Source organism: Sphingomonas sp. ABOLG, from assembly GCF_003950435.1.
In the GTDB taxonomy this organism is placed as follows: Bacteria; Pseudomonadota; Alphaproteobacteria; order Sphingomonadales; family Sphingomonadaceae; genus Sphingomonas; species Sphingomonas panaciterrae.
Genome location: NZ_QQWW01000010.1, coordinates 55,156 through 110,515 on the forward strand (window position 1 = coordinate 55,156; position 55,360 = coordinate 110,515).

60 protein-coding genes and 1 riboswitch (2 of these 61 running past the window's edge) are annotated in these 55,360 nt (G+C 68.3%); of the genes, 31 read left to right on the forward strand and 29 right to left on the reverse strand.

Features of this window, described 5'->3' with window-relative positions:
* The 3 genes from CA236_RS12670 to rpmF all read right to left on the reverse strand — a co-directional run.
* Positions 1-111, reverse strand: partial view of a beta-ketoacyl-ACP synthase III gene (locus tag CA236_RS12670; protein ID WP_046409712.1) — the 5' portion only. It extends 858 nt beyond the left edge of the window; the window shows 111 of its 969 coding nt (coding positions 1-111); it begins with the start codon at positions 109-111; its stop codon lies beyond the left edge, outside the window.
* A complete protein-coding gene (plsX, locus tag CA236_RS12675; protein ID WP_125945875.1) occupies positions 108-1,139 on the reverse strand; it encodes a phosphate acyltransferase PlsX in 1,032 nt (343 codons plus the stop codon). The genes CA236_RS12670 and plsX overlap by 4 nt, the downstream gene beginning before the upstream one ends.
* An 80-nt stretch (positions 1,140-1,219) precedes the next feature.
* A complete protein-coding gene (gene rpmF / locus CA236_RS12680; RefSeq protein ID WP_046409716.1) occupies positions 1,220-1,399 on the reverse strand; it encodes a 50S ribosomal protein L32 in 180 nt (59 codons plus the stop codon).
* Between the two features lie 192 nt (positions 1,400-1,591).
* Between rpmF and CA236_RS12685 the strand changes: the two genes are divergently transcribed.
* Positions 1,592-2,032: an MAPEG family protein gene (locus CA236_RS12685; RefSeq protein ID WP_125945876.1), complete on the forward strand. Its 441-nt coding sequence runs from the start codon at positions 1,592-1,594 to the stop codon at positions 2,030-2,032.
* Between the two features lie 24 nt (positions 2,033-2,056).
* Here CA236_RS12685 and CA236_RS12690 read toward each other — a convergent pair whose 3' ends face one another.
* The 4 genes from CA236_RS12690 to hisG all read right to left on the reverse strand — a co-directional run bounded on the left by CA236_RS12690 (position 2,057) and on the right by hisG (position 4,715).
* Entirely contained in the window at positions 2,057-2,233 is a 177-nt protein-coding gene (locus tag CA236_RS12690; RefSeq protein ID WP_125945877.1) for a DUF4169 family protein, read from the reverse strand.
* A gap of 15 nt (positions 2,234-2,248) precedes the next feature.
* Positions 2,249-2,704 (reverse strand): transcription antitermination factor NusB, encoded by a 456-nt coding sequence (gene nusB / locus CA236_RS12695; protein ID WP_046409984.1) that lies wholly within the window; start codon positions 2,702-2,704, stop codon positions 2,249-2,251.
* A gap of 65 nt (positions 2,705-2,769) precedes the next feature.
* Entirely contained in the window at positions 2,770-4,053 is a 1,284-nt protein-coding gene (gene hisD, locus CA236_RS12700) for a histidinol dehydrogenase (RefSeq protein WP_125945878.1), read from the reverse strand.
* Positions 4,050-4,715, reverse strand: coding sequence for an ATP phosphoribosyltransferase (gene hisG, locus CA236_RS12705; RefSeq protein ID WP_125945879.1), 666 nt, complete (start codon positions 4,713-4,715; stop codon positions 4,050-4,052). The genes hisD and hisG overlap by 4 nt, the downstream gene beginning before the upstream one ends.
* Before the next feature lie 77 nt (positions 4,716-4,792).
* Between hisG and CA236_RS12710 the strand changes: the two genes are divergently transcribed.
* Complete coding sequence (locus tag CA236_RS12710) at positions 4,793-5,926, forward strand: DUF2332 domain-containing protein (protein WP_125945880.1); 1,134 nt, start codon at positions 4,793-4,795, stop codon at positions 5,924-5,926.
* 28 nt (positions 5,927-5,954) lie between these two features.
* On the opposite strand, the gene CA236_RS12715 is transcribed toward CA236_RS12710, so the two are convergent.
* Genes CA236_RS12715 through CA236_RS12730 form a run of 4 tightly spaced genes read right to left on the reverse strand, consistent with a single transcriptional unit; the run spans position 5,955 to position 8,295 of the window.
* On the reverse strand, positions 5,955-6,857 hold the full coding sequence (locus CA236_RS12715; RefSeq protein WP_125945881.1) for a pirin family protein: 903 nt from the start codon (positions 6,855-6,857) through the stop codon (positions 5,955-5,957).
* On the reverse strand, positions 6,847-7,311 hold the full coding sequence (locus CA236_RS12720; RefSeq protein ID WP_231621956.1) for an NUDIX domain-containing protein: 465 nt from the start codon (positions 7,309-7,311) through the stop codon (positions 6,847-6,849). Before CA236_RS12720 ends, CA236_RS12715 begins: the two co-directional genes overlap by 11 nt.
* Positions 7,304-8,008 carry a glutathione S-transferase gene (locus tag CA236_RS12725; RefSeq protein ID WP_125945883.1) on the reverse strand — a complete coding sequence of 235 codons (705 nt, stop codon included), beginning with the start codon at positions 8,006-8,008 and terminating at the stop codon, positions 7,304-7,306. Before CA236_RS12725 ends, CA236_RS12720 begins: the two co-directional genes overlap by 8 nt.
* Positions 8,005-8,295 carry a BolA family protein gene (locus tag CA236_RS12730; protein WP_046409729.1) on the reverse strand — a complete coding sequence of 97 codons (291 nt, stop codon included), beginning with the start codon at positions 8,293-8,295 and terminating at the stop codon, positions 8,005-8,007. Before CA236_RS12730 ends, CA236_RS12725 begins: the two co-directional genes overlap by 4 nt.
* A 78-nt stretch (positions 8,296-8,373) precedes the next feature.
* Between CA236_RS12730 and CA236_RS12735 the strand changes: the two genes are divergently transcribed.
* Positions 8,374-8,922 (forward strand): DnaJ domain-containing protein, encoded by a 549-nt coding sequence (locus tag CA236_RS12735; protein WP_186313994.1) that lies wholly within the window; start codon positions 8,374-8,376, stop codon positions 8,920-8,922.
* 93 nt (positions 8,923-9,015) lie between these two features.
* Complete coding sequence (clpS, locus tag CA236_RS12740; protein WP_046409990.1) at positions 9,016-9,342, forward strand: ATP-dependent Clp protease adapter ClpS; 327 nt, start codon at positions 9,016-9,018, stop codon at positions 9,340-9,342.
* Positions 9,343-9,363: 21 nt separating this feature from the next.
* On the opposite strand, the gene pyrC is transcribed toward clpS, so the two are convergent.
* The gene (pyrC, locus tag CA236_RS12745) at positions 9,364-10,404 is read right to left on the reverse strand and encodes a dihydroorotase (protein WP_125945884.1); all 1,041 of its coding nucleotides are present in this window, start codon (positions 10,402-10,404) and stop codon (positions 9,364-9,366) included.
* 50 nt (positions 10,405-10,454) lie between these two features.
* On the opposite strand from pyrC, the gene CA236_RS12750 reads away from it, so the two are divergent.
* On the forward strand, positions 10,455-11,177 hold the full coding sequence (locus CA236_RS12750) for a folate-binding protein YgfZ (RefSeq protein WP_125945885.1): 723 nt from the start codon (positions 10,455-10,457) through the stop codon (positions 11,175-11,177).
* Between the two features lie 15 nt (positions 11,178-11,192).
* Here CA236_RS12750 and CA236_RS12755 read toward each other — a convergent pair whose 3' ends face one another.
* Complete coding sequence (locus tag CA236_RS12755) at positions 11,193-12,014, reverse strand: LD-carboxypeptidase (protein ID WP_046409735.1); 822 nt, start codon at positions 12,012-12,014, stop codon at positions 11,193-11,195.
* Between the two features lie 86 nt (positions 12,015-12,100).
* Between CA236_RS12755 and CA236_RS12760 the strand changes: the two genes are divergently transcribed.
* From CA236_RS12760 to CA236_RS12800, 9 genes are all read left to right on the forward strand, one after another.
* A complete protein-coding gene (locus CA236_RS12760; protein WP_125945886.1) occupies positions 12,101-13,510 on the forward strand; it encodes a Mur ligase family protein in 1,410 nt (469 codons plus the stop codon).
* Positions 13,507-13,785, forward strand: coding sequence for a DUF6356 family protein (locus CA236_RS12765; RefSeq protein ID WP_241212642.1), 279 nt, complete (start codon positions 13,507-13,509; stop codon positions 13,783-13,785). The genes CA236_RS12760 and CA236_RS12765 overlap by 4 nt, the downstream gene beginning before the upstream one ends.
* Positions 13,786-13,858: 73 nt before the next feature.
* Positions 13,859-14,575: an alpha/beta hydrolase gene (locus tag CA236_RS12770; RefSeq protein WP_125945887.1), complete on the forward strand. Its 717-nt coding sequence runs from the start codon at positions 13,859-13,861 to the stop codon at positions 14,573-14,575.
* Entirely contained in the window at positions 14,572-15,342 is a 771-nt protein-coding gene (locus CA236_RS12775) for a hypothetical protein (protein WP_125945888.1), read from the forward strand. Before CA236_RS12770 ends, CA236_RS12775 begins: the two co-directional genes overlap by 4 nt.
* 10 nt (positions 15,343-15,352) lie before the next feature.
* Complete coding sequence (locus CA236_RS12780; protein WP_046409743.1) at positions 15,353-15,811, forward strand: VOC family protein; 459 nt, start codon at positions 15,353-15,355, stop codon at positions 15,809-15,811.
* On the forward strand, positions 15,811-16,242 hold the full coding sequence (locus CA236_RS12785) for a VOC family protein (protein ID WP_125945889.1): 432 nt from the start codon (positions 15,811-15,813) through the stop codon (positions 16,240-16,242). The genes CA236_RS12780 and CA236_RS12785 overlap by 1 nt, the downstream gene beginning before the upstream one ends.
* Complete coding sequence (gene gloB, locus CA236_RS12790; RefSeq protein ID WP_241212643.1) at positions 16,232-16,984, forward strand: hydroxyacylglutathione hydrolase; 753 nt, start codon at positions 16,232-16,234, stop codon at positions 16,982-16,984. Before CA236_RS12785 ends, gloB begins: the two co-directional genes overlap by 11 nt.
* Before the next feature lie 53 nt (positions 16,985-17,037).
* Positions 17,038-17,466, forward strand: coding sequence for a hypothetical protein (locus tag CA236_RS12795; RefSeq protein WP_125945890.1), 429 nt, complete (start codon positions 17,038-17,040; stop codon positions 17,464-17,466).
* A 74-nt stretch (positions 17,467-17,540) separates the two neighbouring features.
* Complete coding sequence (locus CA236_RS12800; RefSeq protein WP_125945891.1) at positions 17,541-18,863, forward strand: cystathionine gamma-synthase family protein; 1,323 nt, start codon at positions 17,541-17,543, stop codon at positions 18,861-18,863.
* A 50-nt stretch (positions 18,864-18,913) separates the two neighbouring features.
* Here CA236_RS12800 and CA236_RS12805 read toward each other — a convergent pair whose 3' ends face one another.
* Positions 18,914-19,582 (reverse strand): TetR/AcrR family transcriptional regulator, encoded by a 669-nt coding sequence (locus CA236_RS12805; protein WP_125945892.1) that lies wholly within the window; start codon positions 19,580-19,582, stop codon positions 18,914-18,916.
* Between the two features lie 157 nt (positions 19,583-19,739).
* Here CA236_RS12805 and CA236_RS12810 point away from each other — a divergent pair, with 157 nt between their 5' ends.
* Both CA236_RS12810 and CA236_RS12815 read left to right on the forward strand, forming a co-directional pair.
* Entirely contained in the window at positions 19,740-20,957 is a 1,218-nt protein-coding gene (locus CA236_RS12810) for an LLM class flavin-dependent oxidoreductase (protein WP_125945893.1), read from the forward strand.
* Positions 20,954-21,814: an SDR family oxidoreductase gene (locus tag CA236_RS12815; protein ID WP_125945894.1), complete on the forward strand. Its 861-nt coding sequence runs from the start codon at positions 20,954-20,956 to the stop codon at positions 21,812-21,814. Before CA236_RS12810 ends, CA236_RS12815 begins: the two co-directional genes overlap by 4 nt.
* A gap of 40 nt (positions 21,815-21,854) precedes the next feature.
* On the opposite strand, the gene CA236_RS12820 is transcribed toward CA236_RS12815, so the two are convergent.
* The gene (locus tag CA236_RS12820; protein ID WP_206430562.1) at positions 21,855-23,375 is read right to left on the reverse strand and encodes a hypothetical protein; all 1,521 of its coding nucleotides are present in this window, start codon (positions 23,373-23,375) and stop codon (positions 21,855-21,857) included.
* A gap of 177 nt (positions 23,376-23,552) precedes the next feature.
* Between CA236_RS12820 and CA236_RS12825 the strand changes: the two genes are divergently transcribed.
* Together CA236_RS12825 and CA236_RS12830 are read left to right on the forward strand one after the other, a co-directional pair.
* The gene (locus CA236_RS12825) at positions 23,553-24,623 is read left to right on the forward strand and encodes a zinc-binding dehydrogenase (RefSeq protein ID WP_241212644.1); all 1,071 of its coding nucleotides are present in this window, start codon (positions 23,553-23,555) and stop codon (positions 24,621-24,623) included.
* Positions 24,620-25,636, forward strand: coding sequence for an alpha/beta hydrolase (locus CA236_RS12830; RefSeq protein ID WP_241212645.1), 1,017 nt, complete (start codon positions 24,620-24,622; stop codon positions 25,634-25,636). Before CA236_RS12825 ends, CA236_RS12830 begins: the two co-directional genes overlap by 4 nt.
* A gap of 133 nt (positions 25,637-25,769) precedes the next feature.
* Here the strand turns inward: CA236_RS12830 and CA236_RS12835 are convergent, their stop codons facing one another.
* From CA236_RS12835 to CA236_RS12855, 5 genes are all read right to left on the reverse strand, one after another.
* Positions 25,770-26,450 (reverse strand): nitroreductase family protein, encoded by a 681-nt coding sequence (locus tag CA236_RS12835; protein ID WP_125945895.1) that lies wholly within the window; start codon positions 26,448-26,450, stop codon positions 25,770-25,772.
* 139 nt (positions 26,451-26,589) lie between these two features.
* A complete protein-coding gene (locus CA236_RS12840; protein WP_125945896.1) occupies positions 26,590-28,419 on the reverse strand; it encodes a DUF885 family protein in 1,830 nt (609 codons plus the stop codon).
* Between the two features lie 85 nt (positions 28,420-28,504).
* Positions 28,505-31,738, reverse strand: a complete 3,234-nt coding sequence (locus tag CA236_RS12845) for an amidohydrolase family protein (RefSeq protein WP_125945897.1) — start codon at positions 31,736-31,738, stop codon at positions 28,505-28,507.
* A gap of 108 nt (positions 31,739-31,846) precedes the next feature.
* Positions 31,847-32,851 carry an NAD(P)-dependent alcohol dehydrogenase gene (locus tag CA236_RS12850; protein WP_125945898.1) on the reverse strand — a complete coding sequence of 335 codons (1,005 nt, stop codon included), beginning with the start codon at positions 32,849-32,851 and terminating at the stop codon, positions 31,847-31,849.
* Positions 32,852-32,961: 110 nt separating this feature from the next.
* Complete coding sequence (locus tag CA236_RS12855) at positions 32,962-34,758, reverse strand: DEAD/DEAH box helicase (protein WP_125945899.1); 1,797 nt, start codon at positions 34,756-34,758, stop codon at positions 32,962-32,964.
* A gap of 149 nt (positions 34,759-34,907) precedes the next feature.
* Between CA236_RS12855 and CA236_RS12860 the strand changes: the two genes are divergently transcribed.
* A complete protein-coding gene (locus tag CA236_RS12860) occupies positions 34,908-36,116 on the forward strand; it encodes an MFS transporter (protein ID WP_125945900.1) in 1,209 nt (402 codons plus the stop codon).
* A 33-nt stretch (positions 36,117-36,149) separates the two neighbouring features.
* Here CA236_RS12860 and CA236_RS12865 read toward each other — a convergent pair whose 3' ends face one another.
* Together CA236_RS12865 and CA236_RS12870 are read right to left on the reverse strand one after the other, a co-directional pair.
* Positions 36,150-36,968: a glycoside hydrolase family 16 protein gene (locus tag CA236_RS12865; protein ID WP_125945901.1), complete on the reverse strand. Its 819-nt coding sequence runs from the start codon at positions 36,966-36,968 to the stop codon at positions 36,150-36,152.
* Positions 36,969-36,971: 3 nt separating this feature from the next.
* Positions 36,972-37,265: a 4a-hydroxytetrahydrobiopterin dehydratase gene (locus CA236_RS12870; protein ID WP_046409773.1), complete on the reverse strand. Its 294-nt coding sequence runs from the start codon at positions 37,263-37,265 to the stop codon at positions 36,972-36,974.
* 55 nt (positions 37,266-37,320) lie between these two features.
* On the opposite strand from CA236_RS12870, the gene CA236_RS12875 reads away from it, so the two are divergent.
* The 3 genes from CA236_RS12875 to CA236_RS12885 are packed head-to-tail and all read left to right on the forward strand — an operon-like array spanning position 37,321 to position 38,962.
* The gene (locus CA236_RS12875) at positions 37,321-37,731 is read left to right on the forward strand and encodes a metallopeptidase family protein (RefSeq protein WP_241212646.1); all 411 of its coding nucleotides are present in this window, start codon (positions 37,321-37,323) and stop codon (positions 37,729-37,731) included.
* On the forward strand, positions 37,728-38,330 hold the full coding sequence (gene ccmA, locus CA236_RS12880; protein ID WP_125945903.1) for a heme ABC exporter ATP-binding protein CcmA: 603 nt from the start codon (positions 37,728-37,730) through the stop codon (positions 38,328-38,330). Before CA236_RS12875 ends, ccmA begins: the two co-directional genes overlap by 4 nt.
* A complete protein-coding gene (locus tag CA236_RS12885; protein ID WP_125945945.1) occupies positions 38,327-38,962 on the forward strand; it encodes a heme exporter protein CcmB in 636 nt (211 codons plus the stop codon). Before ccmA ends, CA236_RS12885 begins: the two co-directional genes overlap by 4 nt.
* Before the next feature lie 12 nt (positions 38,963-38,974).
* Here the strand turns inward: CA236_RS12885 and CA236_RS12890 are convergent, their stop codons facing one another.
* From CA236_RS12890 to CA236_RS12920, 7 genes are all read right to left on the reverse strand, one after another.
* Positions 38,975-39,988, reverse strand: a complete 1,014-nt coding sequence (locus tag CA236_RS12890; RefSeq protein WP_125945904.1) for a cell wall hydrolase — start codon at positions 39,986-39,988, stop codon at positions 38,975-38,977.
* Positions 39,989-40,407: 419 nt separating this feature from the next.
* Positions 40,408-40,695, reverse strand: coding sequence for a hypothetical protein (locus tag CA236_RS12895; RefSeq protein WP_046409785.1), 288 nt, complete (start codon positions 40,693-40,695; stop codon positions 40,408-40,410).
* 149 nt (positions 40,696-40,844) lie between these two features.
* The gene (aroC, locus tag CA236_RS12900) at positions 40,845-41,921 is read right to left on the reverse strand and encodes a chorismate synthase (protein WP_125945905.1); all 1,077 of its coding nucleotides are present in this window, start codon (positions 41,919-41,921) and stop codon (positions 40,845-40,847) included.
* Positions 41,918-42,442, reverse strand: a complete 525-nt coding sequence (locus CA236_RS12905; protein ID WP_052742560.1) for an N-acetyltransferase — start codon at positions 42,440-42,442, stop codon at positions 41,918-41,920. The genes aroC and CA236_RS12905 overlap by 4 nt, the downstream gene beginning before the upstream one ends.
* 4 nt (positions 42,443-42,446) lie before the next feature.
* The gene (gene fabI, locus CA236_RS12910; RefSeq protein ID WP_206430563.1) at positions 42,447-43,238 is read right to left on the reverse strand and encodes an enoyl-ACP reductase FabI; all 792 of its coding nucleotides are present in this window, start codon (positions 43,236-43,238) and stop codon (positions 42,447-42,449) included.
* Positions 43,239-43,246: 8 nt separating this feature from the next.
* Positions 43,247-44,212 carry a YihY/virulence factor BrkB family protein gene (locus tag CA236_RS12915; RefSeq protein WP_241212647.1) on the reverse strand — a complete coding sequence of 322 codons (966 nt, stop codon included), beginning with the start codon at positions 44,210-44,212 and terminating at the stop codon, positions 43,247-43,249.
* 43 nt (positions 44,213-44,255) lie between these two features.
* The gene (locus CA236_RS12920; RefSeq protein WP_125945908.1) at positions 44,256-45,200 is read right to left on the reverse strand and encodes a DnaJ C-terminal domain-containing protein; all 945 of its coding nucleotides are present in this window, start codon (positions 45,198-45,200) and stop codon (positions 44,256-44,258) included.
* A gap of 201 nt (positions 45,201-45,401) precedes the next feature.
* Here CA236_RS12920 and CA236_RS12925 point away from each other — a divergent pair, with 201 nt between their 5' ends.
* The 9 genes from CA236_RS12925 to metH form a co-directional block, all read left to right on the forward strand.
* Positions 45,402-45,596: a hypothetical protein gene (locus CA236_RS12925; protein ID WP_125945909.1), complete on the forward strand. Its 195-nt coding sequence runs from the start codon at positions 45,402-45,404 to the stop codon at positions 45,594-45,596.
* A 64-nt stretch (positions 45,597-45,660) separates the two neighbouring features.
* A complete protein-coding gene (locus CA236_RS12930; protein WP_125945910.1) occupies positions 45,661-46,062 on the forward strand; it encodes a hypothetical protein in 402 nt (133 codons plus the stop codon).
* A 43-nt stretch (positions 46,063-46,105) separates the two neighbouring features.
* The gene (gene cobO, locus CA236_RS12935; protein WP_125945911.1) at positions 46,106-46,720 is read left to right on the forward strand and encodes a cob(I)yrinic acid a,c-diamide adenosyltransferase; all 615 of its coding nucleotides are present in this window, start codon (positions 46,106-46,108) and stop codon (positions 46,718-46,720) included.
* A gap of 21 nt (positions 46,721-46,741) precedes the next feature.
* Positions 46,742-46,943: riboswitch (cobalamin riboswitch) on the forward strand.
* A gap of 122 nt (positions 46,944-47,065) precedes the next feature.
* A complete protein-coding gene (locus CA236_RS12940) occupies positions 47,066-48,925 on the forward strand; it encodes a TonB-dependent receptor (protein WP_125945912.1) in 1,860 nt (619 codons plus the stop codon).
* Between the two features lie 82 nt (positions 48,926-49,007).
* The gene (locus tag CA236_RS12945) at positions 49,008-49,829 is read left to right on the forward strand and encodes an ABC transporter substrate-binding protein (protein ID WP_125945913.1); all 822 of its coding nucleotides are present in this window, start codon (positions 49,008-49,010) and stop codon (positions 49,827-49,829) included.
* Entirely contained in the window at positions 49,826-50,794 is a 969-nt protein-coding gene (locus CA236_RS12950) for an iron ABC transporter permease (protein WP_125945914.1), read from the forward strand. The genes CA236_RS12945 and CA236_RS12950 overlap by 4 nt, the downstream gene beginning before the upstream one ends.
* On the forward strand, positions 50,785-51,537 hold the full coding sequence (locus CA236_RS12955) for an ABC transporter ATP-binding protein (protein ID WP_125945915.1): 753 nt from the start codon (positions 50,785-50,787) through the stop codon (positions 51,535-51,537). The genes CA236_RS12950 and CA236_RS12955 overlap by 10 nt, the downstream gene beginning before the upstream one ends.
* Positions 51,538-51,570: 33 nt before the next feature.
* Entirely contained in the window at positions 51,571-52,656 is a 1,086-nt protein-coding gene (locus CA236_RS12960) for a homocysteine S-methyltransferase family protein (RefSeq protein ID WP_231621963.1), read from the forward strand.
* Between the two features lie 80 nt (positions 52,657-52,736).
* On the forward strand, positions 52,737-55,360 hold the 5' portion of the coding sequence (gene metH / locus CA236_RS12965) for a methionine synthase (RefSeq protein ID WP_125945916.1). It continues 85 nt past the right edge of the window; 2,624 of the gene's 2,709 nt are visible here — the first part of the coding sequence; the start codon lies at positions 52,737-52,739; its stop codon lies beyond the right edge, outside the window.

Here is a 55,360-nt window from a genome sequence, read left to right on the forward strand (position 1 = left end):
GCGCTCGACGATCCACTCATCGGTGGTGTCGACCATCTCGGCCAGTTCGGCATTGGACACGCGCCGCGCCGGCAGCGCCGATCCGGTGCCGGTGATAACGCTGCGAATCATGCCGTCTCCCTCTCGAACCGGGTGAGATCATCCGCAATGCGTCGCGCGAGATCCGCCTTCACCATCTTTGCTGCAACGCCAATCGCCGTTGCGACGCCGACCTCGTTGGCGCCGCCGTGGCTCTTCAGCACGAGGCCGTTCAAGCCGAGGAATACGGCGCCATTGTGGTTGTTGGGATCAAGATGGTCGCGCAGCAGCTGCGTCGCCGGACGCGAGATCAGGAAGCCGATTTTCGAGCGGACCGAGCTGGTGAAGGCGCGCTTCAACAGGTCGGCGACGAATCGGGCGGTGCCCTCGGCGGTCTTGAGCGCGATATTGCCGGAGAAGCCGTCGCACACGATCACGTCATGGTCACCGCGCGAGAGCCGGTCGCCCTCGATGAAGCCGGTGAACTCCATCGGCAGGTGCGGCGCAGCGCGCAGCGCGGCAGCGGCATCGCGGATCTCCTCGGTGCCCTTCTGATCCTCGCTGCCGATGTTGAGCAGCGCGACGCGCGGATTTTCCAGATCCATGGCCACGCGAGCATAAGCCGCGCCCATGACCGCGAACTGAACGAGGTTCTTGGCCTCGACCTCGGTATTGGCGCCGAGATCCAGCACGACGACGTCATTGGTGCCAAGCGTCGGCAGCAGCGCGGCAAGGGCAGGGCGATCAATGCCCGGCATGGTGCGCAGCGCGAGCTTCGCCATCGCCATCAGGGCGCCGGTGTTGCCCGACGAGACGGCGGCGCCGGCACGACCCTGCTTCACGCAATCGATGGCGATACCCATCGACGTCGTCTTGGCACGGCGCAGCGCCTGGCCGGCCTTTTCGTCGCCGGCGATGACGTCGGGCGCATGCACGATCTCGGCATGCTGGCTGAGGTTCGGATGCTTTTTCAGGCCTTCGCGAATCGCCGTTTCGTCACCGACGAGAAGGAATTTCATCCCCTCGAAGCGATGACGCGCGCGTGCGACGCCCGCCAGCATGACCGCCAGCCCCTCGTCGCCGCCCATCGCATCGACGGCGATCCAGGAACTGTCGGCCATGATAAGACGGACTCCGTAAACCTAATCTGCAATGCCGAAGCGGCAGCGGCGCGCGTCCGCGCGCCGTGCCGGCAGCTGAATCAGCCTTCGACCGAAAGGACTTCGCGGCCGTTGTAGTGACCGCATGCCGTGCACAGGTTGTGCGGGCGACGCAGTTCGCCGCAGTTCGGGCATTCCTGGAACGCCTCGACCGACAGAGCGTCGTGTGCGCGGCGCATGCCACGGCGGGAGGGGGAAGTCTTTCGCTTGGGGACGGCCATCGCGGCACCTTGATCTTTTATTGTTCGAAATAAATGCGATTAGCCCGACGACGATCGATGCGAACCGGATCACCGGTCGCACCGGGTAGCCGGGCGCATCGCGAAGCCCCGCGCCTATAGCTGATCGGGCGGCCGTTGCAACCCGAATGGCGCGCTGGCAGGCTTCTCCATCAACGAAAAGGGGGAGGAACCATGGTTCTGCCGGTGACACTGACGATTGCTGCGGCCTGTGCGGTGATCAACATCTGGCTCGCGATCCGGCTGGTGCGCGGGCGCGTCAGGGGCAAGGTGATGGTCGGCGACGGGGGCGATCCGGGCATGCTGGCGGGGATGCGCGCGCACGCCAATTTCGGCGAATATGCGCCGATCGTCCTCATCCTGATGGCGCTGATCGAGCTGGCGCGCGGATCCCTGGTGGCGCTGTGGGGGATCGGGGTATTGTTCGTGCTGGCGCGGCTGGCGCATCCGCTGGGCATGACACGGGCGGCGCCCAATCCGCTGCGGGCGGGCGGGGCGGTGGTGACGTGGATCGTCACGCTGATCCTGGCCGGATGGGCGCTGGCAATCGCGGTGGAGCGGACCAGCAGCGGCACGATGACGATCGTGCCGGTCGAGGGGGCGCCGCGCGCCTGAGCCGATTCGGGGCGCCGCGGGGGATCAATCCTCGCGGCGGGTTGCGTCCAGATGTCGTTCCAGCCGGGCAGTTTCGGCCTTGATCGCGTCGCGTTCGGCCCTGGTGCGGCCGAACGCCAGCCTGTTGGCGGCCGCCTGTTCGGCGGCGGCGGCCCGCACGCGCGCCTTGCGTGCGCGGTTGAGGTTGATCAGGTCGCCCACGTCAATGGTCCCGGCTCAGGGGCGAACCTCGCGCGCGATCGCGTCGAGCAGGCCGTTGACGAAGCCAGCCTCGCGCCGTTCGTAAAAGGCGTGGGCGACATCGACATATTCGCTGATCACCGCGCCCTTCGGCACATCGACACGCGACAGCAGTTCGTAGGTGCCGGCGCGCAGGATCGCCTTCATCGGCTTGTCGAGACGGTCGAGCGTCCAGCCGCTGGCCAGCTTGCTTTCGATCAGGCGGTCGATCTCGCCCGCGCGGGCATGCGCGCCGGTGACGATATCGTCGAAGAAGGCGACATCCGCCTCTGCATATTCGGCGCCCTCGATCGTCGCGCCAATACGGTGGGCGTGGAATTCGTGCAGGAGGGCGGACATGGCAATGCCCTCCATCTCATGCTGATAAAGCGCCTGGGTGGCGGCGAGACGCGCGGCAGCGCGCGCCTTGGTACGAGCAGCGGTACGGGACATGGCGGCGCCCCATACGCGCATAGGCCCGGAACGGCCAGCCCCCGCGGCGTGCGGGGGCGGCGCGGTCAGAGCCGGCGGGCGACCGACTGGGCGTGCGCCGGCAGCCCCTCCGCCTCCGCCAGCGCGACCGTCGCGGGGCCGAGCTTCGCCAGCGACGCCGGGTCGAGCTGAAGGAAGCTGGTGCGCTTCATGAAGTCCGTGACCCCAAGCCCGCTGGCAAAGCGCGCGCGCCGGCCAGTGGGGAGGACGTGGTTCGGACCCGCGACATAATCGCCGATCGCCTCCGGCGTATAGCGCCCGAGGAAGGCCGAGCCGGCGTGGCGCATCATGTCGAACAGCGGCTGCGGATCATCGACCGCAATCTCGACATGCTCGGGCGCGAGCGCATCGACCAGCGGCATCGCCTGTTCGAGCGTGTCGACCAGCACGATCGCGCCATTCGCCTCCCACGCGATCCGCGCGGTGTCGCGCGTCGGCAGCTCGAGCAGCTGGCGCTCCACCGCCGCGACGACCGAATCGGCAAATTCGGCCGAATCGGTGAACAGGATCGACTGGGTGGTCACGTCATGTTCGGCCTGGCTGAGCAGGTCGGCGGCGATCCAGTCCGGATCATTGGCGCCGTCGGCGACGACGACGATCTCGCTAGGGCCGGCGACCATGTCGATGCCGACCACGCCATAGACCTGCCGCTTCGCCTCCGCGACCCAGGCGTTGCCCGGGCCGGTGACGACATCGACGCGGGCGATCCGGTCGGTGCCCCAGGCGAGTGCGGCAACCGCCTGCGCGCCGCCGATCCGCCACACCTCGTCAGCGCCGGCGAGATGCGCCGCGGCAAGGACCAGCGGGTTGATCGCGCCCTTTGGCGTTGGGGTGACGACGACGAGCCGCTCCACGCCTGCAACCTTGGCGGGAATGGCGTTCATCAGCAGCGTCGAGGGATAGGCCGCACGCCCGCCGGGGACGTAGATGCCGGCGGCATCGACGGGGCGCCAGCGCGCGCCGAGTCGGACGCCAGCCTCATCGGTGAAGTCGCTGCCGGCCGGGCGCTGTTTCTCGTGATAGGCGCGGATGCGCGCGGCGGCGAGTTCGAGCGCGTCGCGCAGCACCGGATCGAGCGCGTCGAACGCGGCGGCGCAATCGGCGAGCGGGATCGACCAGCCGCCGTCATCGAGATCATGGCCGTCGAGCTTTTGCGTGAAGGCACGCAGCGCCGCATCGCCCTCCTCACGCACGCTGCGCAGGATGTTGGACACGTCGCGCGTGACATCGGCGTCCGATTCGCGGCGGGCATCGACCAGAGCGGCGAAATCGCGCGTGAAGGACGCGTCGCGGGTGGACAGGCGAATCATGCCGCCTTCGCCTCGGCCACGGCGCGGCGGAACGCCTCGACCAGCGGGACGACGCGGCCGGCGCGCATCTTCATCGCCGCCCGGTTGACGATCAGGCGTGAGGATACCTCGACGATCGTTTCCACTTCGACCAGGCCATTTTCCTTCAGGGTGCGGCCCGAGGAGACGAGGTCGACGATGCGCGGCGCGAGGCCGAGCATCGGGGCAAGTTCCATCGCGCCGTTCAGCTTGATGCACTCGGCCTGCACGCCGCGACGGGCGAAATGCTCCGCCGTCAGGTGCGGATATTTGGTGGCGACGCGCACATGGCTCCAGCCGCGCGGATCATCGCGTGCGGCCAGTTCTGCCGGCTCGGCCACCGAGAGACGGCAATAGCCGATGCCCAGATCGACCGGGGCATAAAGCTCAGGGTAAGCGAATTCGCCCAGCACGTCGGAGCCGACGATGCCGAGCTGCGCCGCGCCATGCGCCACGAAGGTGGCCACGTCGAAGGCACGCACGCGGATGAGCGCGATGCCAGGATCCTGGGTCGCGAAACGCAGGGCGCGGCTGTCCTCATCGAAGAAGGCGGCCTCCGGCACGACGCCGGCGCTGGCGAGCAGCGGCTGCACCTCGGTGAGGATACGCCCCTTGGGGACGGCAATGACGAGCGGTTCGGCCATGCGCGCGGCTTTACCAGCGCGCCGCGCGGGCGCAACATCGCGGCCACGTGCAATATCCTGTGCAAAGGGGAAATCGGGTGGCTGACGAAGCGACGAACCGCGGCGCGTTCCTGATCCAGCACCATTATTGCACGGCGATGGATGCGCCGATCACGGCGCGCGTGTGCCGGGCACTGGCCACCGCGATCACCCGCGACAGCGCGGCCGGACGCCGCGTGCTGGACTGGCCGGGCGAGCCGACCGTCGACGCGCTGCCGCTGCGGCTGGTGGGCGGATTGCATGCGCTGCACCGTGCCGGTGCCGACGCGGGGCTGACGCGGGTGTTTCGCGGCGAGGTGGTGGACGAGGGGGAGGTGGCGGCGATCCTCGCGCAGGTGCTGGTGGCGCATGACGCGGCGCTGCTGCCGTGGCTGGACGGGCCGCCGCAGACCAACGAGCCGGGGCGATCGGCGGCGCTGATGACGGGATTGCTTCAGGTCGTGCGGCGGTTCGGCCAGCCGATCGAGCTGCTGGAGATCGGATCGAGCGCCGGGCTGAACCTGCTGATCGACCGCTATCGTTTCGACCTGGGCGGGACGATCGTCGGGCCGGATGCGTCGCCGGTCACGATCCGGCCCGAGTGGCGCGGGGCGGCACCGGCGCCCGAAGCGATGCGCTTCGCGTCAGTGCGGGGGGTCGATATCAACCCGATCGACGTGCGTGATCCGGCGGCGGCGCAGCGACTGATCGCCTATAGCTGGGTCGATGTGCCCGAGCGTGCCGCGCGGCTGGAGGCGGCGTTCGCGATGTTCGCCGCCGATCCGCCGCGGCTGGACGCTGGCGACGCGGCGGCGTGGATCGAGGAGCGGCTGGCCGAGCCGCAACCGCGCGGCGTGACCCGCGTGCTGATGCATTCGGTGGTGTGGCAATATCTGGGGCCGGAGCGGCAGGCGCGGATCCGGGGCGCGATGCTGGCGGCAGCGCAGGCAGCGGATGAGGAGCGGCCGCTCGCCTGGGTACGGATGGAGCCCAACAAGCAAAGCGCGGTGCAGGAAGTGTGGGTGCAGGCATGGCCGGGCGCGGCGACGCCGGTGCGAGTCGCGCAGACCCATGCGCATGGTGCGTGGGTCGCGCCGACCGACCCCGCCGAGACGCCTGAAGGCGGCGATTTCGTCGAGGGCGGGGAGGGATATTGGGCGAACGAGGCCACGCGCCGCCTGGCCGGGGCGTGACCGCGCCCGCGGCCAGCGACGTGCGCCGTCAGGGGTAGCTGACGGTCTTGGGCTGGCCGGGGATCGGGATCCATTCGATCTCGTCGCCCGGGACGACGGGGAATTCGCGTGCCATCCATGCGCGCTTCGCCTCCTGGATGCGTTCGCGCGAGGAGCTGACGAAATTCCACCACACATGGCGCGGGGTGGCGAAGGCGTCGCCGCCCGCCAGCATCGCGCGCGCGCCGCTGGTGCTGCGCAACGTGGCGGCGATGCCGGGGCGAAGGACGTAGAGCCGCTGCGGTTCGAGGGCCACACCCTCCAGCGTGGCTTCTCCCTCGACCAGATAGATGGCGCGTTCGTCGGCGGCGGCGTCGATGGGCACGCTGGCGCCGGGGGCGAGCGCGATGTCGGCGTAGATCGTGCCGGCATAGGTGGTGGTCGGCGCACGCTTGCCCCACAGGTCGCCCATGATGACGCGGGCGGTGACGCCGTCGCCCTCGATCACGGGCAGGTCGGCGGCGGGGACATGCTCAAAGGCCGGATCGATTTCCTCCTGTCCGTCGGGCAGCGCGAGCCAGGTCTGGATGCCCGACAGCGCCGGGCCGTCGCGCCGCGCCTCCTCCGGCGAGCGTTCCGAATGGACGATGCCACGCCCGGCGGTCATCAGATTGACCGCGCCGGGGCGGATCACCGTCTGCGTGCCGAGTGAATCGCGGTGGCCGATCGCGCCGTCGAACAGATAGGTGACGGTGGCGAGATTGATGTGCGGATGCGGGCGCACGTCCATCCCCTCGCCGGGCGGCAGGTGCGCCGGGCCCATCTGGTCGAAGAACAGGAACGGCCCCACCATCGTCCGCTCGCGATGCGGCAGGGTGCGGTGGACCTTGAACCCGCCGATATCGTGGGTGGCGGGCAGCAGGGTCAGCTCGATCAGGTCATCACGCGTCATCGGTCGCTTCCAGCATAAGGAGAAGGTCGTCGGGGAAGATGGTCTCGGGCCAGCCGGCGATCTCGTCACGGCGGAACCAGCGCCACTGCGTCATCACGCGGCGTTCGAGATCGGTGTGGCCGGAGGTGTCGACCGCGTCCGCATCGACGTTGATGCGGAACCAGCGTTCGTCGGCGGTGACCTCGACCCGTTCGATGGTGAGGAAATCGACCCAGCGTTGCGCCACTTCCGGGCCGGGATCGGCGCGGATGCCGGTTTCCTCGAACAATTCGCGGCGCGCGGCATCGGGGTAGCTTTCGCCCGGATCGCAGGCGCCGCCGGGCGTGCACCAGAAGGGCGCGCGATCATCGGGCGTGAAGCGGAACAGCAGCACGCGAGATTCGCGGTCGACCAGCAGGATGCGCGCGGCGGGGCGAAGCGCGCGGCCGATGCGGGCGGTCGCCGCCTCAGTCACCGTCGAGCTCGGGATAATGGCGGAAGATGCCGGTGGTGTTGAACGGCGCGCGACGATCGCTCGCGAGATAGGCGGCGATACCGGGCAGCGCGGCCACCGCATCGCGGATGGCGACGACGCCGGGATAGTCGCGCTCCAGCGCCGCCATGCGCCGCGGGAACATGTAGCGCAGGCCCTCGACCAGCTGGAACAGCGAGGTGTCGGCATAGCTCCAGCGATCGTCGATCAGCCAGACGCCCGGATTGGCCCCGGCCGCCTGTTCGAAATGGTCGAGGAACTTGGGCAGCCGCTCGGTACGGAATTGCTGGGCGGCGCGCGCGGCCTCGGGCTTCTGATCCTCGTAATAGGCGCCGAGCTCCACCGGATGGTGGATGTTGTGCACCTCCGCGACGATGTCGGCGATGGTCAGCTGCAGTTGCAGGATCCAGTGGCGGTCGGCGGGGGCGGCGGGCGCGAGATCGTGCTGCTGACCAAGATAGAGCAGGATGTTGGCGACCTGCGCGATGCGGACGCCGTCATGCTCCAGATAGGGCGGGGCGAAGGGCGCGCGATCGCCGGCGGCCATATTTTCCACCAGCGCATCGACCGAACGGGTGCGGGCGCAATCCTCATAGGCGATCCCGGCCGCCTCCAGCGGCAGGCGGACGAATTCGCCGCGGCCCTGCAGGCCGGGCCAGTACCAGAGGCGATAGGTCATCGTGGCTCCCCGGGGGCGACCGTCTTCATCGCCAGTGCGTGGACGTGATCGCGCAGCAGATCGGCCAGCGCCTGGTTCACCAGCCGCTGCCGCGCGACGCGGGTGAGGCCGGCGAAAGCGGGGCTTTCCACCACCACGCGGAAGTGCGATTCGCCCGAGCCGTCGTCGCCGGCATGGCCGCGATGCTGCGCGCTTTCGTTGATCACGTCGAGGTGCGTCGGGCTGAGCGCGTCGGTCAGACGAGCGGCGATTGCGTGCTGGATCGGGCCGGTGGCAGGCTGGGTCATGCCGCCTATATAGTCCGTTTTGCTGGGGATGTTCTGATTTTGGCGAAGGATCGGCCGAACGCACGGTTTCATGGAAGGATCGAAGGGGACCGGCCGTGCGAGGCGCCGGGCTGCGATGCGGCCGGGGAATTTCGCGCGCCGCCGCTGGACGGGCCAGCGCGCGATGGCCCGCCGCGGTTCCGCTGGTTCTGCCTCGACCATGTCCGCGCGTTCAATTCGAGCTACAATTATTTCGACGGGATGAGCGCGGAGGAAATCCACCATGCGCAGCGGCCGATGGCGGGGTGGGAACGCGAGACTCGCGCCTTCGCCCGTGCCGGTGGCGGCGACCAGGGGCCGCGCTGGGCCGATTTTTCCGACCCGCTGGACGCGATCGGTGCGCGCTATCGCCGCGAACGGGCGCCCGAGCGGAGCGACGGCAAGCCATTGTCGGGGCAGGACCGCGCGAGCCTGAAGGTGCTGGGGCTGGCCCCCGATGCGGACCGCATGGCGCTGCGCAAGCGCTACAGCGAATTGGTGCGCCGTTATCACCCCGACCGAAACGGCGGTGACCGCAGCCATGAAGCAATGCTACAGAAGGTCATCGCGGCCTATCAGCAGTTGCGGCAGGCACCGGCCTTTGCGTGAGGGGCGTGCGGCGCGGGTGCGGGCATGTTCGGCCCTTGCCCTTGATCCAAGGCTTGCCATATTTCGGCGGAAACAATGACCAGCATCCTGACCATGGCAGAACGTCGAGACAATGACGGCGAAGGCACCGGCGTGGGCGTGGCCACCCGCACGCGCGCCAAGATCAAGGAGCCGACGCCGTACCGCGTGCTGATGCTGAACGACGATTATACCCCGATGGAATTCGTCGTTCTGTGCCTGCAGCGGTTCTTCCGCATGAATGCGGAGGAGGCAACGCGCGTCATGCTGCACGTCCACCAAAAGGGCGTCGGCGTGTGCGGTACCTTCAGCTATGAAGTGGCGGAGACGAAGGTCGGGCAGGTGATGGATTTCGCCCGCGCCAACCAGCACCCGCTGCAATGCACGCTGGAAAAGGCCTGAGCCTTTTCCCGCCGCCGGCGATCAGCCGGCGACGACCCGCCAGCCCAAAGTCTCGCCGGCGTGGAACGGCACGACCGACTCGGTGTCGTTGCCGATCCGGTCGGGCACCGTCTGGTCGACACGCTCCAGCGTGATCGTGCCCTCGTTCAGCGGCAGACCGTAGAAGCGCGCGCCGTTCTCGCTGACGAACGCCTCGAACCGGTCGAGCGCGCCTTCCTCGTCGAACACGCGGATGTAGCTTTCCAGCGCATAGGGCGCGTTGAAGATGCCGGCGCAGCCGCAGGAGGTTTCCTTCGCCGCGACGACGTGCGGCGCGCTGTCCGTCCCCAGGAAGAACTTGGCCGATCCCGACACCGCCGCCTTGCGCACGGCGAGACGATGCTGCTCGCGCTTCGCCACGGGCAGGCAATAAGCGTGCGGGCGGATGCCGCCGTCGAAGATCGCGTTGCGGTTGATCAGCAAATGTTGCGGGGTGATCGTCGCGGCGACGGTATCGGGCGCCTTCGCGACATAGTCCGCCGCCTCTCGCGTGGTGATATGTTCCATCACGATCTTGAGCGCGGGAAAATCGTCGACCAGCCGGCGCAGCGTGCGATCGATGAACACCGCCTCACGATCGAAGATGTCGATGTCCTTGTCGGTGACCTCGCCATGGATCAGCAGCGGCATGCCGATCGCCTGCATCCGTTCCAGCACCGGCGCGAGCGCGAAAATGTCGGTCACGCCATGCGCGGAATTGGTCGTGGCGTGCGCGGGATAGAGCTTGCAGGCGGTGAACACGCCCTCGGCATGCGCGGCGGCGATCGCGTCGGGATCGGCGCCGTCGGTGAGGTAGCAGGTCATCAGCGGCGTGAAATCGGTTCCCGCGGGCAGCGCGGCCATGATCCGGTCGCGATAGGCGCGCGCGGCGTCGGCGGTGGTCACCGGCGGGGTCAGATTGGGCATGATGATCGCGCGGGCGAACTGCCGCGCGGTGTAGGGCGCGACCAGCTGAAGCATCGCGCCGTCGCGCAGGTGAACGTGCCAGTCGTCGGGGCGGCGGATGGTGAGGCGGTCGGTCATCGGACAATCCGGGAGCTTGGAATAGGGCCGGAACGCCCTAGCTTGTCGGCATGACCAACGCCACCATGCTCACCGATCGCGCCGTCCTACGCCTCAGCGGGGAGGATGTTCGCGGATTCCTGCAGGGGCTGGTGACCAATGATGTCACGGGGCCGCTGCCGGTGTGGACGGCGCTGCTGACCCCGCAAGGCAAGGCATTGTTCGATTTCCTGGTGTGGGCCGATGGCGAGGACCTGCTGCTCGATTGCGAGGGGGAGCAGGCCGACGCGCTGGCCAAGCGGCTGACGCTGTATCGGCTGCGGCGCAAGATCGCGATCGCGCGCGACGATTCGCTGGCGGTGCATTGGGCCGTGGACGGCAGCGAGGGCGTGCCCGACCCGCGGCTCGCCGCGCTGGGGCAGCGGTGGATCGCCGCGCCCGGCGAGGCGGCGGAGGGCTGGCTGGCCCACCGCCTGTCGCTGGGCGTGACCGAGGGGGTCGGCGAGCTGGGCAGCGGCGAGACATTGTGGCTGGAATGCAATGCGCGCGAGCTGAACGGCGTCACTTTCGGCAAGGGATGTTATGTCGGGCAGGAGAATACCGCGCGGATGAACTACCGCTCCAAGGTCAATCGCCGGCTGGTCGTCGCGCCGCTGACCGAAGCGGGGGACCGGACGCGAGCGACCTATCCCGCACTGGGGCTGATGGTGGAGCATCGCCGGGTCGAGTCGCTGGGCGATGCGATCATCCCGCCGTGGCTGGCCGACGCGCTCGCCACGGCACCGGCCGACTGACCGGCGGGTAACGGCTCAGGCGAGGCCGAACGGCACGACGCGGTTGGTCTGGGTATGGCCGACCTCCGCCGGGCCGAGGAACGGCACGCCCATGTCGCGGCACCAGCGGCGGATCATCGTGTCCAGCGTCTCGCCCCAGCGCGGATTATTGTCCTTGATCGCGGTGACGGCGCCGAGGCGCACACCGGCGATGCCACGCAGCTGCGTCGCGTTGGCCATGGTGAACAGCAGCCGGTCGACATTGTAGAGCGGCTCCGCCACTTCCTCGATCAGCAATTCGTGGTCGGTGAGATCGGGTAGCCAGGGCGTGCCGATCAGTGCGCCGAGGATGGCGAGGTTGAAGGCGGCAGCGGGGCGGCGGCCGAGGCCCGGCTCCAGCCCCTGCCGTTCGCCGCGCGCGATCCAGCCGAGCGAGCGGGCGACCGTGGCGTCGCCGCCGCCCGAACTGCGCAGCACGTCGACCGGCATCGGCCCGTGCGCGACCTGGCCGATGCGGCGGGCGTAAAGCGCGGCGAGCATGAAGCCCATGTCCGAATAGCCGACATATTTCTTGCGCCGTGCCGCGTCGTTGAGCTGCGGCATGACGGCGTCGAGGATTCGGTTGGAGCCATAGCCGCCGCGCGCGAACCAGATCGCGGCGAAACCGGGATCATTGGCGAATTCGAGGAAGGCGGCGGCGCGGCGCGCGTCCGGGCCGGCGAAATGACCGTCGCTTTCCCAGCATTGCGGATGGAAGACGAGCTCCACCTCCGGATAGGCGAGCGCGGCATAAGCGGTGAGCGGGGCGACCATGTCGGGGCTGGCGCTGTTCGCGGGCGCGACGATGCCGATCCTCACGCCTGCACCCTTCGTATCGGCCGCAATGTCATGTGCCTCGTCGCCTTCGCCTTGCCCAAGCCCCGCGGCGGCGATAGCCCGCGGCCATGCAGGACGGCAACATCGCAGGAAAACGCTTCTTCTTCGTCGGTGTCGGCGGATCGGGGATGATGCCGCTGGCGATGATCCTCGCCGGGCGCGGCGCGAGCGTTGCGGGATCGGACCGGGGCCTCGACCAGGGGCGGGTGCCGGCCAAGTTCGCCGACCTTGAGGCGAAGGGCGTCGCGCTGTTCCCGCAGGACGGCAGCGGGATTACCTCGACCGAGCAGATCGTCGTCGCCTCCGCCGCGGTTGAGGATACGGTCGCGGACATTGTCGCGGCGACGCGGCTGGGCTGCCCGCGGATGAGCCGTGCCGAGCTCAACGCGGCGCTGTTCAACGCCAGCCGGCTGCCGATCGGGGTGGCGGGGACGAGCGGAAAATCGACGGTTACCGGGATGATCGCGCGGATCCTGCACGATGCGGGGATGGATCCGACGGTGATGAACGGCGCGGTGATGAAGGATTTCGCCGGCGCCGACCGGCCGTTCGCCAGCGCCTTGGTGGGCGAGGGGGCGCCGTACGTCAGCGAGGTGGATGAGAGCGACGGGTCGATCGCGCTCTACACGCCGCGGATCGCGGTGCTGAACAACGTCAGCCTTGACCACAAGTCACTGGAAGAATTGAACAATCTGTTCGGCGACTTCATTGCCAAGGCGGGCCACGCGATCGTCAATGCCGACAATCCCGATGCCGCGGCGCTGGCGATGCGGGTGCCGCGGGAGCGGGTGACGACATTCTCGCTGGGCGGCGAGGCGGATCTGGTGGCGCGCGATGTGGTGGAGGAGCCGTTCGCGGTGTCCTTCACGCTGAACGGTGAAAGCGTCCGCCTGGGTGTTCCGGGGCGGCATAATGTCGCCAATGCGCTGGCCGCTACCGGGGCAGCTTTGGCCGCGGGCGTCACGCTGCCGGCCGCTCTCCGGGGAATTTCGGCCTACACCGGTTTGAAGCGCCGGTTCGACGTCATCGGCACCGCTGACGGGGTCACGGTGATCGATGATTTCGGGCACAACCCTGACAAGATCGCCGCCACGCTTGCCACGCTTCACGCCTTTCCGGGCCGGCTGCTCGTCCTGTTCCAGCCGCATGGCTATGGTCCGTTGAAGACGATGCGGCGCGAACTGGTGCAGACGTTCCTCGACGGGCTGGGCGTCGATGACCTGCTGGTGCTGCCCGACCCGGTCTATCAGGGCGGGACGGTGAGCCGCGAGGTGACCAGCGCCGATATCGCCAATGACATAACGATCAGCGGCGGCAATGCGCGCCATATCGCCGAGCGGGCGGCGGCGGCGGCGCATCTGGTGGCCAATGCCCGGCCGGGCGACCGGATCGTGGTGATGGGCGCGCGTGACGATACGCTGCCGCTGCTGGCCGCGGAGATGCTGACGCAGATCGACAGGCGTGATAAGGTCTCATGATGCGCACGACCAATCCCACCCTGTTCCGCCGCCTGTTCCTGGATCACCCCGAGTCCGTCGGGGAAAGCTATGCCGAGCATTTCGGCGTCGCGACGCGGTTCGGGATGCGGATGCTGGCGGGCGGCGTGGGCGCAGTGATCCACGGCGTGCTGCCGTTCGCGTTCAAGACCACCGGCAGCCGCACGATCGCCGAGCTGCATGCCGAGATGGTCGCCAAGCGCACCGCGAAGCGCGATGCGGAAACGCAGTTGAAGACGGTCGAATATGTGATCTGATCGCGGCGGCGCGGCGTCGCATCGCGATGCTGTCGCCTTTCGCAATCGGGCGATCGCCCCTACATCGCGCGCGATGACCGAAGCCCAGCGCCCCCGCCTCGCCTATCACCTGACCGAGGGCGACGGCCCGACGATCGTGTTCCTGCCCGGCTATGCCAGCGACATGAGCGGCACCAAGGCGCTGGCGCTGGAGGCCTGGGCGCGCGAGAACGGCCGGGCGTTCCTGCGGTTCGACTATGCCGGCTGCGGCGAGAGCGAGGGCAAGTTCGAGGATCAGTCGCTGACCGACTGGCGCGACGATGCGCTGGCGATGATCGACCATGCCGTCGAGGGCCCGGTGGTGCTGGTGGGATCGTCGATGGGCGGGTGGATCATGCTGCTGGCGGCGCTGGCACGGCCCGATCGCGTGGTCGGCATGGTCGGTATCGCCGCCGCGCCCGATTTCACCGACTGGGGATTCAGCCAGCCCGAAAAGCTCTACATCCTGCAATATAACAAGCTGGAGCGGGCCAACCCCTATGGCCCGGCGCCGACCGTCTATACCCGCCGTTTCTGGCAGGCGGGCGAGGCGAGCCGGCTGATGCACGGGCCGATCGCGATCGATTGCCCGGTGCGGCTGATCCATGGCCAGCGTGACCCCGACGTGCCCTGGGCGCAATCGGTGCGGCTGGCCGAGCTGATCCGGTCCGACGACGTGCAGTTGATTTTGGTGAAGGACGGCGATCATCGCCTGTCGCGCGAGGCGGACATTGCGCTGCTGACCCGATTCGTCGGGGGCCTGCTGCCATGATCCTGCTTCTTGCCGCGCTTCAGGCCGCGACCCCTTCGGCGGCGGCGCCTCCCGTTGCTGCGCCATCGGTTGCCGCTCCCTCGGTGACCAGCTGCGTTGCGCTGGCTGCGCAGGATCCGGTTGCGGCGGAGCGGCGAGCGTCGCTTGATCGCAGCGCGGCCGGGCGCGGCTGCCTGGGCCTGGCGCTCGCCGGGCAGAACCGTTTTCCGGCGGCGGCCGCCGCGTTCGAGGAAGCGGCGCGGGCGGCGGAACTGGCGCAGGACGAGGCGGCGGCGCGTTACTGGGCGCAGGCCGGCAATGCCTGGCTCGCCGGGCAGGATGCGGCGAAGGCGCGATCCGCGCTCGACGCGGCGCTGGCGGCGGGCACGCTGACCGGCATGGAGCGCGGCGAGGCGGCGCTCGACCGCGCCCGTGCCTTGGTGGCGATCGGCGACAGCAAGGCGGCGCGCGCTGACCTCGACATGGCGGTGAAGGATGCGGCGGACGATCCGCTCGCCTGGCTCCTGTCGGCGACGCTGGCGCGGCGTGACGGCGACCTGGGCCGGGCGCGCGCCGATATCGCGCAGGCGCTGCGCCGATCGGCCGATGACGCGCAGGTGCAGTTGGAAGCGGGCAATATCGCCGCCGCGGCGGGCGACGAGGCCGGCGCCAAGGCGGCGTGGGGGGAAGCGGTGCGGCTGGCGCCCGATCGGCCCGCGGGACAATCGGCGGCGCGCGCGCTGGCACAGTTCGGCGCTGACGAACAGAAAGGCGGCGAACAGAAATGAGCATGGAGGATTGATGCGCTATCTGCACACCATGATCCGGGTCACCAACCCGGAAGAGACGATCAAATTCTTTGAGGTGCTGGGCCTGAAGGAAGTGCGCCGTACCGAGAGCGAGGCAGGGCGGTTCACGCTGATCTTCCTCGCCACGCCGGACGACATGCGCGGGCCGGGCGAGCGCGCCCATGCCGAGGTGGAGCTGACCTATAACTGGCCGCCCGAGGATGGCAGCGCGCCGGAGGAATATACCGGCGGGCGCAATTTCGGGCACCTCGCTTATGATTGCGACGATATCTACGCGACGTGCCAGGCGGTGCTCGACGCCGGCTATACCGTCCACCGCCCCCCGAGGGACGGCTATATGGCGTTCGTGAAGACGCCCGACGGCATTTCGATCGAGCTGCTTCAGCTGAACGGGCCGAAGCCGCCGCAGGAACCCTGGGCGTCGATGCCGAATACCGGGACCTGGTGATGCCCGCGCCCGCGCGACTGATCGTGAACCTCGACGTTCCCGATCTCGCGCGAGCGGAGGCCTTTTACTGCCGCGCGCTCGGCCTGCGGGTCGGGCGGCGGATCGGGGCAGGCGCGGTCGAGCTGCTGGGGCTGGAAGCGCCGCTCTATCTGCTGGAACAGGCGGACGGCAGCGTGGCGAGCGATGCCTCGCCGGCGCGCCGCGATTATCGCCGGCACTGGACGCCGGTGCATTTCGACATTGCGGTGGATGACCTCGACACGGCGCGCGCGGCCGCCATCGCGGCGGAGGCGGTGGACGAGACGGGGGTGCGTGCGGCACCCTATGGCCGGATCGCGGGCTTTGCCGATCCGTTCGGCCACGGTTTCTGCCTGATCGAATTCAATGAAAGGGGCTATGATGCCATTGTCACAGGAGAGGGTGCCGGCTGAAGCAGCGACGGGGGCGCTGGAAATCGTGCGCGTGCCGGTGCTGAGCGACAATTACAGCTGGCTGGTCCACGACCCCGCATCGGGCGCGACGATGGTGATCGATCCGGGCGAGGCGCAGCCGGTGCTGGATGCGGCGGCGGCGCGCGGGTGGACGATCACCGACATCTGGAACACGCATTGGCACCCCGATCATGTCGGCGGCAATGGTGCGATCGTCGCGGCGACCGGTGCGCGGATCACCGGGCCGGAGGCGGAGCGCGAGAAGATCGGGCAGATCGACCATGGCGTGGGCGAAGGCGATGTGGTGACGCTGGGCGCGCATCGCGCGGCGGTGATGCGGGTGCCCGGGCATACGCAGGGACATGTCGCCTTCCACTTTGCCGATGACGCTGCGATCTTCACTGGCGACACATTGTTCGCGATGGGCTGCGGCCGGTTGTTCGAGGGCACCCCGGACGACATGTTCGGCAACATGCAGCGCTACGCCACGCTGCCGCCGGCAACGCGCGTCTATTGCGGGCATGAATATACCCAGTCGAACGGCCGCTATGCGCTGGTCGCCGAGCCCGACAATGAGGCGATCCGGCACCGGATGGGCCGCGTGGATGCGGCGCGTGCCGCGGGCGAGGCGACGATCCCGACCACCATCGGCGAGGAGCTGGCGACCAATCCCTTCCTGCGCGCCGACAGCGCCGCCCGACTGGGTGAACTACGAGCGGCGAAGGATAGTTTTCGCGGGTAGAAACGTTGGTGGCGCGACAGGACAAACCTGCGCGCGAGCATGGAGGGATGATGATGGCCAGGGTGCTGACAACCTTTGCGCTTGCCGCGATGGCCGGGGCCGCCGCCGTTGCCGCCACTGGCTGTGCGAGCGGCGCGGGCACCGACCGGCCCGGCCCACAGGAGCGCGACCGGATGCAGCTGGAACGCGACCTCGCGCGGCTGACCCCGCAGCCGCAGGTCGATTGCATCGACACGCGTTTCCGCACCATCTCGCTGCGCGCGATCGGCGACAAGCTGGTCTATCGCGAAGGGCGCAACCGCATCTATGTCAGCAATACCAACGGCGGGTGCGAGGGCGTGGCGCGCGGCGACATGCTGGTCACGCGCCAGTTCGGCCCCCGGCTGTGCCGCGGTGACATTGCGGAAACGGTCGATCGCACGGCGCGTTTCCCGACCGGCAGCTGCGTCATCGGCGCCTTCACCCCTTACGTCGCCAAATGATGGCGGGATGAGGCCACCGGCCGTAAGACTGCCGGCAAGGTGGCGATCAACCTGCCACCGACCGGAGTTACTGAATGACCAAGGAAACCGAAGCCGACCTGACCGGCGTCGCCCCGCGCGTCTCACCCAAGGCGGCGGTCGAGGAGATCGGCGGGCGCAAGCTGAAGCCGGCGACGCTGATGATGGGCCACGGCTATGATCCGGCGCTGTCCGAAGGCGCGCTGAAGCCGCCGATCTTCCTCACCTCCACCTTCGTCTTCCCCAATGCCGCTGCCGGCAAGCGCCATTTCGAGGGCGTGACCGGCAAGCGCCCGGGCGGGGCCGAGGGCCTTGTCTATTCGCGCTTCAACGGGCCGAACCAGGAGATCCTGGAAGACCGGCTGAGCGTGTGGGAAGATGCCGAGGATGCGCTGACCTTTTCCAGCGGCATGTCGGCCATCGCCACGCTGTTCCTGTCGATGACCAAGCCGGGCGACACGATCGTCCATTCCGGCCCGCTTTATGCGGCGACCGAGACGCTGATCGCGCGAATCCTGGGCAAGTTCGGCGTGAAGTGGCTCGACTTCCCGGCCGGTGCGACGCGCGAGGAGATCGACGCGGTGCTGACCGAGGCTGCGACCGGCAATGTCGCGCTGATCTATCTCGAAAGCCCGGCCAACCCGACCAACGCGCTGGTCGACGTGGAAGCGGTCGCGGCGAGCCGTGACGCGATCTTCACCGGCGAGAACAAGCCGCCGATCGCGATCGACAACACGTTCCTGGGGCCGCTGTGGGCCAAGCCGCTGCAGCAGGGCGCGGACATCGTCGTCTATTCGCTGACCAAATATGCCGGCGGCCATTCGGACCTGGTGGCGGGCGGCGTGCTGGGATCGAAGGAGCACATCAACACCATCCGGCTGATGCGCAACACGATCGGCACGATCTGCGACCCGAATACGGCGTGGATGCTGCTGCGCAGCCTCGAGACGCTGGAACTGCGCATGAGCCGGGCGGGCGAGAATGCCGCCAAGGTGTGCGAATTCCTGGCCGCGCATCCCAAGGTGGAGAAAGTCGGCTACCTCGGCTTCCTGGAGCGGGGCGAGAACAAAAGGCAGGCCGACATCTATCGCCGCCATTGCAGCGGCGCGGGTTCGACCTTCTCGCTGTACCTGAAGGGCGGCGAGCCGGAGGCGTTCGCGTTCCTCGACGCGCTGAAGATCGCCAAGCTGGCGGTGAGCCTCGGCGGCACCGAGACGCTGGCGAGCCACCCGGCGGGGATGACTCACCTGTCGGTCGCCGATGATCGCAAGGCGGCGCTGGGCATTACCGACAATCTGGTGCGCATCTCGATCGGCGTCGAGGATGCCGATGACCTGATCGCCGATTTCGACCAGGCACTGGCCGCGATCAAGGCGTAATGCAGAAGGGCGCCGCCCCGGCCGCGTGCCGGGGCGGCGCCCGAATGGCCCTAGGCGGCGACGACGGCCGGGCGCAGCGTCATCAGGTCGCGCTGATAGCCCATCAGCTTTTCCTCGATCGCGGCGCTATATTCGGGCGTCGCCGCGCCGCGCAGCACCAGCGCATAGCCGTAGCTGACATGCGCCTCAATCTCCTGCACGTCGATCGCGCCGAGCACCCAGGCGAGCATCGCGGCGACATAGACGCCGTCGAGCGCGTGGAGCAGCGGATCAAGCTCCAGCCCCGGCAGCAGCGCGCCTTCGTTGCGCGCCTCCCCCAGGAGCGAGAACCAGAAACCGTAGCGCTGCGGCGACTGAAGCTCACCGCGCAATTCCTTGCTGTCGAAGCGCAGCGCCTCGGTCCACAGGGTGCGGTAGAAATCGGGGTCGTCGGCGAGATAGGCGATGGTGATCGACACTGCCTGGAAGATGCGGTCGACCGGGCCGACGCTGCGCAATTGCGAGAAGCGTTCGTGGAATTCGCGCACATCCTCCAGCAAGGCGATGACGATCGCGCGTTTCGAGCCGAACAGATTGTAGGGCGTGGTGAGCGATACGCCGGCGCGCGCCGCGATGGCGCGCATCGACAGCCCGGTGTCGCCGGTTTCCTTGATCAGATCGCGGGCGGCCGCGATGATGCGGTGGCGACGCTCAGCCTTCGCCTCCTCGCGGCGGCTCATCCGTAATTCCTCTGCATGGCATGGACCCTAGGCACCCCGTCCCTTAGCCGCAACGCCGCGCCGGGGCAAATTATCATAACATGTTGCAGAATCCATATGGCCTCCGCCGGTGGTGCGGCGTAGCATCGCCGCCAAACAGGGCAGGAGGAGAGAAGAGATGGCGGGAGAGAGGATTCGCTTCGGGGCGTTCATTGCGCCCTTCCACCCGTTGAACGAGAACCCGACGCTGGCGCTGGAGCGCGACCTGGATCTCGTCGTCCACATGGACAAACTGGGCTATGACGAGGCGTGGCTCGGCGAGCATCATTCGGCCGGCTACGAACTGATCGCCAGCCCCGAATTGTTCATCGCCACCGTGGCGGAGCGGACGCGGCACATCCGGCTGGGGACCGGCGTGTCGTCGCTGCCGTACCACCACCCGTTGATGCTGGCGGACCGGATCAACCAGCTGGACCATATCACCCGCGGGCGCGTGATGTTCGGCGTCGGACCGGGCGCGCTGCCATCGGACGCGTTCATGATGGGCATTCCCGTCGCCAAGCAGCGCGACCGGATGGACGAGGCGATCGACGTGCTCGTCCCGCTGCTGCGCGGTGAGCAGGTGACGAAGAAGACCGACTGGTTCGAGCTGAACGAGGCGCGGTTGCAGATGCTGCCGTACAGCCGCCCGTCAGTGGAGATCAGCGTGGCGAGCCAGGTGTCGCCATCGGGCGCGACGGCGGCGGGGCGGCACGGCCTGGGGCTGCTGTCGATCGGCGCCACGCAAAGCGGCGGGTTCAATGCGCTGGCGTCCAACTGGGCGATCGCCGAGCAGCAGGCGGCCGATAGCGGCACGCGCGTCGACCGTAGTCAGTGGCGGCTGGTCGGGCCGATGCATGTCGCCGCGACGCGCGAGGAGGCGCGTGCGCAGGTCCGCTTCGGCCTCGACAAATGGCTGTACTATTTCCGTGAGGTGGCGGCGCTGCCGCTCGCCCCGGCGGATGGCAGCGACCCGGTCGACGCCTTGGTCAATTCGGGCATGGCGGTGATCGGCACGCCCGAGGATGCGGTGAAGCAGATCGAGCGGCTGCGCGAGCAATCGGGCGGGTTCGGCGCGTTCCTGATGATGGACCACAATTGGGCCGAATGGGACAATAAGAAGAAATCCTATGAGCTGATCGCGCGCTACGTCATGCCGGCGGTGAACGGGGTGAACGCCAATCGCGAGGCGTCGATCGAATGGGCGGCGGCGAACCGCCCGCGCTTCATCGGCGAGGCGCAGGCGGCGGTCGGCGCGCGGCTGGCCGACCATATCCAGAAGAAAGGGACGGAGAATATCCGCCCCGAAATCCTGGCCGCGATGGGCCTCGACAAGAAATCGGAGGCGGCGGAATGAGCGGCGTGGACGGCGGCGCGCGCGCCAATGGGCGCAAGGCGATCTTCATCACCGGCGCGGCATCGGGCATGGGGCTGGAGACCGCGCGGCTGTTCGCCGGCGAAGGCTGGTTCGTCGGCGGGGTGGACGTCAACGAGGCCGGGCTGGCGCGGCTGAGGGATGAGCTGGGCGCGGACAATTGCCTTGTCCAGCGGCTCGACGTCACTGATCGCGAGGCGTATCGCGCGGCGCTCGACGCCTTTGCGGCGTGCACCGACGGCAAGCTCGACCTGCTCTACAACAATGCCGGGATCGGGCGGGGCGGGCCGTTCGCCGACCAGCCGTGGGACGATGTGCTGGCGGTGGTACAGGTCAATTTCATTGGCGTGCTGACCGGCATCCATCTGGCGATCCCGCTGCTGAAGGCGACGCCGGGGTCGCTGTGCTTCACCACATCCTCCTCGTCGGCGACCTATGGCATGCCGATGATCGCGGTCTATTCGGCGACGAAGCATGCGGTGAAGGGGCTGACCGAGGCGCTGGCGATCGAGCTGAAGCCCTATGGCGTGCGCGTCGCCGACGTGTTGCCGGCGCTGATCGATACGCCGATCCTGCCGGAAGGCGCGGCGGCGAGCGCGCCCAAGGCCGGCGTGTTCCGCGCCATTCCGCCACGCGAGGTCGCCGAGACGGTGTGGGAGGCGTATCACAGCGACACATTGCACTGGTACGTGCCGCGCGAGCTGGTGCGGCTGGACCATATGGCGACGCTGGAGCCGGAGCGGACGCGCGACGAGATGGCGGCGGGCAAATTGTTTGCGACGATCGACGCCGAGGTTGCTGCCGCGACGCCGATCCCGATCGGCGCCACCGCCGGGTGAGGCGTGGGGCGCGCGGGCACGCCGCGCGCCCGTGCTGCGGTCAGGCGGCGAGCATGTCCGCCTGTGGATCGAGCCCCAGCCGCGCCATCAGTTCGGGGCGGTCCGGGCCGGGGATGGGCGCATAGGCCGCGGCATTGCGCCGTCGCCCGCGCGCCCAATAGCTCAGGACCTTGCTGAGGTTGGCGGGCCGTTTCAGCCATGCCTCGGGATGTTCGAGCATGTGGAAGCCGCGCATCATCGCGCGCATCAGATTGATGTCGGATCGCGCCGCGATGGTGATGCCGTCGTCGACGAAGCTCTTGGCGAGGCGCGCCTTGACGCGCGGGCGGTGGCCGGGCGTCAGCGTCGCGCGCGCGCGGCGGATGGCGGAGCGATCCTGTTTCAGCATCAGGTCGTAATAGGGCTTCACCTCTGCGCGGATGCCGCCGTCATAGACCAGCAGGCGCGCGGCCGGATCGCTGCCCGAATCGAGCGCGCGGCGCAGCACGCCCGCGCTGACCGCAGCGAGCGAACAGCCGCGGCCATAGAGCGGGTTGGTGCGTACCAAGGCGTCGCCAATCGCGAAATAGCCGAGCACGGCCGGTCGCCCGTCCGTGACGAGGCTGCGCCACCGGCTGTGGAGGTCGCCCATGCCGATGACCTTGCCGACCGGTTCCGATTTTGCCGGATCGACCCAGGGCGCCATGCCCGGCATCGCCATGCAGATGCGCTGGAACATGTCGCCGTCCATCACCGCGCGGCGCAGGCCGTGTTCGATCTCCGGCACGCACAGCGTGATCGAGAAACGATGGTTGTCGGCCGGAAAGACGCCGAACTTCAGATAGCCAAGGTCCCCCGAGGCGGCGATCTCGCCGCGCGGCGGCTCCTCCTGCCCGTCGTGGAGGCGGTAGTGGCGGGTGAAATAGAGCACGCCGGCGGTCTCCGCCGCTTCGCCGATCGGTGCGCCGGCCTTGATCAACTGCTCGATCAGATTGGCCGCCTTGCCGCCAGCGTCGACCACCACGTCGGCGCGGATTTCCTCGCGCCCGTTGACGGTATCGGCGATTACCCCGGTGACGTGGATCAGGCCCGAGCCGTCGCGATCCTGGATAAGCTCGCGCACCTTCACCCCGCTGCGGATCGTGACGCCGGGAAGCTGCTCCACATAGCGGCGGATGACGAGTTCGATCGTCGTGCGCCGGCTGGTGATGATGGTCAGATCCTCATCCCCCGGCGCGGGCACGTAGCGCGCGCGCAGTGTGGGCGGCAGCATGTCCGGGAAGGCGATGTCGCGGCACCCGGCGGCGTAGAGATCGGCGAGCAGCTGGGGATGTTCGTCGCGGATGATGTTGCGCAGCCGGGCGAGGAAGGCGTGGCTCTGCCGCAGCTGGCCGACGCCGCGGCGCTGCCACTGGTCGAACGCCACATCAGGGCCACCCTCCGGCGGGGCGTCGTCACGTTCCAGCAGCAGCAGCCGGCGCGTGCCGCCGCCCAGCCGCAGCGCAGTGCACAGCCCCGCAATCCCCGCGCCGACCACAATAACCTGTTCCTGCAGCCTGCCGGGCACGCTGTTGCCGACCATTCGTCCCTCCGACCATGATTGACGGCCGGATACGCCAAATACCGATCACGTGCAATAAATACGAACATGTTATGATTATAAGGGTTGCGCCGGACGAGGGCGCGCGCCACCATGCGACGCATGATCCGCCGGAACAGGCCGGACGACAGGAGAGGGTGGCTCGCGATGCGCGCAGTGGTGAGACGCAACAAGCAATTGGTGTGTGACGAGGTACCCGATCCGACGCCCGGTCAGGGCGAGGTGCTGGTCAAGACGCTGGCCTGCGGCATCTGCGGTTCCGACCTTCACGCCGTCCATTCGTTCGAGAACATGCTGGAACTGGGCGAGCGGACGGGCGAGAAATCGCGTACCGACCCGTCGAAGGACATGATCTTCGGCCATGAATTCTCCGCCGAGATCCTCGATCATGGCCCGGGATCGGCGAAGACGCTGAAGGCGGGGACTCGCGTCGTTTCTATGCCGATCGCGATGAAGCCGCAGGGCTATGAGGCGATCGGTTATTCGAACAATTATCCCGGCGGCTACAGCGAGCAGATGGTGCTGAGCGAGGCGATGCTGATCGAGGTGCCCAACGGGCTCAGCGACGTGCAGGCCGCGATGACCGAGCCGTTCGCGGTGGGCGAACACGCCGTCGCTATGTCGGCGGCGGGGCCGGACACGGTGAACCTCGTCATCGGGTGCGGGCCGGTGGGCCTGGCGGTGATCGCGGCGCTGAAATCGCGCGGGCTGGGCCCGGTGGTGGCGGCCGATTTCTCGCCCGCGCGGCGCGCCGTGGCGGAGAAGATGGGCGCCGACATCATCGTCGATCCGGCAAAGGAATCGCCGCATACCAAGTGGAGCGAGCTGGGCGTGCCGCGCACCTCGTCCGAGCGGATGGCCGCGATGATGAGCGGTCAGGCCGGCAAGAAGGCGATCGTGTTCGAATGCGTCGGCGTGCCCGGCGTGCTGCAGAACATCATCGAATCGGTGCCGGTGGGCACGCAGGTGATCGTGGTCGGCGTGTGCATGGAGACCGACAAGATCGAGCCGTTCCTGTGCATCAACAAGCAGATCGATTTCCGCTTCGTGCTTGGCTACACCGCGGGCGAATTCGCCGCGACGCTGGTCAATATCGCGGATGGCAAGATCGACGTGCTGCCGGCGATCACTGACGAGGTCGGGCTGGATGACGTCGCCGCCGCCTTTGCCGCGCTGGCCGACCCGGAAAAACAGTGCAAGGTCGTCGTCCGGCCGGAGTTGCGGGCATGAGCGCGCCGATGAACGATGCGATGGAAGCGCCGCGCGCGCTCGCCGAGGCAATGCCGCCGGTGCAATATGCCGACACCAACGGCATCCGCATGGCCTATTATGAGGTCGGGCCACGGGGCGAGGGCGTGCCCGTCATCTTCTGCCACGGCTTTCCCGAACTGGCGTTTTCGTGGCGGCACCAGCTGGCGGCGTTCGAGAAGGCGGGGCGCTGGGCGATCGCGCCCGACCAGCGCGGCTATGGGCTGACCAGCCGGCCGGAGAAGGTCGAGGATTATGACCTCGAGCATCTGACCGCCGACATCGCCGGGTTGATGGACGCGCTGGGTATCGAAAAAGCGATTCCCTGCGGCCATGACTGGGGCGGGATGGTCGTGTGGCAATTCGCGCTGCGTTATCCGGAGCGGTGCGCGGGGGTGATCGGGGTCAACACGCCGTTCCTGCCGCGCGGCGAGAATGATCCGATCGCCGCGATGCGCCACGTCTATGGCGATGACATGTACATCGTCTGGTTCCAGAAGCCGGGGGAGGCGGATGCCGCGCTGGGCGCCGACCCGGAACGGTCGATGCGCTATTTCATGCGCAAGCCGATGCTGACGCTGAAGGAATATGAGAAGCTGCCGGCCGAGCAGCGCACGCTGGCGCTGGGCGAAGGGCTGAAGCTGTACGACCCGGCGACCGACCAGCAGCAATTCCTGAGCGACGACGAGATTGCGGCCTTTGCGCAGACCTTTGCCGCGACCGGCTTCACCGGCGGGATCAACTGGTACCGCAATTTCACGCGCAACTGGCAGGCCTCGGCGGACCTTGTCGAGAAGGTCGAGGTGCCGTCGCTGATGGTGATGGCGGAAAATGACGTGGTGCTGAGTCCGGCGATGGCCGAGGGGATGGAACGCTACGTGCCGGATCTGGACAAGGTGCTGGTCGAGAAATCGGGCCATTGGACGCAGCAGGAATATCCCGACGAGGTGAACCGCGCGATCCTGGGCTGGATGGACAAGCGCTTTCCGCGCTGAACGACGGCGGGAGGAGGGGCTCCCGCCCGTTCATCTGGGCCTGTCGGCGCCGAACCGCGGCACTCCACGTCGGTTCGGATCGCCGGCAGGCTCTTTCTTGTTTTGCGCCCGCTTCCGACCGCGCGCCTGCGCGTCAGTCGGCGAAGCCGACGAAGCGGGCTGCCTCGCTCACCGGCTTGCGGCGCGACACGACGGCATTGGCCGGGAAGCTGTCATCGGGCCAGCCCATGGCGACACAGGTCTGGATCACCTGATCGTCGGGGATGCCGGCATGTTCGCGCACTACCGGTGATTGCATGATCCCCTGGCTGTTGATGACGCAGCCCAGCCCCCGCGACCAGGCGGCGTTGACCAATGCGGTGGTGACCGCGCCGCAATCGAACGGCGCGATGTCACTGCCCAGCAGCACGCGATCATAGGTGATGACGATCGAGACGGGGGCGTCGAACTGGCGGAAGCCGCGCAGCACCCAGTCATGCCGCTTCGCCTTGTCCTCGCGCGCGATGCCCATTGCGCCGAACAATTGCTTGGCGATCTCGATCTGCCGCTCGCGGTGGACGCCGCCATAATCCTCGCCCAGCCGGAATTCGCGCGAATGGGGCACGCCGGCGAGGTTGCGCTCGGTATTGCCCTGGCGGATGCGGTCGAGCGGTTCGCCGGTGACGACGGTGAAGTTCCACGGCTGCGTGTTGAGCGAGGAGGGGGAGCGCATGGCGAGCGCCAGCACTTCCTCGATCAGCGCGCGGGGGACGGGATCGGGCTTGAACCCGCGAATGCTGCGGCGGCCGTTCACGACGTCGTCATAGGTCTGCATTGGTGCCTCTCCCGTATGTGCCCCGACCCCTAACACAAACGCCACCGCCGCAAAGGCGCAGGATCGACGGGATCCTGCCTCCTTAGCGAGGGTGGCGTAGGTGGCGGCGCAGATGGCGGCCCGGAAAGGCCGGGCGGCGTTACGCCTTCAGCATCCGCTCTGTCACCATGCGTTCCAGGATGGTCAGCGGCATCGCGCCGTCGAGCAGCACCGCGTGGAACTTGCGCGGGTCGAAGGCGGCGCCCTGCTTCTGCTTCACCGCATCGCGCAGGCGCGCCCAGACGGTGTGGCCGATCTTGTAGCTGCACGCCTGGCCCGGCCAGACGGTGTAGCGGTCGATCTCATTCTGGCTGCGGCCGCGCGCGATGCCGGTGGTGGCGATGAAGTAATCGGTCGCCTTCTCGCGGCTCCAGCGCTTGTGATGCATGCCGGAGTCGACGACGAGGCGCGTCGCGCGGAACAGCAGCGACTGGAGATAGCCGACCTGGCCGAGGGGATCGCCCTCGTACATACCCATTTCGTCCGCCAGCTGCTCCGAATAGAGCGCCCAGCCCTCGGTATAGCCGCTGAAGCCGCCGCGGCGGCGGATGAGCGGAATGTCCTGCGATTCGAGCGCGGTCATCACCTGCAGGTGATGGCCCGGCACCGCCTCGTGATAGGACAGGGTGGCGAGGCCGAACTTGGGGCGATCGAAGCTGTCGCGCAGGTTGATGTAATAGATGCCCGGGCGCGACCCATCGAGCGAGGCGTTCTGGTAATAGCCGCCCGGAGCGCCCGCCTCGATCGACTTGGGCACGCGGCGGACCTCGACCGGCGCCTTCGGGATGAAGGAGAATTGCTCGGGCAGGCGCTTCTGCATGGCGACGACCTGCGCGCTGAGCTGCGCGACCAGCTGCTCCTTGCCGGCGTCGGTGTTGGGATAGACCTGATCCGGGCGCTTGTTGAGCGCGACCAGCCGCTCACCGACGCTGCCCTGCGTCATGCCCTGTGCCTTCAGGATGCCGTCGATCCGGTTGCTGATCTCGGCCACCTGGGCAAGGCCGAGGCGATGCACTTCCTCGCCCGACATGGCGACGGTGGTCGCGGCCTCGACCGCCGCAGCGTAATAGGCCTCGCCATCGGGCAGGCGCCATGCGCCCGCGTCGTGGACCGCACGACCGCGCAGCTCGGTGATCAAGGCGCGCTGGCGATCGAGCGCCGGGAACACCTGCTCATTCATGATCTTCGTCGCTTCGGCGACGCGTGCGTCGGGGAGGTTCGCAGCCTTCAGCTTGCCCGCCAGCGCCGTCACCGGGACGGTCGAGGCGGCCGGCTGATCGCGCAGCCCGCCCATCAGCTTCAGCGTGGTGTCGAGGACATAGTCGGGCGCGAACACGCCGCGCGCGGCGTCGGCGCGCTGCCGCTCGCTATCCTGATCGATCGCCGTGGCGAAGGCGGCGACGCGCGCGACATAGGCGTCGGCGTCGGCGGCATCCTTGATACGGTGCTGCGCATCGAGGAAATCGGGCACCTCGCGATAAGCGCCGGTCAGATGGGTGAGGACGTAGGGCGTGAACCGGCCCATGCTGGCGCCGTAGGTGAACTTCTCGGCACCGGCGATGCCGCGCTGGAGCTGGTAGGAGACGACCTCGTAATCCAGCCGGGCGGCGGGGGAGAGCGAGGCGGGGTTGATCTGGCGCAGCGCGGCCAGTTCACGCTTCGCGCGCGCCAGATCCTTCTGCGCGCCGGCGGCCGAGCCGTCGTTCAGCTGCGACTTCAGCGCCGCACGCTCACCAGTGTCGAGGCCGAGCGCAGTGGCGCCCTCCGGATTCTCGTCGATCCGCTCGTAGAAGATGCGGTCGAGCAAGGTGCGCAGCTGCTGGTCGTTGGTGCCGGCGGCGGCCGGGGCGGCGGCCTTTTGCGCGGCGGCGGGAACGGCAGTCGCCAAAGCGGCAGCGCCGGTGCTGCCGAGGAAGGTGCGACGATCCATGGTCATACTCCTGGGGGACGGACGTTCGCCGCCGGTGGGCGGCGAACACAAGGGGTTGCGGATGGGGTGGAGGAGGGCGCCGGGGTTACTCGGCGGCGCCATTCTCCCAGAAATAGCGGCCGCGCTTGGCCGTGCCGGTGGCGACCTCGTTGAGCGTCGCCGCATCGTACAGCCGCCCGCCGAGCATCACCTGGCGGACCTTGTCGCTGTTGCGGATGTCGGCCGTGGGATCGGCATCGAGCACCACCAGATCGGCGAGCTTCCCCACCTCCAGCGAGCCGATGTCCTTCGCCATGCCGAGCGACTGGGCCGAGACGATCGTGCCGGCACGAAGCGCCTCCAGCGGGGTCATCCCGCCGCGCACGAACGACCACAATTCCCAATGCGCGCCGATGCCGGCCTGCTGGCCATGCGCGCCGATCGACACGAGCACGCCGCGCTTGGCCAGCTTGTGCGCCTCGCGCGCATTGTCGTCGTCGACGAAATTGTTGTCGGGCGCCTTGATGCGGCGGGCGTTGTCGGCGAGCAGCCGCGTCGGCGGGGTATGCGCCTTCAGCAGCGGATGCGCGAACACATCCGTCGCCTGGCGCCAGTACGGATCGCCGGCGAGGCCGCCGTAGCTGACCACCAGCGTCGGCGTGTAATTGGTCTTCGACGCCGAGAAGAACTGAAGCACGTCATCGTAGAAGGTTTCGAGCGGGATATTGTGTTCCAGCGTCGAATTGCCGTCGGCGATGTGAGTCATGTCGAGGCCGAAGAGCGAGCCGCCCTCCGCCACGACCTGCATGTTCTCACGCCGCGATGCTTCCACCACCTGCTGCCGCTGGTCACGGCGCGGCTGGTTGTAGTTCTTCACGCTGTGGCCGCCCTGCGCCTTCAGCCGGCGGACGTGCGCCAGCGCATCGTCGAGGCTGTCGATCTGCGCGTACACATCGGCGGCCTTCGCGCCATAAACGATCTCGCCGGTGGAGAAGATGCGCGGCGCGAGGATCAGGCCGGCGCGCTGCATCTCCGCCGCGGCGAAGATCTCGCTCGAGCGGTTGGACGGATCGTGCAGCGTGGTGGTGCCAAGCGCCAGGTTCTGCATCATCGACCAGTTGCGCTGCGGCACCAGCTCATCCGTGCCGGCCGGACCGTGCGCGTGCGCATCGATGAGACCGGGGATGATCGTCTTGCCCGCGGCATCGACGGTGGTCGCGCCGGCGGGGATGGCGGTGGAGGCGCGCGGGCCGACCGCGACGATGCGATCGCCGCGGATCACCACCACGCCATCGTCGATGATGCCGCCATCCTCGCCCGCCATGGTGACGAGCCGCGCACCGGTGATCGCGACGGTGCCGGTCGGCTTGGCCGCCGCCTGCTCCATGGCGAGGCTGATGCCGCTGGTCGGCGGGGTGAAGCCGGGCGTTCCTTCGCCGCGCGGCGCGGCGGGGAACAGGCTGGCGGTCGACGCGGTGTAGAGCGTCGGGCCCAGGCTCCAGTGCAGCTGCGTGCCGTCGGTCGACCAGTTGATATAATCGGCGCCGCCCGCGCTGACCTTCGTCACCGGCAGCGTCTTGCTGTCGGGTGAGAGCGACACCGTCTGCCCGCCCGGCATCAGGGGGACGACATAGGCGGCGTAATTCTGGCGGAAGGCGACATATTCGCCGGTCGGCGAGACGATGTAATCGGTCGCGAGTTCGCCATTGGCGTGAACGCGCTTGTCCTGCCCCGACAGGTCGGTGCTGACGAGCTGGCGCACCGACTTTCCGTCCTTGCGCTCATCCTCCAGCATGAAGATGCGGTCGTTGGCCGCGCCGAATTGCGGCGAGGCGGCGCCGCGCAGCACGCGGCTGACCGCGCCGCCGGTGGTCGCAACACGGTACACGCCCGAATCCTCGGCCCATTTCGGGCTGGTCAGCCCGCCATGGCCGCTGCGCTCGAACACGATCGTCTTGCCGTCGGGCGAGAAGCGCGGGCGCGCGTAATGGCCCGGCTGGCCGGTCACGTCGCGCGCGGTGCCGCCGCTGGCGCCGATCACGCGCAGCCGGCCGAGGCCGTCGTCGGTCCAGCTGACATAGACCAGCGACTTGCCGTCGCGCGACCAGCTGGGGAACAGTTCGAAGGCGTCATTGTCGCGCGTCAGGCGGCGGGCGGCGCCGCCGGCAACCGGCTTCACCCACAATTTGCCGAGCGTTTCGAACACCACCTGCCGCCCGTCGGGCGAGACGCTGGCGAAGCGCGGCATGGCGGTGGTGAAGCGATCAGGCGCGACCGCGATTTCCGGGTGCGGGGCATCGAGGATGCCGCGCGTGTCGTTGATCGTGAACGGGATTTCGCGCGCGTTGCTGCCATCGGCGTTGATGCGGCGGATCTTGCCCTTGGCCCAGAAGACGAGGCCCGAATTGTCGGGGAGCCACGCCATGTTGGGATAGACGCCGGTGACGGCCCAGGTTTCCTGCGAATCCTGGTCGAGATCGTCGTAGATCTTGCGCTCCTCGCCCGAAGCGAGATCCTTCACGTACAATTTGGAGCGGGTCGCCTCGCGCCGGACAAAGGCGATCTTCTTGCCATCGGGGGACGGCGTCGGGCGCACCGCGCCGCCGGCGCCGGTCACTGCCTTGGTCACCTCGCCGGTGTCGAGGTCATAACGCTCGATATCGAACAGGTTGGTGTTCGAATCCTGCGCATATTCGAAGATCGGGCCGGGCGTGACGTTGCGGGTGTAGAACACCGACTTGCCGTCCGCCGCATACACCGGCTCGCCCAGTTCCTTCTGGTGGGTTTCGTTGGGGCGCTTGACCAGCAGGACCCCGCTGCCGCCGGAGACGTGGTACATCCACACTTCGCCGGTGCCGAGCGAACGCCCGGTGGTGAAATGCTTCTTGGCGACGATGAAGCGGCCATCCTTGCTCCAGCTCGGCTGGTTGAGGAGGCGGAAATCCTCCTTGGTCACCTGCCGCTTGTCGCTGCCGTCGACGTTCATCACCCAGATGTTGTCGCCACCGCCACGATCGGAGGTGAAGGCGATGCGCCGGCCATCGGGCGAGAAGCGCGGCTGCACCTCATAGGCGAGGCCATCGGCAATGCGCGTCGGCGTGCCGCCGGCGATCGGCATGGTGTAGATGTCGCCCAGCAGCGAGAAGGCGAGCGTGCGGCCGTCGGGGCTGACGTCCACGTCCATCCAGCTGCCCTCGCTGGTGCGGATCGGCACCTCGCGAATGGTGGCGCCGGCGGGGGCGTTCACGTCCCACTTGGGCTTGGCGGCCGGAGCCTGGGCGGATGCGCTGTGCGCAACAAGCGCGACGAGAGAGACGAGCGAAGCCGCCGTGAATTTCATGATGTCCCCGGATTGCGACAATAAGATTGCCGCACCTAATGCGCGAAGGCGTCCGGGTGCAATGGCTTAGGTGCGCGCAGGAGCAATCCCCGCGCGCACCCATGCCGGTCAGATGTCGAGCACGATCTTGCCGAAATGCTTGCCCGATTCCTGATGGCGGAAGGCGTCGGCGATCTGTTCCAGCGGGAAGTGCGTGTCGATCACGGGGCGGATGCCGTTCGCCTCGATCGCGCGGACCATGTCCTGCTGGTGGCGGCGGGCGCCGACCGTCAGGCCGATGATCCGCTGATTGCCCTGCATCACGTACATCGTCGGCACGTTGCCGGCGATGCCCGCGAGCACGCCGATCAGCGCGATATGGCCGCCGATCCGCGTCGCGGCGATCGATTGCGGCATGGTGCCCGACCCGCCGATCTCGACGACATGGTCGACGCCGCGCCCGCCGGTCAGGCCCCGCGCGACCTCGCCCCAATTCTCCTGGCTCTTGTAATTGATGAGGTGGTCGGCGCCCATGCTGCGCAGCCGCTCGAGCTTCTCGTCCGAGGAGGAGGTGGCAATGACGCGCGCGCCGGCCGCCTTGGCGAATTGCAGCGCGAAGATCGACACGCCGCCGGTGCCCTGCACCAGCACGGTATCACCGGCCTTCAGCTGGCCGTTGACGACCAATGCGCGCCACGCGGTGAGGCCGGCGCAGGTCAGCGTCGCCGCCTCCGCATCCGAATAGCCCTGCGGCGCGCGGGTGAAGGAGGTGGCGGGCGCCGTCACATATTCGCGCGCGAAGCCATCGGCGCCGTCGCCGGGGACGTCGAGCATGAATTCGAGCGCAGGTTCGCCATCCATCCAGTGCGGGAAGAAGGTGGAGACGACCTTGTCGCCGACCGCGAACTCGCGGACGCCTTCGCCCACCTCGACCACCTCGCCCGCGCCGTCCGACATCGGAATACGGCCATCGGGGGTCGGGATCATCCCCGTAACGACGGCATAATCGTGGAAGTTGAGCGAGCTGGCGCCGATGCGCACGACGATCTCGCCATGGCCGGGCGCCACCCGCTCGCTATCGGCGACCTGCAGGCGGTCGAGCCCGCCGGGCTTCTGTAACTTTATGGTGCGCATCAATCTCTCCCCCGGCGCTCCTGGCCGTTGCGCCGGGGGTAATGGGCACCGCTGACGGGTGCAACGAGATTTAAGTCGATGCGCTTAAAGTGCAGCGATGCGCGCGCCGGTCAGGGGCGGCGCGGACCGCCGCCCGACGGCTTGGTGCGCGTCGCGGAATAACGCGCCGGGCCGCCTTGGCCCGCGCTGCCACGACCCGGCCCACCGCGATCCGGGCCACCGCGTGCGGGGCCACGGCCCGGTCCCGCCCGACCTTCGGCACGATCCGCGCTGCCGGTACGCGGCCCGGAGGCCCCGCGCGAGGAGGGTGCCTGGTCCGACACCTCGAACAGCACGTCGTCCTCGGGGCTCGCGGTCTTTGCCACGGCCGACTGGAACTTCGCAGCCAGCGCACGGGGGATCTGGAAGGCCGTCTCGTTCGGCCCGATGCGGATTGCACCGACATCGTTCTTCGTCAGATTGCCGCGGCGGCAGATCAGCGGCAGGATCCAGCGCGGATCGGCGTTCTGGCGGCGGCCGAGGTTCATGCGGAACCACACCACATCGTCAAAGCCGGGGCGGTGCTTTTCGCGCTGGGCGGCGCGATGCGCCTCCGGCGTCGCAGCGACGATTTCCTCCGGCGCGGGCATGGCGGCGCGATAGGCGCGCACGAGGGCACCGGCGATTTCCTCCGGCGTCTTTTCGCCCATCAACCGCTCGGCGAGCGCCTGATCCTCTTCCTCCACCTCGACGGGGGCGAGCAGCTGTTCGAGCAGCCGCTCGCGATCCTTGGCGCGCACGTCCTCGGGCGTCGGCGCGGGCACCCATTCGACCGGGATCTTGGCGTTGCGCAGCATCGATTCGGCCCAGCGGCGGCGCTGGTAGGGGACGATGAGCACCGCGGTGCCCTTTTTCCCCGCGCGCCCGGTGCGGCCTGAACGGTGCTGCAGCGTCTCGCCATCGCGCGGCAGCTCGACGTGAATGACGAGGCTGAGGCTCGGCAGATCGATGCCGCGCGCTGCGACGTCAGTCGCGACGCAGACGCGGGCGCGGCGATCGCGCAGCGCCTGCAGCGCGGCGTTACGCTCGTTCTGGCTATGCTCGCCCGACAGCGCCACGGCGGCAAAGCCGCGCTCGACGAGGCTGGCGTGGAGGTGGCGGACATTGTCACGCGTGGCGCAGAACAGGATCGCCGTCTCCGCCTCGTACAGGCGAAGGAGGTTGATCACCGCATGTTCGATGTCCGACGGGCTGACCGCGACGGCCTGGTAGCTGATGTCGCCATGGCCGCGGTCTTCCTCGACCGTGGAGATGCGCAGCGCGTCCTTCTGGTAGCGCTTGGCCAGCTGAACGATCGGCTTGGGCATGGTGGCCGAGAACAGGAGCGTGCGGCGCGTCTCGGGCGTCGCGTCGAGGATTTCCTCGAGATCCTCGCGGAAGCCCATGTCGAGCATCTCGTCCGCCTCGTCGAGCACCGCGACCTTGAGCGCGGAAAGCTCCAGCGCGCCGCGCTCGAGATGGTCGCGCAGGCGGCCGGGCGTGCCGACGACGATATGCGCGCCGTGATTGAGGTTCCGGCGCTCCTTGGACGCGTCCATGCCGCCGACGCAGGTGACGATGCGCGCGCCGGTCGGACCGTAGAGCCAGATCAGCTCGCGGCTGACCTGAAGCGCGAGTTCGCGAGTCGGCGCGATGACGAGCGCGTGCGGCTCACGCGAGGGAATGATGCGATCGTCCTCGCCCAGCAGTTCGGATGCCATCGCCATGCCGAAGGCGACGGTCTTGCCGGAACCCGTCCGGGCGGAAACGATGAGGTCGCGGCCAGCGGCCTCCGGTTCGATTACGGCGGCCTGGACCGGCGTGGGCGCCTGATAGCCGCGCTCGGCGAGCGCGCCAGCGAGCGGCGCGGGAAGTGTGTCAAATGTCATGATTGGACGCTACATGGTCCGTTCCGCGCGCACTGCAAGGTTTGTTTGTCTGCGATCGTGCTTAATGTGCACGTCGTTGTTTTCGGGTCGCGATCCTGTGGCGCAATTGCCCCGGTTTTTTTGGAGAAGCGCACAATCGTGCGGATCTGATGGTTCAAACGCGCATCTTGACGCCGGGAGAACGGCGATCGGCCGGCTTCCTGCTGGTTTTTGCGCTGGCCAATGTGGGCGGCGTCATCGCGTACCAGCCGCTGCTCGCGCTGCTGCTGCCGCTGAAGATCGAACCGATTGCGGGCGAGGCGCGGATCGGGCTGTTCAGTGCCATCGTGATCGTCGGCGCGATCGTCGCCAGCGCCTCCAACATCCTGTTCGGCTGGCTGAGCGACCGCTCCGTCGCGCGCGGCGGCGGGCGGCGGCGCTGGATCGCGTTCGGGCTGGTCGCGACGGCGGCATCCTTCGCCGGCATCGCGCTGGCTCAGACGCCGTGGGCGATCATGCTGGCGGTGGGATTGTTCCAGGCAGCGGTCAACGCGCTGCTCGGGCCGCTGCTGGCGATCATGGCGGACGAGGTGCCCGACGCGCAAAAGGGAATGGCGGGCGGTTTGCTGGCGGCGGCGGTGCCGATCGCTTCCGCCGTGTCGGCGATGCTGGTCGGGCTGGCGTGGGCGAGCGAGGGGATGCGGCTGGCGATCGTCGCGGCGATCACCGGCGCGGCGGTCACCCCGCTGCTGGTGACCCGGGCGCGGATCGCCGCGCAGCCGCCACCGCCGGTTGGCGTGGTCATGATGCGACGACAGGACATCGTCATTTCCTTTGCCGCGCGGCTGCTGGTGCAGGTCGCCGGCAACGCGCTGTCGCTTTACCTCCTTTACTACTTCCAGAGCATCATGCCGACGGTCCCCGCCGCGGCGCTGGCGCCGGGCGTCGGGCAATTGCTGACGGTGGGCTTCGTCCTGTCGCTGCCGGTGGCGTTGCTGGCGGGCCGCGCATCGGACCGGTCGGCGCGGCGCAAGCCGGCGCTGGTGGGCGGCGCGGTGCTGGCAGCGATCGGGCTTGCCGGCATGGCGGTGGCGCCCGACTGGCGCTGGGCGGCGATCGCCTTTGTCGCTTATGCGATCGGGTCCGCGGTGTTCCTGGCGCTGCACGCCGCCTTTGCCATGCAGTTGCTGCCCACCCCGGCGCATCGCGGGCGTGACCTGGGGCTGCTCAACCTCACCAACACGCTTCCCGCGCTGCTCGGGCCGCTGCTCGCCTGGATGCTCGCCACCCCGCGCGATTTCAGCGCGGTGCTGCTGGTGCTGGCGGCGCTGACGCTTGCCGGCGGGCTGGCGATGCTGGGCGTGCGCAGCCGCCGCTGAGGCGAGGCTGGCGCTCGCCCCAGCCGGCGGCGCCTATTGGCGCGCCCAGTGGCGCACGTAATCCACGGTCATCCGCTGCGGAAAGACCGCGTCGTCGACCCCCATCTTGCCGCCCCAGTCGCCGCCGACCGCGAGGTTCAGGATCAGGTCGTACGGCTTGGTGAAAGGCCATGCCGCCGCGCCGCCGGGCTGGTCGTTGCGCACCTGCATCACCGCGCGGCCGTCGATGCCGATGGTGATCGTGTCAGGCTGCCAATCGAGCTGGTAATTGTGAAAGGCGGTGCAGGCGTCGGGCACGGTCCGCTGCGCGCCGCGCTGCGTGCCCTTGTTGTGATTGAACGCGCCGGTGTGGAGCGTGGCGTGGATCACATTGGGATCCCAGCCGACCATTTCCATGATGTCGATCTCACCGCCATCGGGCCATTTGTCGCCGATCGGCAGCATCCAGATCGCCGGCCACGCCCCTCGCCCGCACGGCAGTTTTGCGCGGATCTCGTAGAAGCCATAGCCGAGCCGCTTCTTCGCGATCAGCTTTGCCGAGGTGTAGCGCTGCCCGCCGGTATCGGGGAAGCGCGCCTTGTCCGCCACTTCGGCATGTGCCTCGATCACCAACGCGCCATCCTCGATCCGCGCGTTTTTCGAGCGATCGGCGGCATAATATTGCAGCTCGTTGTTGAACCAGCCCCTGGCATTGTACGAGGTGTCATAGGACCATTTGGCGGAATCGACCGTCTTGCCGTCGAATTCGTCCGCGAAGCTGGGCTGGCTGGTCGGCACCGTCATCGGCGCGTCGGCGGCATAGTTGGTGGCGCCGAGCGAGGCGGCCTGAAGCGTGATGGCGAGAAGGATCATGGATCAGCCGTCCAGGATCGAATCGATCGCGGTGGCGAGGTCGACGTCGCGCGCCGACAGGCCGCCCGCATCATGCGTGGTCAGCGTGATTTCGACGCGGTTCCAAACGTTGGTCCATTCGGGATGGTGATCCGCGCGCTCCGCGATCAGCGCGACCTGGGTCATGAATCCGAACGCCTCGGCGAAATCGGTGAACACGATCGACCGGCTGATCGCATCGCGACCCTCGTCATAATCCCAGTCGGGCAGGGCATCGAGCGCCTCTGCGCGTTCGGCTTCGCTCAATTGATCGACCATCGCTGCGCTCCCAAAAGCTTGTCGCATCCAAGGCGCAACGCCTATGGCGGGCGGCATGAGCGGACAAGAGCTTCCGGGCGAACCGCCCTCGCTGGCAGCGATCGAACACCATGCCCTTGGCGTGATCGACCGGCTGCCCCCTGCCTTTCGCGCGCATCTGGGCGACGTGGTGCTGCTGGTCGAGGAGGAGGCGGATGAGGAGACGCTCGCAAGCCTGGGGCTGGAGCATCCGCTGGAGCTGACCGGTGTGTACCATGGGCGGCCGGTCGGCGAGAAATCGGCGTTCGACAGCGGCGCGGCGCCCGATCGCATCCACCTCTACCGCCAGGCGATCCTGGCGGAATGGTGCGAGACGGGCGTGCGGCTCGACGATCTGGTGGCGCATGTCACGATCCATGAGATCGGACATCATTTCGGCCTCAGCGACGATGACATGCACGCGCTCGAGGACGCGGTGAGCGATTGAGCGCGTCGCTGGCGCTGGAGGATGTCGCCTGTCGCCGCGGCGGGCGGCTGTTGTTCGCGGGCGTATCGCTGAGCCTTGCGGCAGGCGGCGCGGCGCTGGTGACGGGGGCTAATGGCTGTGGCAAATCCAGCCTGCTGCGGCTCGCCGCCGGCCTGCTCCCGCCCTTTGCCGGATCGGTTGCGGCTGGCGGTCGGCTGGCGCTGCTGGGCGAGGCGAGTGCGCTCGATCCCGAGCGCCGGCTGAGCGAGGCGCTGTTGCTGTGGGCGCGGCTCGATGCCTTGCCCGCGCCTGGCGAGCGGGTCGCGCAGGCGCTGGCGATGGTGGCACTTGATTACCTGGCGGACATTCCGGTGCGGATGCTGTCGACCGGCCAGCGACGGCGCGCGGCGCTGGCGCGAGTGATCGCCACGCAGGCACCGATCTGGCTGCTCGATGAGCCCGCTACCGGCCTCGACACAAGATCGATCGCGCTGCTCGAAACCGCGATGGCACTCCATCGCGCGGGCGGCGGGATCGTGGTGGTCGCGACTCACCAGCCGCTCGACCTTGCCCATGCCGCCATGCTCGACCTCGCCGCCCATTGCGAGATGGCGGCGTGATCGCGCTGGTGCTGCGCGAGGCGCGGCGGGGCTATGCCGGCGGGGGGGCGGCGATGACGGTGGGTTTCTTCCTGCTGGTCGCGATCCTTTTCCCCTTCGCCATCGGGCCGGACGCTGCATTGCTGTCGCGCATCGGCGGCGGGGTGATCTGGGCGGCGGCGCTGCTGGCGGCGCTGCTGCCGGTCGACCGCCTGATCGCGCCCGATCTGGAGGCCGGCATATTCGATCAGCTCGCGGTGCGCGGTCAGTCGCTGGCGGCGGCAGCGGCGGCGAAGATGCTGGGGCATTGGCTCGCCTTTGCGCCGACGGTGATGGTCGCCGCGCTGATCGTCGCCGGGCTGATGGGGGTGGACGGTGAGACGTTGTTGCTGGTGGAGGCGGGGCTGGTGATCGGCACGCCGGGGCTGGCCGCGCTGGCGGTGGCGACGGGTGCTCTGACGGCGGGGCTGCGCGGCGCGGGGGCGATCTCCGGGCTGGTGCTGCTGCCGCTCGCCATTCCGCTGCTGATCTTTGGCGCGGGGGCGATCGATGGCGGGGCGGGCGGGCTGAAGCTGCTCGGCGCGGTCAGCCTGCTGCTGGTTGCCGGTGCGCCCTTCGTGGCGGCCGCGGCGATCCGCATCGGCATGGAATAAGCGGGCTGCCGCTCAGCGCAGCGGCTTGCCGCTGTTCTTCCACCGGTCGAGGATCTGCGATTCGGGCGCGGGCGCCGGCGCCGCCTCAGGCTTCAGCGGCGTGCCGCTGTCGCGAAAGGCGGGCTGCACCTGCGTTGCCGGGATCGCCGCCGGTGTGAGCGGGGCCACCGCCACCGGATGGTTGAGCGCGATCACCGGCGTCGCGAGCCTGGGGGCAGGGCCCAGCGCCGGCTCGGACCCGGCATAACGCTGGTGAAAGGCCGCGGCGGTGCCCCAGAACCCCTTCCAGCGGTGAAAGAAATGCGCGCCGACCACGTCGGTCATCACCAGCGTCCGGTTCCACGCCGGGGTCACGGCATAGGTGTGGTAATGCGTCGCCAGGCCAACCGGCGCATAGACATAGCCGCCGAGCGCCGCCGCCGCGACCCGCGCCGCGCGCGCCCAGCCGGACCGCACCGGCACGCGCGTCGTTGCGCCGTCGCAGGCGAAGCTGAACTGGCAGCCGCCCTGGCCCCGCTCGACGCCCTGATAGACGACGCCGCACACGCTGGCCGGGAAGGCGGGGTGACGCACCCGGTTCAGCACCACCTGCGCGACGGCGCGCAGCCCGTCATCCGGCTCCGACACCGCCTCGTAATAAAGCGCGGCGGTGAGGCATTCGGTGGCGCGCGCGCGGTCAAGCGCGCTGGCGCTGCGCAGGCTGAACGGCGCGGCGGGGGTGACCCCGGTGGCAGCCGTGGAGGCGGGCATCAGGCGGCCGGCGGGTTCGGCGGGAAGCGGCGCCGTGCCGGTCGTCCCGCTGCCGGGGGAGGACTGTGCGGGGCTGCCAGCGGTGCGTGTCTGGGGCGGTGTGCCACCCCCCAGCGCGAACGCCCCCGACCAGGCGAGTGCCGCCGCCATCAGTGCTGCCAGGACCAGCGTGATCGGCACGGCGATCACCGCCGCCTCTCGCCACAGGCGCCATGGATCGGGTGCGCGCCGACGGCGCAGCGCCGCGCGCTCGCTCGGGTGCAGCGCGACGGTCATGATCAGTCTTGTCCGGTCCGACGGGGGAACGCCATGCGCGGGCTGTACCGGATCAGGTGGTCGTGCGCGCCTGCTGATTCAGTGCGCGATCGGAGTCAGTGTCCGATGATCGAACACTTATTGGTTAACGCGGCTGGGTGCGGCGTTCCCCGGCGGCTTGGCCATGCAGTGGCGCGGGGACCGGTAGCGCTGCGGTGCGCGGCGCAGTGACGGCCGGGCTGGAAGCATGCTGGCGCGCCGGGTCGATCATCTGGGCCAGAGCGGCGGTGGAAAGGGCGATCAGCGTGACACTGACGGTCGCGGCAAGACGCATGAACGATGATCTCGCGGGGGAGGGGGAGACAAAGGGCGGAAGCCCCAAACGACTGGGGCCCGGCAGGGTTGCTGCCGGGCCCCGTCCGTAATGCGCCGTGGGGCGATTAGCCGCGCGGCGGCACCGTGGGTTGGGTGGTCGACGGATCAGCGGTCGGGCTGGTCGTCGTGCCCGTCGGATCATTCGGATCCATCGTCGACTGCGTGGTCGATGGCGACGTCGGCGTTCGGGTCGACGGCGTCGTCGTGCTGTCTTCGGTCATTGTCGTGCCGGTGGTGTCACCCTGCGTGGTCGTGCTGCCCGGCGCCGACTGCGGCGCGGTGGGGGCGGTCTGCGCCACGGCGACCGTGGGGACGACAAGCGCAGCAGCGGCAACGAGGCCAAAATACTTCATGTCATACTCTCCTGCTGTTCTTAAGTGCTGAGAGTAGAATGCACGGGATCACGGAAAGTTCTTCGAGTCGTCGCAGGATTCGGCTCAATTCATCCCGGAGGCGCCGAATAACGGCGTTGGGCGACCATTGTCGGTGCTGAAAACTAAACTCAGATGTCGGCGCCTGTTTGTCCCCGATGCATCAGGAACTGGTCGGCGAGGACCAGTGCCACCATCGCCTCCACCACCGGTACGCCGCGAATGCCGACGCATGGATCATGGCGGCCGCGGGTGGCGATCTGCGCCGCTTCACCCTCGCGGTTGATCGTATCCACCGGGGTGAGGATCGAACTGGTCGGCTTGAACGCGGCGCGCACCCGGATCGGCTGGCCGGTGGCGATCCCGCCGGCGATGCCGCCCGCATGATTGGCCAGGAACAGAGGCGCGCCCTCGCCGGGACGCATCGGATCGGCGTTTTCCTCGCCCGAGAGCGCGGCGGCAGCGAAGCCGTCACCGATTTCCACGCCCTTTACCGCGTTGATCGACATGATCGCGGCGGCAAGCTCGCTGTCGAGCTTGGCATAAAGTGGCGCGCCCCAGCCGGCGGGAACGCCCGTTGCCTCGCACGCCACCACCGCACCGAGCGAGGAGCCCGCCTTGCGCGCGGCATCAACCTTCTGCTCCCAGCGCGCCGCGGCGGCGGCATCGGGACAGAAGAACGGATTGGCATCGATCTGCGCATCATCGAATGCGGCGGGGTCGATCGCATCGCCGCCGATCGCCTCGACCCAGGCGCGGATCCGAACGCCGGGGATCACCGCGCGCGCCACTGCGCCCGCCGCTACCCGCGCCGCCGTCTCGCGCGCCGAGGACCGCCCACCGCCGCGATAATCGCGAAAGCCGTATTTTGCGTCATAGGCGTAATCGGCGTGACCCGGACGATAGGCGAGCGCGACCTCCGAATAATCCTTCGACCGCTGGTCGACATTCTCGATCATCAGGCTGATCGGGGTGCCGGTGGTGCGGCCCTCGAACACGCCCGAGAGGATACGGACCTGATCGGGCTCGCGCCGCTGGGTGGTGAAGCGCGAGGTGCCGGGGCGCCGCTTGTCGAGCCACGGCTGGATATCGGCTTCGCTCAAGCCGATACCCGGCGGGCAGCCGTCGACCACCGCGCCCAGCGCCGGCCCGTGCGATTCGCCCCAGGTGGTGAAGCGGAACATCCGGCCAAAGGTGTTGAAGCTCATTGCGCCCCCAGTCGCGCAAAGGCGGGGGCATGGTGCGCCGCCTCGCGCACGCCGCACGGCGTCAGCCCGCCCTGCAGCGGCAGCGCCATGAAATTGTCCCCTGCGTAAGGGGAATCGAAATTGCGCGCGACCGCGGCGTCATAGCCGAATCGGTTGTAGAAGGCGGGATCGCCCAGCACGAAGCTCAGCACCACGCCCGCGCTTTCCAGCTGTTCATGCGCTGCCTGGACCAGCGCCTCCGCCACGCCCTGCCGGCGGTAGGCGGGCGCAACGGCGAGCGGGGCGAGGGCAACGGCGGGCACCTGCTTGCCCGCGACCGTCACGTCCATCCGGCTGAATACGATCGCGCCGGCCAGCGCGTCGGCATCCTCGTCATGCGCGATCAGCGTCAGCACCATGTCGCCCGCGATGCACAGGTCGCGCACCAGGTCGGCCTCCTCCGGATAGGGGAAGCTGGTGCGCAGCAGTGCATCGATCGCGGCGACATCGCCGCCGGCGGCCGGGCGGATCGCGATGGTCACGGCGTTACGACAGCGCGATGTCGGGCGCGTCCTCGGCCTTCATGCCGATCACATTATAGCCGGCGTCGACATGGTGGATCTCGCCCGTCACGCCGCTCGCCAGATCAGACAGGAGGTAGAGGCCGGCGCCACCGACATCGTCGATCGTCACGTTGCGACGCATCGGCGAATTCAGCTCGTTCCACTTCAGGATGTAGCGGAGATCGCCGATGCCGCTCGCCGCCAGCGTCTTGATCGGCCCGGCGCTGATCGCGTTGACGCGGATGTTCTCCGGCCCGAGATCGGTGGCGAGATATTTCACGCTGGTTTCCAGCGCCGCCTTCGCCACGCCCATCACGTTATAATGGGGGACGACCTTCTCCGCGCCATAATAACTCAGCGTCAGCAGGCTGCCGCCTTCCGGCATCATCGCGCGCGCCCGCTTGGCCACCGCGACGAAGCTGTAGGCGGAAATGTTCATGGTCATCAGGAAGTTGTCGAGGCTGGTGTCGACATATTTGCCGCGCAGCTCGTTCTTGTCCGAAAAGCCGATCGCATGGACGACGAAATCGATCGTCGGCCAGTCCTGCGCCAGTTCATCGAACGCCGCGTCGAGCGCCGCCATGTCGGACACGTCGCAATTGATCAGCCGGCTGGAGCCGAGCTGCTCGGCGAGCGGGCGCACCCGCTTCGCCAGCGATTCCCCCTGGTAGGAAAAGGCAAGGTCCGCGCCTGCCTGCGCCAGCTTCTGCGCAATCCCCCAGGCAAGCGACTTGTCATTGGCCAGGCCCATGATGAGCCCACGCTTGCCCGCCATCAATCCATTCACGTCGTTGCCCTTGCTTCCGAACCCGGGGGGACCCCCTCTAGCCCGTTCTCCGGTGGTTCCGCCAGCGCCGCGTTGAGATGCGCGCCGAACACGAGACCAAGACCGATCAGATAGAAGAACAGCAGCATGACTACCACCCCCGCCAGGCTGCCGTAGGTCAGGTCATAGCCGCCAAGGTTGGACAAGACCAAGGGCAGGCCCGCCGTCATGCCCACCCACCAGGCGGTGGTGAACAGCGCGCCGGGCCACACACGGTTGCCCGAATAGCGATATTTGGATGGCGTCACGAAGTAGAACAGCATCCACAAGGCGCCGAACATCACGACCCCTGGGATCGCGCGGCTGAGCCCGACCCAGCGGGCAATGTCCTGCGCGAAGGGCAGCAGATTGTAGATGAACTGTTCCGTCGCGGTCAGGATGCCCTGCACCAGGAAGGAGATCAGCGCGAGCAGGACGGACACGACGATGCCGAAGGTGAGGCCAAGGCGCGAGCGCCACAATGATTGCGAACTGCGCGTGCCATAGGCGCGGCGGAAGATCTCGCGGATCGCCTCGACGAAGCTGCCCACCGTCCACAGGCCGATCAATGCGCCCAGCCACAACAAGGCGCCGGTGCGCGCCGCCAGCACATCGGCTATCGGCTTGCGAAGGATGCTCGCGACGTCTGGCGGCAGGACATGGAGGAAGGATTCCACCGCCTGCCGCGTGCCCTGGTCCTGCCCCAGCGCGCCGAGCACGGCGGCGGCGACGATGAAGAACGGGAACACCGTCATCAGCGCCAGATAGGCAAGGTTGCCGGCGTGGATGAACCCGTCATTGTAGACGCCGACGCAGGCGCGCTTCACCACTTCATAGGCATAGCTGCCGGGTCGGACCTTGGCGAGCTGATGGTCGAGCTTGGTGCGGGCGGCGCCGTGATGCTTGCGATCTTCCGGCGTCAGTGATCCCGCTTCCTCGCTCAACCTATCGCCCCCGTTGCTGTACGACCCGATCCTGTAAGAAAGGTCAGACGCCCATGTCGGCGCGCGGGTTCCCGCCGCCGGACCAGCCCTCGACGAAGCTGGCGAGCGCGGCATCGTCGGCCGGAATCTGGATCATCAGCGTGACGAGCTGATCGCCGCGCGTGCCGTCCTTGCGGTGAAAGCCCTTGCCCTTCAGCCGCAGCGTGCGGCCCGAGGACGATCCCTTGGGCACGGTCAGCATCACCGGCTTCTGCACCGTCGGCACCTTGACCGGGCCGCCGTTCACCGCCTCCGCCAGGGTGATCGGCAGGTCGAGGCGAACGTCGTCGCCATCGCGGGTGAAGAAGCGGTGCGGCTGGACGTCGATCGTGACGATCGCATCGCCGGCGCCGCCCGGACCCTGCTCACCCTTGCCCGACAGGCGCATCTGAGTCCCCGTCTCGACGCCGGGCGGCAGTTTCAGGTCGATCGTCTTGCCATCGGCCAGCGTGATCCGCTGCGGCTCCAGCGCGGCGGCATCGACGAAGGGGACGCGCAGCCGATAGGCGACATTCTCGCCGCGCGGCGCGGCGCGCTGCCGCCGGCCGAAGCCGCTGGAAAAGCCGCCGCCAGCCCCGCCGGCGCGGCCGCCGAACAGCCCTTCGAAGATGTCGGACATGTCGACGCCCTCGGCGCCGCCGAAATCCTCGCTGCGGAAACCGCCGCCGGCGGAGCGCCCGCCGGCAAAGCCGCCGCCGCCAAAGCCCGCCCCGAAGGGCGAGGTGGGATTGCCATCGGCATCGATCTCGCCGCGGTCGAACCGGGCGCGCTTGTCCTTGTCGCTCAGCAGGTCATAGGCATTGGTGACCTGGCTGAAGCGTTCCGCCGCCTTGGGATTGTCCTGATTACGGTCGGGATGCAGCTCCTTTGCGAGCTTGCGATATGCTTTCTTGATCTCGGCCTCGGAGGCGCCACGCGCTACGCCGAGCGTCGAATATGGATCAGCCATTGTTGCCCCGTTGGTGTGTTACCCGGCTATGTGGGGCAGCGCCCGAGCGAGTGCAATGCAGGTTATCCGTCATCCGCATCCGTGAGGGGAGGGCTTTGCTGTGCGGGCGATCGAGCAGCCTGGCCGGTGGAACGTTCCGCCCGGCGGTATTTACCGCCCGCGGGGTTCCCGCGCCGTGCCGACGCGGCTAGGGCGCGCGCCATGCAATCCGACCTGTGCTCCCCTGACCTATATGCCGATGCCGGCCGGCCGTTGATCGATGTCATCCGCGAGGCGCTGCGCATGGCGGACATGCTGGGGCTGTCGACCACCAGCCTTCACCTGAACGCCGGGCTGGTGACGCTGGACGGCGAGGGCGTGCCGCCGATGGCGAAACAGGTCTGCGCACGCTGCTGATCGTGCCGCCGCCGGCCTGTCGATGGTCAGCGTGCGTTCAGCAAGCCGGGCGCAGCCTTCCCGCATGAATATGTTTGCACCCGCCCTTCTCGCCGCGGCCGTGCTGGCCGCTCCCGCCACCGCAGCCCTGCGCGACACGCCGGAGGTGCAATTGCAAAAGGCGCTCGCCGGGCGCGTCGCCGGGGAGCCGGTGCGCTGCATCAGCACCACCGCGATCACGTCGACTCAGATCATCGACAAGAAAGCGATCATCTACCGCGTCGGCAGCACCCTGTATCTGAACGAGCCGCAGACCGGCGCTGACCAGCTCAACGATTTCGACGCGCTGCTGAACCGCTGGGCCGGCCCGCAATTGTGCCGGACCGATTCGCTCCAGCTGCTCGATCGTACGTCGCGCATCCCGCGCGGCTTCGTCGTGCTCGGCGATTTCGTGCCCTACAAGAAGGCGCCTGCCGCGGCGAAATGAGCCGCCGGTTGCCAGCCGCGCGGCACATGACGATAGCGCGCGGATGACCGACGCACCCGACGATCACGCCCGCCACAATGACCGGATGCGCCGCATGAAGGTGGCGCGCGAAAAGATGCAGGCGCGCCGCACGCTCGAGCGCGGGCTGCTGATCGTCCACACCGGCAACGGCAAGGGGAAGTCCTCCGCCGCCTTCGGCATGGCGATCCGCTCGATCGGCTGGGGGATGCGCGTGGCGATCCTGCAGTTCGTGAAAGGCACGTGGGAAACCGGCGAGCGCCATTTCTTCACCGACCACCCGTCCGACCTCGTCAGCTTCGAAAGCATGGGGGAGGGGTTCACCTGGGACACGCAGGATCGCGCGCGCGACATCGCCGCCGCGCGCCGCGGCTGGGAGCGGGCAAAGGAACTGATCCTCGATCCCGAGATCGACTTCGTGATCCTCGACGAACTCAACATCGTGATCGCCGACGATACCCTGCCGTCGGCGGAGGTGCTGGCGTTCCTGAAGGAGCGGCCGCTGACCAAGCATATCTGCATCACGGGGCGCGGCGCGCGGGCAGAGCTGGTCGAAATCGCCGATCTGGTGACCGAGTTCGGCGAGGTGAAGCACCCGTTCAACGCCGGCTTCAACGCGCAAAAGGGCGTCGAATATTGACCCGCCCCCGCCGCTGATCCTAGGGGCGCGGCCGCGAACGGTTCCCGGAGACGGGATGAAAAGGGAAGTCGGGAAGGGCCAACGGCCTGATCCCGCGCTGCCCCCGCAACTGTGATCGGCGAGTGTCGCCCATCCGCGCCACTGGAAGCTTGAGGCTTCCGGGAAGGCCGGGCGGCACGGTGAACCGAGAGCCAGGAGACCTGCCGGTCGCACGTCGATCCATCGCGCGGACGGGGTGTGCCGGGCGGACGAGGCCGAAACCCTCGAGCGAACGACAAGAGGGATCGGCTGACGGACGGCGCTGTGCAAGGCGCCGGCCGCAGCCCTTTTGTTGGGGCAAGAACAATGAAGACCATCCAATGGCTGGCGGCATCCGCCACCCTGATCGCCGCGCCCGCGCTCGCACAGGAGGGGGCGCAGGAAGCGCCGCCGCGCGGCGATATCGTGGTGACGGCCAGCGGCGTGCCGCAGGATGTCGACACCACCGGCCAGGCGGTGACGATCATCGACCGCGAGACGATCGAACAGCGGCAGACGGTGGTGCTGAGCGACCTGTTGCAGACGACGCCGGGCGTGACGATGACCCGCAACGGCGGGGTTGGCACGGTCAATTACGTGCGGATCCGGGGCGCGGAGGCGGACCAGACGCTGACGCTGATCGACGGCGTTCGCGTCAACGATCCCTCATCACCGGGCGGCGCGTTCGATTTCGCCAATCTGCTCACCGCCTCGGTCGAGCGGGTCGAGGTGGTGCGCGGTCCCAATTCGGTGCCCTGGGGTAGCCAGGCGATCGGCGGTGTCGTCAACGTGATCACCCAGGCGCCGACGCAGCAGCTGCGCGCGCGCGGCAATGTCGAATATGGCGCGATGGATACGCTGTTCGCCAGCGGCGGCATTTCGGGCGGCAGCGGGATCGTCTCCGGTGCGCTCACCGGCGGGTACCTGCGCACTGACGGCATTTCCGCTTATGATCGCGGCACCGAACGGGACGGCTATCGCCAATATGGCGCCAGCGGCCGGGTCGAAGTGGCGTTCGCGCCCAACATCCGGCTCGACCTGCGTGGCTATTGGGCGGACAGCCGTACCGACCTCGACGGTTTTCCCGCGCCCGCCTTCGCCTTTGCCGATACGCGCGAATATTCCACGGCACAGGAATTGTACGGCTATGCCGGGCTGAACGCCGATTTCCTCGACGGCCGGTTCCGCAACGTGCTGGCGTTCCAGATCGCCGATATCGACCGCGACAATTACGATCCCGATGTCGGCGCCGCGCCATTGTTCCTGTCGCGCGGGCGCAGCGAACGCTACACCTACAAGGGCGATCTGCAGGCGACCGACCAGATCCGCGTCGTGCTGGGGGCGGAGCATGAGACGACGCGCCTTGCCGACGGCACCGACCGGTTCAGCCGCGGCACGACGAGCGTGTGGGGCGAAGTGATCCTGACGCCCGTCGCTGACCTCGCCATCACCGGGGGCGTGCGCCACGACGATGACGATGCCTTTGGCGAGCGCACCACCTTTGCCGCCAATGCCGCCTATACGCTGCCGACCGGCACGACGCTGCGCGCCAGCTATGCCGAGGGGTTCAAGGCGCCGACCTTGTACCAGCTGTATGCGCCCTTCTACGGCACGCCGACGCTCGACCCGGAAACCGCGAAGAGCTGGGACGCAGGGATCGAGCAGCGGCTGATCGGCGGCCGGCTGGTTGCCAGCGCGACCTATTTCAACCGCCGCACGCGCAACCAGATCGATTTCGACGCGCTGACCTTCACCTACAGCAACATCGCGCGCACGCGTGCCAAGGGCGCCGAGTTCGCGCTGCTGATGCGCCCGGTCGACCGCTTCACCGTCAACGCGGCCTATAGCCATGTCGACAGCGAGAACCGCAGCGCGGGGCTGGTCGGCAACGATCTGGCGCGGCGGCCGGCGGACAGCGTCAGCGTCTCGGCCGATTATCGCTTCCCCTTCGGGCTGGCGCTGGGCGCGACCGTGCTGACCGTGGGCGACAGTTTCGATGATGCGGCCAATCGGGTGCGGCTCGACGGCTATACGCTGGCGAACCTGCGGGCCGAGCTGCCGCTGAATGATCGCCTGTCGATCTATGGCCGGGTCGAGAATGTGTTCGACGCCGATTACCGCGTGGTCGCCAATTACGGCACGATCGGGCGGGCGGCCTATGGCGGCCTTCGCGTGAAGCTGGACTGAGGCGTCACCGCGCCCGTTCCCGCCTCATCGCGTTCATTTTGATCGCGACGGGGCGGGGACGGGAGCGGTAGGCTGACGATCGATGCGGCTGATCCTGCTCCTTGCGCTGTTGCTCGCCGGCTGTTCCGGCGCGGCGCCGGCGCGCGTCGGCGAGCGGGGTGGCGGGATCGTCTCGCTTAACCCGTGCGCGGACCAGTTGCTGCTCGCGCTGGTGCCGCCGCAGCGGATCGCCGCGATCAGCCATTATTCGCAGGATCCCCGCGCGACCTCGCTCCCGCTCGACGTGGCGCGCCAGTTCCGCGCCACGGCAGGCACCGCGGAGGAGGTGATCGCGCTCGCGCCCGATCTGGTCATCGCGAGCAGCTTCACGCCGCCGGCGACCCGCGCGGCGTTTGAGCGCGCGGGGCTCCGGACCCTGTACCTCGATTCCCCCACGACGATCGCCGCCAGCCGCGCGCAGATCGCCGAAGTCGCCGCCGCTGTCGGCGCAGCGGGGCGGGGCGGGGCGCTCGACGCGCGGATCGCCGACGCGCTGGCAGCGACACGTGGGAACGGGCCCGGCCCGTCCGCCTTGCTGTTCATCGGCGGCGACCTTGCCAATAGTGACGGCACGCTGCTGCATGAGATGATGCGCCACGTCGGGATGCGCGATGCCGCCGCCGATTACGGCCTGGCGATGACCGGGCGGTTGCCGGTGGAGACGATCATCGCCGATCCACCCGCGGCGATCCTGTCCCCCGACGCTGGCGGGCGCACCGCGACGATGCGTCGCCGGTTGCTCGCGGCGAGCGGCGCAGCGACCCGCGAGGCTTCCTTCCCCCGCACGCTCGTCAATTGCGGCGGGCCGACGATCCCGCCCGCGCTGGAGCGGCTGGCCGCGATCCGCCGGAGCCTTGGCGCATGAGCCGCGTGCCGCTGAACGCCGCGCTGCTGCTGCTCGTCCTCTTGCTGTTCGCCGGCTCACTGATGGCGGGCAAGGCGTGGGTGCCGCTGGACGCCTGGTGGTCGGGCGATCCGCGCTGGATGATCATCGCCGAACTGCGGCTGCCGCGCGCGTTGCTGGCGGTGGTGCTTGGCGCGGTGCTCGGCCTGTCGGGCGCGGTGCTTCAGGGATGGCTGCGCAACCCGCTCGCCGACCCCGGCGTGCTGGGGGTGTCCTCCGCCGCGGCGCTGGGGGCGGTCGCCGCGCTGGTGCTGGGGGTGGCGGGCCAATGGGGCGTGTTCGCCGCGGCGATGGCGGCGGCGATCGGGGCGATGGCGTTGCTCGCCGCGCTCACCTGGCGGGCGGAGAGCCCGGCCGCCTTCGTGCTGGCGGGATCGGTACTCGCCAGCCTCGCCGCGGCGCTTACCGCCTTCCTCATCTCGATCGCGCCCAATCCTTATCTCGTGGCGGAGGTGCTCGACTGGCTGATGGGCGCGCTGACCGATCGCAGCTTCGCCGATCTGGCCCATGCCGCGCCGTTCATGCTGGCCGGTGCGGTGTTGCTGCTCCTGACCGGCCGCAGCCTCGACGCGCTCACGCTGGGCAGCGACGCCGCCCGATCGCTGGGGGTGGACCTCAGGCGCTTGCAGGCGCTGGTGATCGCCGGAACGGGGCTGGCGGTCGGCGCTGGTGTCGCAGTGACTGGCGTGATCGGCTTCGTCGGGCTGGTCGTGCCGCATCTGTTGCGCCCGCTGGTCGGGGCGCGGCCTTCTGCGCTGCTGGTGCCGAGCGCCTTGGGCGGCGCGGCGCTGGTGCTCGGCGCGGATACCTTGTGCCGGCTCGTCCCCGGCGCGGGCGAGGTGCGGCTGGGCGTCGCCATGGCGCTGATCGGTGCGCCGTTTTTCCTCGCCTTGCTGCTGGGCGAGCGAGGGCGGTCATGGGGCTGATCGCCAGCAACCTTGCCGTCACGCTCGGGCGGCGGCGCATCCTCCACGGTATCGACGCTGCCTTCGCGCCCGGGCGGGTGACGGTGGTGCTGGGCGCCAACGGCGCGGGCAAGAGCACGCTGCTGCGCGCCGCCGCCGCGCTGGTGCCGGTGGAGGCTGGCGCGGTGAGCATCGAGGGGGTCGACGTCGCCGCGCTGCCGCCGCGCGATCGGGCGCGAACGATCGGCTATCTGCCCCAGGATGCGGTGGTGCATTGGAACATGCGCGTGCGTGATCTGGTGGCGCTTGGCCGCCTGCCGCACGGCGACGACGACACCGCCGCCGTTGCGCGCGCGCTCACCGCCACACGCACCACGGGCCTTGAGGGCCGACATGTGCGCGACCTGTCGGGCGGTGAACGTGCCCGCGTCTTGCTGGCCCGCGTGCTCGCCGGGGAGCCGCGCTGGCTGCTCGCCGACGAGCCGCTCGCCAGCCTCGATCCACTCCATCAGCTGGAAACACTGGCACTGCTGCGGGATGCGGCGACGCGCGGGATGGGCGTCGTCGTCGTGCTGCACGACCTGACCCAGGCCGCCGCGATCGCCGACGAGGTGCTGCTGCTGAAGGACGGCCGCGTGCTCGCGCATGGCGCCACCGACAGGGTGATGACGCATGCGCACCTCGCCGCGGCTTATGGGGTTGGGGTGGAGGTGCTCGCACGCGCCGACGGCCGCCGCGTGATCGTGCCTGATGAAAGGCTCTGACCACCTGGCTTGAACATATAAAGATATCTTTATATGCTGCGCTTCATGCCCAGCCACGCCAGTCTTGCGCCCGAGGGCGCCCGCGAAGCCCTGCTCGATGCCGCGCGCGAGCGTATCCTCGTCACCGACGGGGCATTCGGCACCGAGATCCAGAACTGGAAGCTGTCGGAGGCGGATTATGCCGGCACGCTTGGCCTTGGCCATGACCAGAAGGGCAACAACGACATCCTCGCGCTGACCAAGCCGGAGGTGCCCGAATCGATCCACCGCGCCTATTTCGAGGCGGGGGCCGATATCGCGGAAACCAACACCTTCTCGGCCAATCGCATCAGCCAGGCCGATTATGGCGCCGAGAATCTGGTGCGCGAGATCAACGTCGAAAGCGCCGCCATGGCGCGCCGTATCGCTGACGAATATGCCGCGCGTGACGGCCGCCGCCGCTTCGTCGCCGGCGCGATCGGGCCGACCAACAAGACGCTGTCGCTGTCGCCCGACGTCAACGATCCCGGCTTTCGCGAGATCGACTTCGACTATCTGAAGCAGGTCTATCGCGAACAGGCGGATGCGCTGATCGAGGGCGGGGCGGACTTCGTCCTGATCGAGACGGTGTTCGACACGCTGAACGCCAAGGCCGGCGTGATGGCCGCGCAGGAGGCGGGCGCCGCGATCGGGCGCGACGTGCCGATCATGCTGTCGATGACGCTGACCGATCTGTCGGGTCGCAATCTGTCGGGCCATACGGTGGAGGCGTTCTGGCACGCCGTGCGCCATGCGAAGCCAGTGACGATCGGGCTGAATTGCTCGTTCGGCGCGCAGCAGCTTCGCCCGCATGTGAAGACGCTGAGCGAGATCTGCGACACGCTGATCATGGTCTATCCCAACGCCGGCCTGCCCAACGAACTGGGCGCCTATGACGAGGCGCCGGAGACGACCGCCGGGCTGGTCCGGGAATGGGCCGACGCGGGGCAGGTCAACGTGCTGGGCGGCTGCTGCGGTTCGACGCCGGCGCATATCAAGGCGATTGCCGACGCCGTGCGCGGTCTGGCCCCGCGGGCGATCCCGGTGCCGCCGGTGCGCACGCGGCTCGCCGGGCTCGAACCGTTCACCATGGCCGCCTAGGCGCGGCTTCCCTGTTGCCGGCCGCCCCCGCGCGGCCGTGTCGCGGGCACGCCCGGCACGCACGGAAAATACTGGATATCATGGCTTCCCAACCCACCTCCTCCACCCAGTTCGTCAACATCGGTGAGCGGACCAACGTCACCGGATCGGCGGCGTTCAAGAAGCTGATCATGGCTGGCGACTATGACGCCGCCGTCACCGTCGCGCTCAACCAGGTCGAGAACGGCGCGCAGATCATCGACGTCAACATGGACGAGGGCCTGCTCGACGCGGTCGAGGCGATGACCACCTTCCTGAAGCGGATCGCGGCCGAACCGGACATCGCGCGCGTGCCGGTGATGATCGACAGTTCCAAATGGGAGGTGATCGAGGCTGGCCTGAAATGCGTGTCGGGCAAGCCGATCGTCAATTCGATCAGCATGAAGGAGGGCGAGGAGAAGTTCCTCGCCGAGGCCAGGAAGTGCATGGCCTATGGCGCCGCCGTCGTCGTCATGGCGTTCGACGAGGTGGGGCAGGCCGATACCGAGGATCGCAAGGTCGAGATCTGCCAGCGCGCCTACAAGCTGCTGACCGGCATCGGCTTCCCGCCGGAAGACATCATCTTCGACCCCAATGTGTTCGCGGTGGCGACCGGGATCGAGGAGCACAACAATTACGGCGTCGATTTCATCAATGCGGTGAAGCGCATCAAGGCGAGCTGCCCGCACGTCCATTTCTCGGGCGGGCTCTCCAACCTGTCGTTCAGCTTCCGCGGCAACGAGCCGGTGCGCCGCGCGATGCATTCGGTGTTCCTCTACCATGCGATTCCCGCGGGCCTCGACATGGCGATCGTCAACGCCGGCCAGCTCGACGTCTATGACCAGATCGACCCCGAATTGCGCGAGGCGTGCGAGGATGTGATCCTCAACCGTCCGGCGCGCTCGGCGGACGAGACGCCGACCGAGCGGCTGATCGCGATCGCAGAGCGGTTCCGCGGGCAGAAGGGCGCCGTCGCCGACGACAGCGCCGCGCTGGAATGGCGCAGCTGGCCGGTCGCCAAGCGGCTGGAGCATGCGCTGGTGCGCGGCATCGACGCCTTCGTGGTCGAGGATACCGAGGAGGCGCGGCAGCAGGCGGCAAAGCCGATCGAGGTGATCGAAGGCCCGCTGATGGATGGCATGAACGTCGTCGGCGACCTGTTCGGATCGGGCAAGATGTTCCTGCCGCAGGTGGTGAAATCGGCCCGCGTGATGAAGAAGGCGGTGGCGCATCTGTTGCCGTATATCGAGGCGTCGAAGGAGCCGGGGGCGAAGGGCAAGGGCAAGATCGTGCTCGCGACCGTGAAGGGCGACGTCCACGATATCGGCAAGAACATCGTCGGCGTGGTGCTCCAGTGCAACGGCTTCGAGATCGTCGACCTTGGCGTGATGGTGCCGTGGACCCGGATCCTCGAGGCGGCGGTGGAGCATGATGCCGACATGATCGGGCTGTCCGGCCTCATCACCCCCTCGCTCGACGAGATGGTGACGGTGGCGGAGGAAATGCAGCGCGCCGGCATGACGATGCCGCTCCTGATCGGCGGCGCGACGACCAGCCGCGTCCATACCGCGCTGAAGATCGACCCCGCCTACAAGGGCGCGGTGGTCCATGTGCTCGACGCCAGCCGTGCGGTCGGCGTGTGCACGCAATTGGTCTCCGACACGCAATCGACCGAGTTCGTCGCCAAGACGAAGGCCGAATATGACGAGGTGCGCGTCAAGCGCGCCAACGCCAGCGGATCGAACCTGGTGTCGCTGGAGAAGGCGCGCGAGAATGCGTTCGTGGCGGACATGGCGCTGAAGCCTGCCGCACCGCTCCAGCCCGGCGTGCACCGGTTCGACGACTGGGATCTTGCCGACCTGCGCGAGGTGATCGACTGGACGCCCTTCTTCCGCTCGTGGGAGCTGGCGGGCAATTTCCCCGCGATCCTCGATGACGCGATCGTCGGCGAAAGCGCGCGCTCGCTCTACGCCGATGCGCAGGCCATGCTCGACACGATCATCGCGGAGAAGTGGCTCACCGCGCGCGGCGTCGTCGGGCTGTGGCCGTGCCACCGCCATGGCGACGACGTGTTCGTCCAGCATCGCCATTCGGACGACCATCGCACCCCCGATGGCGGCAGCGTGCCCGAGCACATCCGCGTGCCTGACCTCGATCGCAGCAACGAGGACAGCCGCCGGTTGTGCTTCCTTCGCCAGCAGGTCGCGAAGCGGGAAGGGCGCGCCAACATGTGCCTCGCCGATTTCATCGATCCGCATGGCGACTGGATGGGCGGTTTCGCGGTGGCGATACACGGCATCGATCCGCACCTGGCGCGGTTCAAGGCCGATACCGACGACTACAACGACATCCTGCTGAAGGCGCTGGCGGATCGTTTTGCCGAGGCCTTTGCCGAGCGGCTGCACCAGCATGTCCGCACCACCCTATGGGGCTATGCGCCCGACGAGCAGCTGACCAACGAGGCGCTGATCCGTGAGCAATATCGCGGCATCCGCCCGGCGCCGGGCTATCCCGCCTGCCCCGATCACACGCTGAAGCCGGAATTGTTCGCAATGCTGGCTGACGGGTCGGGCGATGTCGCGGGAATCACGCTGACCGAAAGCATGGCGATGCTGCCGACCGCGGCAGTCTCCGGCTTCTACTTCGGCCATCCCGACGCAGCTTACTTTGGCGTCGCGCAGATCGG

Bases quoted from the DNA above. Each gene is read 5' to 3' on its own strand.
- CA236_RS12820 (WP_206430562.1), bottom strand. From the start codon at position 23,375: ATGGTCGGCAACAGCGTGCCCGGCAGGCTGCAGGAACAGGTTATTGTG.
- CA236_RS12950 (WP_125945914.1), top strand. From the start codon at position 49,826: ATGAGCCGCGTGCCGCTGAACGCCGCGCTGCTGCTGCTCGTCCTCTTG.
- CA236_RS12805 (WP_125945892.1), bottom strand. From the start codon at position 19,582: ATGAGCCGCCGCGAGGAGGCGAAGGCTGAGCGTCGCCACCGCATCATC.
- CA236_RS12945 (WP_125945913.1), top strand. From the start codon at position 49,008: ATGCGGCTGATCCTGCTCCTTGCGCTGTTGCTCGCCGGCTGTTCCGGC.
- hisG (WP_125945879.1), bottom strand. From the start codon at position 4,715: ATGGCCGAACCGCTCGTCATTGCCGTCCCCAAGGGGCGTATCCTCACC.
- clpS (WP_046409990.1), top strand. From the start codon at position 9,016: ATGGCAGAACGTCGAGACAATGACGGCGAAGGCACCGGCGTGGGCGTG.
- CA236_RS12845 (WP_125945897.1), bottom strand. From the start codon at position 31,738: ATGAAATTCACGGCGGCTTCGCTCGTCTCTCTCGTCGCGCTTGTTGCG.
- CA236_RS12810 (WP_125945893.1), top strand. From the start codon at position 19,740: ATGGCGGGAGAGAGGATTCGCTTCGGGGCGTTCATTGCGCCCTTCCAC.
- CA236_RS12955 (WP_125945915.1), top strand. From the start codon at position 50,785: ATGGGGCTGATCGCCAGCAACCTTGCCGTCACGCTCGGGCGGCGGCGC.
- CA236_RS12725 (WP_125945883.1), bottom strand. From the start codon at position 8,008: ATGACCTATCGCCTCTGGTACTGGCCCGGCCTGCAGGGCCGCGGCGAA.
- CA236_RS12685 (WP_125945876.1), top strand. From the start codon at position 1,592: ATGGTTCTGCCGGTGACACTGACGATTGCTGCGGCCTGTGCGGTGATC.
- CA236_RS12875 (WP_241212646.1), top strand. From the start codon at position 37,321: ATGAGCGGACAAGAGCTTCCGGGCGAACCGCCCTCGCTGGCAGCGATC.
- CA236_RS12785 (WP_125945889.1), top strand. From the start codon at position 15,811: ATGCCCGCGCCCGCGCGACTGATCGTGAACCTCGACGTTCCCGATCTC.
- CA236_RS12770 (WP_125945887.1), top strand. From the start codon at position 13,859: ATGACCGAAGCCCAGCGCCCCCGCCTCGCCTATCACCTGACCGAGGGC.
- CA236_RS12715 (WP_125945881.1), bottom strand. From the start codon at position 6,857: ATGACGCGTGATGACCTGATCGAGCTGACCCTGCTGCCCGCCACCCAC.
- CA236_RS12760 (WP_125945886.1), top strand. From the start codon at position 12,101: ATGCAGGACGGCAACATCGCAGGAAAACGCTTCTTCTTCGTCGGTGTC.
- aroC (WP_125945905.1), bottom strand. From the start codon at position 41,921: ATGAGCTTCAACACCTTTGGCCGGATGTTCCGCTTCACCACCTGGGGC.
- CA236_RS12730 (WP_046409729.1), bottom strand. From the start codon at position 8,295: ATGACCCAGCCTGCCACCGGCCCGATCCAGCACGCAATCGCCGCTCGT.
- CA236_RS12855 (WP_125945899.1), bottom strand. From the start codon at position 34,758: ATGACATTTGACACACTTCCCGCGCCGCTCGCTGGCGCGCTCGCCGAG.
- CA236_RS12930 (WP_125945910.1), top strand. From the start codon at position 45,661: ATGAATATGTTTGCACCCGCCCTTCTCGCCGCGGCCGTGCTGGCCGCT.
- CA236_RS12840 (WP_125945896.1), bottom strand. From the start codon at position 28,419: ATGGATCGTCGCACCTTCCTCGGCAGCACCGGCGCTGCCGCTTTGGCG.
- CA236_RS12775 (WP_125945888.1), top strand. From the start codon at position 14,572: ATGATCCTGCTTCTTGCCGCGCTTCAGGCCGCGACCCCTTCGGCGGCG.
- CA236_RS12860 (WP_125945900.1), top strand. From the start codon at position 34,908: ATGGTTCAAACGCGCATCTTGACGCCGGGAGAACGGCGATCGGCCGGC.
- CA236_RS12850 (WP_125945898.1), bottom strand. From the start codon at position 32,851: ATGCGCACCATAAAGTTACAGAAGCCCGGCGGGCTCGACCGCCTGCAG.
- CA236_RS12815 (WP_125945894.1), top strand. From the start codon at position 20,954: ATGAGCGGCGTGGACGGCGGCGCGCGCGCCAATGGGCGCAAGGCGATC.
- hisD (WP_125945878.1), bottom strand. From the start codon at position 4,053: ATGATTCGCCTGTCCACCCGCGACGCGTCCTTCACGCGCGATTTCGCC.
- CA236_RS12865 (WP_125945901.1), bottom strand. From the start codon at position 36,968: ATGATCCTTCTCGCCATCACGCTTCAGGCCGCCTCGCTCGGCGCCACC.
- CA236_RS12800 (WP_125945891.1), top strand. From the start codon at position 17,541: ATGACCAAGGAAACCGAAGCCGACCTGACCGGCGTCGCCCCGCGCGTC.
- CA236_RS12895 (WP_046409785.1), bottom strand. From the start codon at position 40,695: ATGAAGTATTTTGGCCTCGTTGCCGCTGCTGCGCTTGTCGTCCCCACG.
- pyrC (WP_125945884.1), bottom strand. From the start codon at position 10,404: ATGACCGACCGCCTCACCATCCGCCGCCCCGACGACTGGCACGTTCAC.
- rpmF (WP_046409716.1), bottom strand. From the start codon at position 1,399: ATGGCCGTCCCCAAGCGAAAGACTTCCCCCTCCCGCCGTGGCATGCGC.
- CA236_RS12750 (WP_125945885.1), top strand. From the start codon at position 10,455: ATGACCAACGCCACCATGCTCACCGATCGCGCCGTCCTACGCCTCAGC.
- CA236_RS12925 (WP_125945909.1), top strand. From the start codon at position 45,402: ATGCAATCCGACCTGTGCTCCCCTGACCTATATGCCGATGCCGGCCGG.
- CA236_RS12960 (WP_231621963.1), top strand. From the start codon at position 51,571: ATGCTGCGCTTCATGCCCAGCCACGCCAGTCTTGCGCCCGAGGGCGCC.
- CA236_RS12870 (WP_046409773.1), bottom strand. From the start codon at position 37,265: ATGGTCGATCAATTGAGCGAAGCCGAACGCGCAGAGGCGCTCGATGCC.
- CA236_RS12830 (WP_241212645.1), top strand. From the start codon at position 24,620: ATGAGCGCGCCGATGAACGATGCGATGGAAGCGCCGCGCGCGCTCGCC.
- CA236_RS12835 (WP_125945895.1), bottom strand. From the start codon at position 26,450: ATGCAGACCTATGACGACGTCGTGAACGGCCGCCGCAGCATTCGCGGG.
- CA236_RS12940 (WP_125945912.1), top strand. From the start codon at position 47,066: ATGAAGACCATCCAATGGCTGGCGGCATCCGCCACCCTGATCGCCGCG.
- CA236_RS12920 (WP_125945908.1), bottom strand. From the start codon at position 45,200: ATGGCTGATCCATATTCGACGCTCGGCGTAGCGCGTGGCGCCTCCGAG.
- CA236_RS12795 (WP_125945890.1), top strand. From the start codon at position 17,038: ATGGCCAGGGTGCTGACAACCTTTGCGCTTGCCGCGATGGCCGGGGCC.
- plsX (WP_125945875.1), bottom strand. From the start codon at position 1,139: ATGGCCGACAGTTCCTGGATCGCCGTCGATGCGATGGGCGGCGACGAG.
- fabI (WP_206430563.1), bottom strand. From the start codon at position 43,238: ATGGCGGGCAAGCGTGGGCTCATCATGGGCCTGGCCAATGACAAGTCG.
- CA236_RS12765 (WP_241212642.1), top strand. From the start codon at position 13,507: ATGATGCGCACGACCAATCCCACCCTGTTCCGCCGCCTGTTCCTGGAT.
- nusB (WP_046409984.1), bottom strand. From the start codon at position 2,704: ATGTCCCGTACCGCTGCTCGTACCAAGGCGCGCGCTGCCGCGCGTCTC.
- CA236_RS12890 (WP_125945904.1), bottom strand. From the start codon at position 39,988: ATGACCGTCGCGCTGCACCCGAGCGAGCGCGCGGCGCTGCGCCGTCGG.
- cobO (WP_125945911.1), top strand. From the start codon at position 46,106: ATGACCGACGCACCCGACGATCACGCCCGCCACAATGACCGGATGCGC.